The organism is Janthinobacterium silvisoli (assembly GCF_014200725.1).
Taxonomy (GTDB): Bacteria; Pseudomonadota; Gammaproteobacteria; order Burkholderiales; family Burkholderiaceae_D; genus Janthinobacterium.
The window spans coordinates 1-57,171 of the sequence record NZ_JACHCL010000006.1; the positions used below are offsets into that span (position 1 = coordinate 1).

General features: G+C 60.3%; 52 protein-coding genes and 3 tRNA genes (1 of these 55 only partly in view). 29 read left to right on the plus strand and 26 right to left on the minus strand.

Going from position 1 to position 57,171, the window contains the following annotated elements:
* Window positions 1-264: 264 nt before the first annotated feature.
* Complete coding sequence (locus HDE75_RS21670) at window positions 265-1,041, minus strand: enoyl-CoA hydratase (protein ID WP_183680398.1); 777 nt, start codon at window positions 1,039-1,041, stop codon at window positions 265-267.
* A gap of 92 nt (window positions 1,042-1,133) precedes the next feature.
* On the opposite strand from HDE75_RS21670, the gene HDE75_RS21675 reads away from it, so the two are divergent.
* Both HDE75_RS21675 and HDE75_RS21680 read left to right on the plus strand, forming a co-directional pair.
* Window positions 1,134-2,438 (plus strand): MFS transporter, encoded by a 1,305-nt coding sequence (locus tag HDE75_RS21675; protein ID WP_260174254.1) that lies wholly within the window; start codon window positions 1,134-1,136, stop codon window positions 2,436-2,438.
* Between the two features lie 118 nt (window positions 2,439-2,556).
* Window positions 2,557-2,994, plus strand: a complete 438-nt coding sequence (locus HDE75_RS21680) for a universal stress protein (RefSeq protein ID WP_183680400.1) — start codon at window positions 2,557-2,559, stop codon at window positions 2,992-2,994.
* Between the two features lie 25 nt (window positions 2,995-3,019).
* Here HDE75_RS21680 and mltA read toward each other — a convergent pair whose 3' ends face one another.
* Window positions 3,020-4,264, minus strand: coding sequence for a murein transglycosylase A (mltA, locus tag HDE75_RS21685; protein WP_409254929.1), 1,245 nt, complete (start codon window positions 4,262-4,264; stop codon window positions 3,020-3,022).
* A gap of 10 nt (window positions 4,265-4,274) precedes the next feature.
* On the opposite strand from mltA, the gene HDE75_RS21690 reads away from it, so the two are divergent.
* The gene (locus HDE75_RS21690) at window positions 4,275-4,433 is read left to right on the plus strand and encodes a hypothetical protein (protein WP_183680403.1); all 159 of its coding nucleotides are present in this window, start codon (window positions 4,275-4,277) and stop codon (window positions 4,431-4,433) included.
* Between the two features lie 9 nt (window positions 4,434-4,442).
* Here HDE75_RS21690 and apaG read toward each other — a convergent pair whose 3' ends face one another.
* Window positions 4,443-4,817, minus strand: coding sequence for a Co2+/Mg2+ efflux protein ApaG (apaG, locus tag HDE75_RS21695; protein WP_183680405.1), 375 nt, complete (start codon window positions 4,815-4,817; stop codon window positions 4,443-4,445).
* 107 nt (window positions 4,818-4,924) lie between these two features.
* On the opposite strand from apaG, the gene rpe reads away from it, so the two are divergent.
* The 7 genes from rpe (at window position 4,925) to HDE75_RS21730 (ending at window position 11,066) form a co-directional block, all read left to right on the plus strand.
* Complete coding sequence (gene rpe / locus HDE75_RS21700; RefSeq protein ID WP_183680407.1) at window positions 4,925-5,596, plus strand: ribulose-phosphate 3-epimerase; 672 nt, start codon at window positions 4,925-4,927, stop codon at window positions 5,594-5,596.
* Window positions 5,596-6,300 (plus strand): phosphoglycolate phosphatase, encoded by a 705-nt coding sequence (locus HDE75_RS21705; RefSeq protein ID WP_183680409.1) that lies wholly within the window; start codon window positions 5,596-5,598, stop codon window positions 6,298-6,300. The genes rpe and HDE75_RS21705 overlap by 1 nt, the downstream gene beginning before the upstream one ends.
* 256 nt (window positions 6,301-6,556) lie before the next feature.
* Window positions 6,557-8,065, plus strand: a complete 1,509-nt coding sequence (gene trpE / locus HDE75_RS21710; protein ID WP_183680411.1) for an anthranilate synthase component I — start codon at window positions 6,557-6,559, stop codon at window positions 8,063-8,065.
* 1 nt (window position 8,066) lies between these two features.
* A complete protein-coding gene (locus tag HDE75_RS21715; RefSeq protein ID WP_183680413.1) occupies window positions 8,067-8,630 on the plus strand; it encodes an anthranilate synthase component II in 564 nt (187 codons plus the stop codon).
* Window positions 8,631-8,699: 69 nt separating this feature from the next.
* Window positions 8,700-9,743: an anthranilate phosphoribosyltransferase gene (gene trpD / locus HDE75_RS21720; RefSeq protein WP_183680415.1), complete on the plus strand. Its 1,044-nt coding sequence runs from the start codon at window positions 8,700-8,702 to the stop codon at window positions 9,741-9,743.
* A gap of 34 nt (window positions 9,744-9,777) precedes the next feature.
* A complete protein-coding gene (trpC, locus tag HDE75_RS21725) occupies window positions 9,778-10,578 on the plus strand; it encodes an indole-3-glycerol phosphate synthase TrpC (RefSeq protein ID WP_183680417.1) in 801 nt (266 codons plus the stop codon).
* Entirely contained in the window at window positions 10,578-11,066 is a 489-nt protein-coding gene (locus HDE75_RS21730; RefSeq protein ID WP_183680419.1) for an energy transducer TonB, read from the plus strand. The genes trpC and HDE75_RS21730 overlap by 1 nt, the downstream gene beginning before the upstream one ends.
* Here HDE75_RS21730 and HDE75_RS21735 read toward each other — a convergent pair.
* From HDE75_RS21735 to dkgB, 8 genes are all read right to left on the minus strand, one after another.
* Complete coding sequence (locus HDE75_RS21735) at window positions 11,017-12,219, minus strand: GGDEF domain-containing protein (protein ID WP_311735149.1); 1,203 nt, start codon at window positions 12,217-12,219, stop codon at window positions 11,017-11,019. The genes HDE75_RS21730 and HDE75_RS21735 overlap by 50 nt on opposite strands.
* 115 nt (window positions 12,220-12,334) lie before the next feature.
* Complete coding sequence (locus HDE75_RS21740; protein WP_183680421.1) at window positions 12,335-13,474, minus strand: GGDEF domain-containing protein; 1,140 nt, start codon at window positions 13,472-13,474, stop codon at window positions 12,335-12,337.
* A gap of 188 nt (window positions 13,475-13,662) precedes the next feature.
* Window positions 13,663-15,522, minus strand: coding sequence for a M61 family metallopeptidase (locus HDE75_RS21745; protein ID WP_183680423.1), 1,860 nt, complete (start codon window positions 15,520-15,522; stop codon window positions 13,663-13,665).
* 180 nt (window positions 15,523-15,702) lie between these two features.
* Window positions 15,703-16,419, minus strand: coding sequence for a DsbC family protein (locus tag HDE75_RS21750; protein WP_183680424.1), 717 nt, complete (start codon window positions 16,417-16,419; stop codon window positions 15,703-15,705).
* A 157-nt stretch (window positions 16,420-16,576) separates the two neighbouring features.
* A complete protein-coding gene (locus HDE75_RS21755; protein WP_183680426.1) occupies window positions 16,577-17,809 on the minus strand; it encodes a UbiH/UbiF family hydroxylase in 1,233 nt (410 codons plus the stop codon).
* A gap of 79 nt (window positions 17,810-17,888) precedes the next feature.
* A complete protein-coding gene (locus tag HDE75_RS21760; protein WP_183680428.1) occupies window positions 17,889-20,093 on the minus strand; it encodes a S41 family peptidase in 2,205 nt (734 codons plus the stop codon).
* Window positions 20,094-20,197: 104 nt separating this feature from the next.
* Window positions 20,198-21,145, minus strand: a complete 948-nt coding sequence (locus HDE75_RS21765) for an LLM class oxidoreductase (protein ID WP_183680430.1) — start codon at window positions 21,143-21,145, stop codon at window positions 20,198-20,200.
* Between the two features lies 1 nt (window position 21,146).
* Window positions 21,147-21,974, minus strand: coding sequence for a 2,5-didehydrogluconate reductase DkgB (gene dkgB, locus HDE75_RS21770; protein WP_183680432.1), 828 nt, complete (start codon window positions 21,972-21,974; stop codon window positions 21,147-21,149).
* A gap of 252 nt (window positions 21,975-22,226) precedes the next feature.
* Between dkgB and HDE75_RS21775 the strand changes: the two genes are divergently transcribed.
* Window positions 22,227-22,302, plus strand: a tRNA-Phe gene (locus HDE75_RS21775).
* A gap of 78 nt (window positions 22,303-22,380) precedes the next feature.
* On the opposite strand, the gene HDE75_RS21780 is transcribed toward HDE75_RS21775, so the two are convergent.
* The gene (locus HDE75_RS21780; RefSeq protein WP_183680434.1) at window positions 22,381-22,923 is read right to left on the minus strand and encodes a twin-arginine translocase TatA/TatE family subunit; all 543 of its coding nucleotides are present in this window, start codon (window positions 22,921-22,923) and stop codon (window positions 22,381-22,383) included.
* Window positions 22,924-22,972: 49 nt separating this feature from the next.
* Complete coding sequence (gene tatA, locus HDE75_RS21785) at window positions 22,973-23,200, minus strand: Sec-independent protein translocase subunit TatA (protein WP_183680437.1); 228 nt, start codon at window positions 23,198-23,200, stop codon at window positions 22,973-22,975.
* Window positions 23,201-23,475: 275 nt separating this feature from the next.
* Here tatA and HDE75_RS21790 point away from each other — a divergent pair, with 275 nt between their 5' ends.
* Complete coding sequence (locus tag HDE75_RS21790) at window positions 23,476-24,732, plus strand: cupin domain-containing protein (RefSeq protein WP_183680439.1); 1,257 nt, start codon at window positions 23,476-23,478, stop codon at window positions 24,730-24,732.
* Between the two features lie 94 nt (window positions 24,733-24,826).
* Entirely contained in the window at window positions 24,827-26,131 is a 1,305-nt protein-coding gene (locus tag HDE75_RS21795) for an Nramp family divalent metal transporter (protein ID WP_183680441.1), read from the plus strand.
* Here HDE75_RS21795 and HDE75_RS21800 read toward each other — a convergent pair.
* On the minus strand, window positions 26,099-27,187 hold the full coding sequence (locus tag HDE75_RS21800) for a LysR substrate-binding domain-containing protein (protein ID WP_183680443.1): 1,089 nt from the start codon (window positions 27,185-27,187) through the stop codon (window positions 26,099-26,101). The genes HDE75_RS21795 and HDE75_RS21800 overlap by 33 nt on opposite strands.
* Window positions 27,188-27,558: 371 nt before the next feature.
* Here HDE75_RS21800 and HDE75_RS21805 point away from each other — a divergent pair, with 371 nt between their 5' ends.
* The 4 genes from HDE75_RS21805 (at window position 27,559) to HDE75_RS21820 (ending at window position 29,666) form a co-directional block, all read left to right on the plus strand.
* Entirely contained in the window at window positions 27,559-28,008 is a 450-nt protein-coding gene (locus HDE75_RS21805) for a MarR family winged helix-turn-helix transcriptional regulator (protein ID WP_183680445.1), read from the plus strand.
* Window positions 28,009-28,089: 81 nt separating this feature from the next.
* Complete coding sequence (locus HDE75_RS21810) at window positions 28,090-28,584, plus strand: nuclear transport factor 2 family protein (RefSeq protein ID WP_260174255.1); 495 nt, start codon at window positions 28,090-28,092, stop codon at window positions 28,582-28,584.
* Between the two features lie 24 nt (window positions 28,585-28,608).
* Window positions 28,609-29,535: an MBL fold metallo-hydrolase gene (locus HDE75_RS21815; RefSeq protein WP_221291969.1), complete on the plus strand. Its 927-nt coding sequence runs from the start codon at window positions 28,609-28,611 to the stop codon at window positions 29,533-29,535.
* 55 nt (window positions 29,536-29,590) lie between these two features.
* Window positions 29,591-29,666 (plus strand) — tRNA-Phe (locus tag HDE75_RS21820).
* A gap of 103 nt (window positions 29,667-29,769) precedes the next feature.
* Here HDE75_RS21820 and HDE75_RS21825 read toward each other — a convergent pair.
* From HDE75_RS21825 to HDE75_RS21840, 4 genes are all read right to left on the minus strand, one after another.
* Window positions 29,770-30,618: a hypothetical protein gene (locus HDE75_RS21825; protein WP_183680447.1), complete on the minus strand. Its 849-nt coding sequence runs from the start codon at window positions 30,616-30,618 to the stop codon at window positions 29,770-29,772.
* A gap of 165 nt (window positions 30,619-30,783) precedes the next feature.
* Complete coding sequence (locus HDE75_RS21830) at window positions 30,784-31,821, minus strand: alpha/beta fold hydrolase (protein ID WP_409254930.1); 1,038 nt, start codon at window positions 31,819-31,821, stop codon at window positions 30,784-30,786.
* Window positions 31,822-31,864: 43 nt separating this feature from the next.
* On the minus strand, window positions 31,865-32,725 hold the full coding sequence (locus tag HDE75_RS21835; protein ID WP_183680449.1) for a fumarylacetoacetate hydrolase family protein: 861 nt from the start codon (window positions 32,723-32,725) through the stop codon (window positions 31,865-31,867).
* 24 nt (window positions 32,726-32,749) lie between these two features.
* On the minus strand, window positions 32,750-33,139 hold the full coding sequence (locus HDE75_RS21840; RefSeq protein ID WP_183680451.1) for a tautomerase family protein: 390 nt from the start codon (window positions 33,137-33,139) through the stop codon (window positions 32,750-32,752).
* A gap of 121 nt (window positions 33,140-33,260) precedes the next feature.
* Here HDE75_RS21840 and HDE75_RS21845 point away from each other — a divergent pair, with 121 nt between their 5' ends.
* Window positions 33,261-34,178, plus strand: a complete 918-nt coding sequence (locus tag HDE75_RS21845) for a LysR family transcriptional regulator (protein WP_183680453.1) — start codon at window positions 33,261-33,263, stop codon at window positions 34,176-34,178.
* On the opposite strand, the gene HDE75_RS21850 is transcribed toward HDE75_RS21845, so the two are convergent.
* Window positions 34,175-34,897 (minus strand): type 1 glutamine amidotransferase domain-containing protein, encoded by a 723-nt coding sequence (locus HDE75_RS21850; RefSeq protein ID WP_221291970.1) that lies wholly within the window; start codon window positions 34,895-34,897, stop codon window positions 34,175-34,177. The two genes, HDE75_RS21845 and HDE75_RS21850, sit on opposite strands and share 4 nt — an antisense overlap.
* A 194-nt stretch (window positions 34,898-35,091) precedes the next feature.
* Between HDE75_RS21850 and HDE75_RS21855 the strand changes: the two genes are divergently transcribed.
* Window positions 35,092-36,009: a LysR family transcriptional regulator gene (locus HDE75_RS21855; protein WP_183680455.1), complete on the plus strand. Its 918-nt coding sequence runs from the start codon at window positions 35,092-35,094 to the stop codon at window positions 36,007-36,009.
* A gap of 16 nt (window positions 36,010-36,025) precedes the next feature.
* Here HDE75_RS21855 and HDE75_RS21860 read toward each other — a convergent pair whose 3' ends face one another.
* From HDE75_RS21860 to HDE75_RS21870, 3 genes are all read right to left on the minus strand, one after another.
* Window positions 36,026-36,565 (minus strand): DUF2058 domain-containing protein, encoded by a 540-nt coding sequence (locus tag HDE75_RS21860; RefSeq protein ID WP_183680457.1) that lies wholly within the window; start codon window positions 36,563-36,565, stop codon window positions 36,026-36,028.
* A 73-nt stretch (window positions 36,566-36,638) separates the two neighbouring features.
* The gene (gene ggt / locus HDE75_RS21865) at window positions 36,639-38,381 is read right to left on the minus strand and encodes a gamma-glutamyltransferase (protein WP_221291975.1); all 1,743 of its coding nucleotides are present in this window, start codon (window positions 38,379-38,381) and stop codon (window positions 36,639-36,641) included.
* Window positions 38,382-38,689: 308 nt separating this feature from the next.
* The gene (locus tag HDE75_RS21870; protein ID WP_183680461.1) at window positions 38,690-41,125 is read right to left on the minus strand and encodes a TonB-dependent receptor plug domain-containing protein; all 2,436 of its coding nucleotides are present in this window, start codon (window positions 41,123-41,125) and stop codon (window positions 38,690-38,692) included.
* Between the two features lie 432 nt (window positions 41,126-41,557).
* On the opposite strand from HDE75_RS21870, the gene HDE75_RS21875 reads away from it, so the two are divergent.
* The 6 genes from HDE75_RS21875 (at window position 41,558) to HDE75_RS21900 (ending at window position 49,144) form a co-directional block, all read left to right on the plus strand.
* Complete coding sequence (locus tag HDE75_RS21875) at window positions 41,558-41,809, plus strand: PsiF family protein (RefSeq protein WP_260174271.1); 252 nt, start codon at window positions 41,558-41,560, stop codon at window positions 41,807-41,809.
* A 214-nt stretch (window positions 41,810-42,023) separates the two neighbouring features.
* On the plus strand, window positions 42,024-44,420 hold the full coding sequence (locus HDE75_RS21880) for a S9 family peptidase (RefSeq protein WP_183680466.1): 2,397 nt from the start codon (window positions 42,024-42,026) through the stop codon (window positions 44,418-44,420).
* Window positions 44,421-44,532: 112 nt separating this feature from the next.
* Window positions 44,533-44,970, plus strand: coding sequence for a hypothetical protein (locus HDE75_RS21885; RefSeq protein WP_183680468.1), 438 nt, complete (start codon window positions 44,533-44,535; stop codon window positions 44,968-44,970).
* A gap of 94 nt (window positions 44,971-45,064) precedes the next feature.
* Window positions 45,065-45,140 (plus strand) — tRNA-Phe (locus tag HDE75_RS21890).
* A gap of 259 nt (window positions 45,141-45,399) precedes the next feature.
* The gene (locus HDE75_RS21895; protein ID WP_183680470.1) at window positions 45,400-46,647 is read left to right on the plus strand and encodes a DUF819 family protein; all 1,248 of its coding nucleotides are present in this window, start codon (window positions 45,400-45,402) and stop codon (window positions 46,645-46,647) included.
* 103 nt (window positions 46,648-46,750) lie between these two features.
* Window positions 46,751-49,144 carry an acyl-CoA dehydrogenase gene (locus HDE75_RS21900; RefSeq protein WP_183680472.1) on the plus strand — a complete coding sequence of 798 codons (2,394 nt, stop codon included), beginning with the start codon at window positions 46,751-46,753 and terminating at the stop codon, window positions 49,142-49,144.
* Here HDE75_RS21900 and HDE75_RS21905 read toward each other — a convergent pair whose 3' ends face one another.
* The gene (locus tag HDE75_RS21905; protein ID WP_183680474.1) at window positions 49,145-50,044 is read right to left on the minus strand and encodes a LysR family transcriptional regulator; all 900 of its coding nucleotides are present in this window, start codon (window positions 50,042-50,044) and stop codon (window positions 49,145-49,147) included. It abuts the gene before it with no gap.
* A gap of 169 nt (window positions 50,045-50,213) precedes the next feature.
* Between HDE75_RS21905 and HDE75_RS21910 the strand changes: the two genes are divergently transcribed.
* On the plus strand, window positions 50,214-50,609 hold the full coding sequence (locus HDE75_RS21910) for a RidA family protein (RefSeq protein WP_183680476.1): 396 nt from the start codon (window positions 50,214-50,216) through the stop codon (window positions 50,607-50,609).
* A 12-nt stretch (window positions 50,610-50,621) separates the two neighbouring features.
* Here HDE75_RS21910 and HDE75_RS21915 read toward each other — a convergent pair whose 3' ends face one another.
* On the minus strand, window positions 50,622-50,837 hold the full coding sequence (locus HDE75_RS21915; protein ID WP_183753039.1) for a hypothetical protein: 216 nt from the start codon (window positions 50,835-50,837) through the stop codon (window positions 50,622-50,624).
* Window positions 50,838-50,915: 78 nt separating this feature from the next.
* Between HDE75_RS21915 and gdhA the strand changes: the two genes are divergently transcribed.
* On the plus strand, window positions 50,916-52,259 hold the full coding sequence (gdhA, locus tag HDE75_RS21920) for an NADP-specific glutamate dehydrogenase (RefSeq protein WP_183680480.1): 1,344 nt from the start codon (window positions 50,916-50,918) through the stop codon (window positions 52,257-52,259).
* 171 nt (window positions 52,260-52,430) lie between these two features.
* On the opposite strand, the gene HDE75_RS21925 is transcribed toward gdhA, so the two are convergent.
* Window positions 52,431-52,988, minus strand: coding sequence for a flavin reductase family protein (locus tag HDE75_RS21925; RefSeq protein ID WP_183680482.1), 558 nt, complete (start codon window positions 52,986-52,988; stop codon window positions 52,431-52,433).
* Between the two features lie 177 nt (window positions 52,989-53,165).
* On the opposite strand from HDE75_RS21925, the gene HDE75_RS21930 reads away from it, so the two are divergent.
* Entirely contained in the window at window positions 53,166-53,792 is a 627-nt protein-coding gene (locus tag HDE75_RS21930; RefSeq protein WP_183680484.1) for a GIN domain-containing protein, read from the plus strand.
* A gap of 9 nt (window positions 53,793-53,801) precedes the next feature.
* On the plus strand, window positions 53,802-54,593 hold the full coding sequence (locus HDE75_RS21935; protein ID WP_409254931.1) for an enoyl-CoA hydratase: 792 nt from the start codon (window positions 53,802-53,804) through the stop codon (window positions 54,591-54,593).
* Window positions 54,594-54,602: 9 nt separating this feature from the next.
* On the opposite strand, the gene HDE75_RS21940 is transcribed toward HDE75_RS21935, so the two are convergent.
* Window positions 54,603-57,171 carry the 3' portion of a S8 family peptidase gene (locus HDE75_RS21940; protein WP_183680488.1) on the minus strand. 593 nt of this gene lie beyond the right edge of the window, so only the last 2,569 of its 3,162 coding nucleotides appear in the window; its start codon lies beyond the right edge, outside the window; its stop codon occupies window positions 54,603-54,605.

Consider the following 57,171-nt stretch of genomic DNA (forward strand, 5'->3'; position numbering starts at 1 on the left):
CATTTGATATTTTAAGTTTTACGCTGCTTGCGCAGCGCTGCACTTCCATCAAATGCCCACACTTATCGACTGTTAATTGTTAAAGAACTCAATTCTGCTACTACTTTCGCGCTATCGACAAAGCGTTGTGTTTGTCATCTGCGAAGAAGGAAGAGTATGAAGCGTTTCGCACATTTCGTCAACCTTCTTTTTTACTGCATCATCGTTTCCGGTGACCCCTTTAGTGCCGCAAACTAGTGCGTCTCATCGGGGAGGCGAATCATATCAAAGACCGTCGAAGTTTGGCAAGCGCTTTTCCAGGAAAGCGTGCATACCTTCTTTCTGGGCTGGCGTACCGAAAGCAGCCTGGAATAAACGGCGCTCGTAGGCGACGCCATCGGTCAATGTCGTCTCGAAGGCGCGGTTGACGCAATCCTTGATCATCATGGCCACCGAGACCGGCATGGCAGCGATGGTCCTGGCAGCAGCCAGGGTTTCTTCCAGCAGCTTATCGGCAGGCACCACCCGCGACACCAGGCCGATGCGTTCAGCTTCTGCCGCATCGATGGTGCGCGCCGTCAGCAGCAAGTCCATGGCCTTGGCTTTGCCGATGGCGCGTGGCAGACGCTGCGTGCCGCCCGCGCCTGGTGTGACGCCTACCTTGATTTCAGGCTGGCCGAATTTGGCGCTATCTGCGGCGATCAGGAAATCGCACATCATCGCCAGTTCGCAACCACCGCCCAGCGCATAACCGGCTACCGCACCAACCACGGGTTTGCGCACGCGCAGTATATGTTCCCAGTTGCGGCTGATATAACCACTGGTAAAAGTATCGGGGTAGGTGTAGTCCGCCATGGCGGCGATATCGGCACCAGCCGCAAAGGCTTTTTCGCTACCGGTCAGTACGATGCAGCCGATCTTGTCGTCGGCGTCGAATTTAAGTAAAGCATCGCCCAGCTCATTCATCATGTTTTCATTCAGCGCATTGAGCGCCTTCGGGCGGTTGAGGCGAATGACGGCGACGCGGTCCTGGATGTCGATGATCAAGTCTTCATATTGCATGGTGTCTCCTCTCGATAGTTGGTGATCAAATACGGCGATTAAATAGTGACGTCGATTGTAGCGGCTGCATTGCTCACAGCACACTGATATTATTGTCTACTCCCCCATCTTATATAGCGTGCCGTATTTACTCTTCCCTGTTCCAGTATTGCGCCCGCCGCCTGCGCGGTGACGGCAGCCCCGCCACCATCAACTTTCGCCGGCTGTGGTTCAGCAATGGCCTCAATTGCTTTGGCGCCCAGATCACCTCACTGGCCCTGCCCTTGTGCGCAGTGCTGCTCTTGCATGCAACGCCAGAACAGATGGGCTTGCTGGTCGCCCTGCAAGCCCTGCCGTTTGCCCTGTTCGGCTTGCCGGTAGGCGTGTTGCTGGATAGGCGCAGCAAACACCCGATCATGTTGTTCAGCGAAAGCATGTCGGGCCTGGCACTGGCCAGCGTGGCCATCGCCTACTGGTGCGGTCTGCTGTCGATGCCGTGGTTATATATAGTGGGTTTTATTATCGGCACCGGTTTTGTGGTGGGCGGTGGCGCAGAACAGGTTTTCCTGACTTTCCTGGTGGGGCGCGATGGCTTGATCGATGCTCAATCGAAATTTGCCGCCACGGAATCGGCTTCGCGCCTGATCGGCCCTGGCCTGGCTGGGGTACTGGTGCAAATACTGTCAGCGCCAGCCGCGGTCTTTTGCACTGCTTGCGGCTACTTTATTTCCGTATTGAATTTGCGCGCCATGAGCGTGCGCGATCCGCGCCCGGCTCCGTCCAACAAGCATGCGCTGCGCGATATCGCCGACGGCCTGGTATTCGTCTGGCACCAGCCGCTGCTGCGCGCACTGGCCTGGGGCGCCGGTATCTGGCATTTCTTGTTTTATGCCAGCATGGCGCTGACCATCTTGTTTGCCACCCACAACCTGGGCATGAGCCCTGGCGTCCTGGGGCTGGCGCAAATGCTGGGCGGCGCCGGCATGTTGCTGAGCGCGATCATCGTCAAACCACTGACGCGCCGCTACGGCACTGGCCCCACCATCCTGATCGGCCTGGCGTCGACCTCGCTATGCTTTGCCCTGACACCTGCCATCCCTGCCGCCCTGTTTGGTAGTGCGCATGCCAGTGCGGCCGCCTATGCCGTACTAATGTTCTTTTTCGATTGCGGCGTGATGCTGTTCTTCATTCCGTATATGGGCTTGCGGCAAAAAGTTACGCCCGACCCCATGCTGGGTCGGATGACCTCGACCATGCGCTTCCTGACGGTGGCCACGGCGCCGCTCGGTGCGCTGGCCGCCGGCTGGATCGCCGAACACTTCGGCGTGCGCAATGGCATGGCGTGTATCGCCGCTGGCAGTGTTTTACTGACCATCGCCATGACCTGGGGCACGCCGCTGCGTGGCGTACGCGCCTGATCCGTAGATCAGGCATACACTGTCATATCGTTAAGTCAAAGCCTGACAGATTTGATGTACATCAATGTTTTGCTTGGGGGAAATCCATAAGCTAGCAACATCACTTGAGGAGCATGCCATGTTTAACACCATCTTATTTCCTACCGACGGCTCGCCGTTGTCCGACAAGGCCGCTGAGACGGCGCTGGCCTTCGCACAATTGAACAAGGCCAAGCTGGTCGCCATCAGCGTAGTCCAGCCTTTCCCGTTTTCGCCGATGGCCGACGGTGGCGTGGTGCTCGATGCAGGTTTATATGAAGAGCAGATGCATACGGCTGCGCAACACGCCGTCGACAAGCTGGGCCAGGCTGCGCGCGCTGCCGGCCTGGAATTCGAAGGCCTGGTAGCCGTATCGCCCAGCCCCTACGAAGAAATCGTCAATACCGCAGCCAGTCACCATTGCGACATCATCCTGATGGCCTCGCATGGCCGCAAGGGCTTGAACAAGCTGTTCGTAGGTAGCGAAACGCAAAAGGTACTGGGCCACACCCAGGTGCCCGTGCTGGTCTTGCGCTGACAAGACCAGCTGCGATGCCCGCGCCTTAGCGGGCTGGCACTTGCTTCGGCAATAAGATCCACACCTGGCCGCTCTGCTTCATGCGGCCAGCGTTCTCTGCCGCTTCGGCGCCAAAACCAAAGAAATAATCGACACGGATGGGGCCACGGATGGCGCCGCCCGTATCTTGCGCCATCACCAGACGTTGCATGGGGATATCGCTATTGGCTTGCGTGGTTGCCAAAAACAGTGGCGCACCCAGCGGCACGAAACGCGAATCGATGGCGACCGAGCGCTGCGGCGTCAAAGGCACACCCAGTGCGCCCTTCGGCCCCACCTTGGGATCAGGCAAGCGCTCTTCCTTGAAGAACACATAACTGGGGTTGGCATTGAAGAGCTCGTCCTTGCGCGTAGGATGGCCGGCGATCCAGGCCTTGATACCCTGCGCAGAGGCCTGGCTCATGGTCAGCTCGCCCTTGTCAACCAGGTAGCGGCCTATCGATTTGTACGGATAACCATTTTGGTCGGCATAAGCCACGCGCACGGTTTCCTGCGTATCGGTCAGTTGCACGCGGCCGCTGCCCTGCACTTGCAGGAAGAAGGCTTCGACTTCATCGTCAACCCACATCAGTTCCTTGCCCACCACGGAAGTGGCGCGCTCGATATCGGCACGGGTGGCATAAGGCACGACTTTCTTGCCGACCAGCTTGCCCCGCAAGCGCATATTTTTCAATTCCGGATACACGCTGGACAGATCCACCGTCACCAGGTCATCCGGCACTTTATACAGCGGCGTCTGGTACGGGCCGCCACGCTTGCGCGCGCCATGCAGCAAAGGTTCGTAATAGCCGGTGACCAGGCCCGTGCTGGCGCCATCGGGGGCGACGATTTGATTTGGCACAAAGAACGCTTCAAAGAACTGGCGGATGGCCTTGTCGCTATCCGCATTGACCTGGCGCGCGATGGTGCAAGACTCTTTCCAGTCAGGGCGTTTGGCCAGCACATTGCATGACGCCATGAAGGCTGGCCAGGCGGCGCGCATATCGTCACGGCCCCAGCCCGGCAAGGCGGAAAAGCTCACGGGCATAAACGTGGGCGCCTGTGCATCCTTGCTATCCTTAGCCTCGGGCGTCGCCGGTTTTGCCGACACAGGCTTGCTCAGCGGCGGTGTTTGCCCCGCGGCCACATTGGTCGGCGCAGGCGGCGTGGTACAAGCTGACAAGATGAACGCGACGGCGCCCAGGGGAACGAGTAGACTACGGCGTGTCAAAGAACTTTGTGTAAATAACATAGGGGTGCGTATGTGGGTCTTGATGATAGAAGCGCTGGTGGCGTTTTTCCTGCTGGTATTTATTGTCTGGTGGACCATGTATCAGGGCAAGGGCACAGGCAAAAAGCCTGCGCCACCAGCGCAGAAACAGGTCGGCACGGAAGAACAGCAGACCGACAAGCTGAAGTAGCGCGGTAGTTTAGTGCAGGGTGCGCGGCAGCGACAACACGAACTCAGGTATAGTCGCTTCGAACTGATGGCCGTCTTCGGCCACGCAGAAATATTCGCCGCGCATGGAACCCTGCGGCGTGGCCAGCACGGTACCGCTCGTATATTCGAACTGTTCACCGGGCTGCAGCAGCGGCTGGTGGCCGACAGCGCCCAGGCCGCGCACTTCTTCCACCTTGTTATTGGCATCCGTGATAACCCAGTGGCGCGCAATCAATTGCGCGCCGGCACTGCCCGTATTCTTCACATTGATGGTGTAGCTGAACACATGGCGGCCCTGCTCCGGCGCCGACTGCTCAGGCAAGAACTGCGTCTTGACCGTTACCGTAAATTCATAAGTCGCCATCATCATCCTTATCTGTTCGTCATTTTTCTGTATTTCAAAAGGGCATGGCAACGGCGGCAGGCGTAAAATAGCGGCAATCGCAATTTCTACACTCTAGCCCACTCGCCATGACTACATTCCGTATCGCTCCCAGCATCCTGTCCGCCGACTTTGCCCGTTTGGGCGAGGAAGTGCGCAACGTCGTCACCGCTGGCGCCGACATCATCCACTTCGACGTGATGGATAATCACTATGTGCCCAACCTGACGATCGGCCCGCTGGTCTGCGAAGCGATACGCCCGCATGTACAAGTACCCATCGATGTGCATCTGATGGTCAAGCCAGTCGATCGCATTATCCCGGATTTCGCCAAGGCCGGCGCAAACATCATCACCTTTCATCCAGAAGCGTCGGAACACCTGGACCGCTCGCTGCAACTGATACGCGACAACGGCTGCAAGTCCGGCCTGGTCTTCAATCCTGGCACACCGCTGCACTACCTGGAACACGTGATGGACAAGATCGACATGATCTTGATCATGTCCGTCAATCCAGGCTTCGGCGGCCAATCCTTCATTCCCCATGCACTGAAAAAAATCGCTGAAGCGCGCCGCATGATCGATGAGTCGGGCCGTGACATCATGCTGGAAGTGGACGGCGGCATCAAGATCGACAATATCGCTGCCGCTGCCGCTGCCGGCGCCGACACCTTTGTTGCCGGTTCCGCCATCTTCGGCAAGCCTGACTACAAGGCCGTGATCGATGCCATGCGCGCCGAATTAGCCAAAGTGGCAGCCTGATGAATACGGGCACAGTGAAGAGCGGTGTGCTGGCTGGCGTGCGCGCCGCCATCATCGACCTCGATGGCACGATGCTCGACACCGTGCCCGATTTCCATGTCGCCATCAACGGCATGCGCAGCGAGTTTAATCTCGCGCCCATCAGCGAAGCCACCATCAAGAATATGGTGGGCAAAGGCTCGGAAAACCTGATCCGCAGCGTGCTGGCCCTCGATTTCGATGCGACTGGCGTGGAACAGCGCTTTGAACAGGCGATGGACGCCTACCAGCGCCATTATCTGGCCATCAATGGCGACTTCAGCACCTTGTACCCGGACGTGCTCCAGGGATTGGCAGCGATGAAGGCGGCCGGCCTGCGCCTGGCCTGCGTGACCAACAAGCCGGTGGCCTTCGCCCTGCCCCTGCTGCAACAGAAAAATCTGGCTGGCTATTTCGATATCGTCTACGGAGGCGACTCCTTGCCGAAGAAAAAACCGGACCCCATGCCGCTATTGCAAGTATGTGCAGATTTTGACCTGGCGCCCGCCAAAGTGGTGGCCATCGGCGACTCCTCGAATGACGCGCAAGCGGCCCGGGCTGCGGGCTGCCCCGTGTTGACAGTGCCGTACGGATACAATCACGGACACTCTATACACGACACCGATTCCGATGGTATAGTAAATACGCTGCTCGAAGCAGCCCATTTCATTCGCATGCAAAACTGAACAAACTGATACGCATACTGACTGACTACACACCATCGTGAACCCGTTTCTCATCAAAAAATACAATGTCACCCAAACCGGCTCGATTGAGGCCTGGCTTTGGCGACGCTGGCAATCCTGGCAGGCTTAAGGCCGAGCCGTGTAACGATTGCTGTCGGCTGCCCGCGAGCATCCGGCAGGTTTTTTGATTAACCTCCGCCAGATTGGCGCATTGCGTAATTGCATGCCTGTAGCCCCTGGCGGCATGGAGAGAAACATGACCGAACTCGAATTCAAATCGCTGGCCCAGCAAGGCTATAACCGTATCCCATTGGTCTCGGAAGCCTTCGCCGACCTGGAAACTCCGCTCACGCTGTACCTGAAACTGGCGCAAACCCAGCAAGGCGGCAAGAATACCTTTTTGCTGGAATCAGTCGTCGGCGGCGAACGCTTCGGCCGCTATTCCTTCATCGGTTTGCCCGCCACCACCGTGTTGCGCAGCCATGGCAGCCGCACCGAGATCGTCAAGAATGGCGAAGTGATCGAAGCACACGAAGGCAATCCGCTCGATTTCATCGAACAGTACCAGTCCCGCTTCAAGGTGGCCCTGCGCCCTGGCATGCCGCGTTTCTGCGGTGGCCTGGCTGGTTACTTCGGCTACGACACGGTGCGCCATATCGAGAAAAAACTGGCCGGCGGTGCGCCGAAAGATGACCTGGGCCTGCCCGACATCCAGCTGATGGTGACGGAAGAACTGGCCGTGATCGACAACCTGTCCGGCAAACTGTATCTGATCGTCTACGCCGACACCACCCAGAGCGAGTCGTTCTCGAAAGCGCGGCAGCGCCTGAAAGACTTGCGCATGATGCTGCGCCGTGGCCTCGACGCCCCCGTGACTAGCGCCTCGGTGCGCACGGAAACCATCCGCGACTTCCCAAAAGAAGAGTATCTGAAGGCTGTCGCCCGCGCCCACGAATACGTGATGGCCGGCGACTTGATGCAGGTGCAAATCGGCCAGCGCATCCGCAAGCCTTACGTCGATTCGCCCTTGAGCCTGTACCGCGCCCTGCGTTCGCTGAACCCGTCGCCGTATATGTATTTCTATAATTTCGGCGACATGCAGATCATCGGCGCCTCGCCTGAAATTTTGGTGCGTAACGAGAATATCAAGACGGCCGACGGCGAGAACAGCAAAAAAGTTACCCTGCGCCCTATCGCCGGCACCCGCCCACGCGGCGCCACGCCCGAGCGCGACGCCGAACTGTCGGCCGAACTGCTGGCCGATCCGAAAGAGATCGCCGAACACGTGATGCTGATCGACCTGGCGCGCAATGACATCGGCCGCATTGCCGAAACCGGCAGCGTGCAAGTCACCGACCGCATGGTCATCGAAAAATACTCGCATGTGCAGCACATCGTCTCGAACGTGGAAGGCACGCTGAAAGCAGGCCTGTCCAACCTGGACGTGCTGCGCGCCACCTTCCCCGCCGGCACCCTGACGGGCGCGCCAAAAGTGCGCGCGATGGAAGTGATCGACGAACTGGAAATCAGCAAGCGCGGCATCTATGGCGGCGCCTGCGGCTACCTGTCGTTTGGCGGTGAAATGGATGTGGCAATCGCCATCCGCACGGGTGTGGTCAAGGACGGCATGCTGTATGTGCAGGCTGCGGCCGGCATCGTGGCCGACTCGATTCCCGAAATGGAATGGCAGGAAACCGAAAACAAGGCGCGTGCCGTACTGCGCGCCGCCGAACAAGTGCAAGATGGACTGGATGGGGAGCTCTGAGATGCTGCTAATGATCGACAACTATGACTCCTTCACCTACAACATCGTGCAGTATTTCGGCGAGTTGGGCGAAGACGTACGGGTCTACCGCAACGATGAAATCAGCATCGCTGACATCGAAGCGCTGAACCCGGACCGTATCTGCATCTCGCCTGGCCCGAAAGCGCCAGCGCAGGCAGGCATTTCGGTGGAAGTGCTCAAGCACTTCGCCGGCAAGAAACCGATACTGGGCGTTTGCCTGGGCCACCAGGCCATCGGCGAGGCGTTTGGCGGCAAAGTCATCCGCGCCAAACAAGTCATGCATGGCAAAACTTCAGTTATCGCGCATACGGGCGTGGGCGTTTTCAAGAACTTGCCCAGCCCCTTCACAGTGATCCGCTACCACTCTTTGGCGATCGAACGCGCCTCGCTGCCTTCCTGCCTGGAAGTGACAGCGTGGACGGACGACGGCGAAATCATGGGCGTGCGCCACCGGGAATACGATATCGAGGGTGTGCAGTTTCACCCTGAATCGATCCTGTCGGAGCACGGCCACGCCCTGCTGAAGAACTTTCTCGAGCGCTGATTGCCTGCGTGCGCCACTGGGCGCGCGCCATCAGTGTCCTCCTGCGCCATCATTGAAGAAGGAAGCATCATGCCGATCACCCCACAAGAAGCCCTGCTGCGCTGTATCGAACACCGTGAAATTTTTCACGACGAAATGCTGTACCTGTTCCGCCAGATCATGTCCGGCGAAATGTCGCCCACCATGATCGCCGCCCTGACCATGGGCTTGCGCGTGAAGAAGGAAACCATCGGTGAAATCGCCGCCGCCGCGCAAGTCATGCGCGAGTTTTCCACCAAGGTGCCGATGGCCGACACCACCCGCTTGCTCGACATCGTCGGCACGGGCGGCGACGGCGCCCACACGTTTAATATCTCTACCGCCTCTATGTTCGTCGCCGCCGCCGCCGGTGCGCGCGTGGCCAAGCATGGCGGTCGCAGCGTGTCGTCTTCGTCCGGCAGCGCCGACGTGCTCGACTCGCTGGGCGCCAACATCAACCTGCAGCCCGAACAGATTGCCCAGTCGATCGCGCAAACCGGCATCGGCTTCATGTATGCGCCGAATCACCACGCGGCCATGAAGCATGCGGCGCCCGTGCGCCGCGAACTGGGCGTGCGCACCATCTTCAATATCCTGGGGCCGCTGACCAATCCGGCCGGCGCGCCGAATATCCTGATGGGCGTATTCCACGCCGACCTGGTCGGTATCCAGGTACGCGTGCTGCAGCGCCTGGGCGCACAGCATGCGATCGTGGTGTATGGCCGCGACAATATGGATGAAGTCTCGCTGGGCGCCGGTACCATGGTCGGTGAATTGATCAATGGTGAAATCCGCGAATATGAAATCCATCCGGAAGACTTCGGCCTGTCCATGATCGCCAGCCGCAACCTGAAGGTGGCCGACGCCGCCGAATCGAAGGCGAAAATGATGGAAGCGCTGCGCGGCGAGCCAGGCGCCGCTTCCGATATCGTCGCCCTGAACGCGGGTACGGCGCTGTATGCGGCCGGCGTGGCCAGCTCGATCGAAGATGGCCTGGTCCGTGCTCGGCTGGCTGTCAGCTCGGGCGCCGCGCTGGCGAAACTCGATCAGTTCGTGCAAGTGACGCAGCAGCTGGGCCACCCGGCGCAAGCGTAAACTATCCACAACCTACACTGGAATAGCGACCATCATGTCCGACATACTCGATAAAATCCTGGCCGTGAAAGCCGACGAAGTGGCCAAGGCCAAGGCTTACCGCAGCCTGGCCAGCCTGCGCAGCGAGGTGGAAAACGACAGCGCCCTGCGCGCTAACCTGCGCGACTTTGAAGCGAGCCTGCGCCAGCATATCGCCGACGGCAAACCCGGCATCATCGCCGAAGTGAAAAAAGCCTCGCCATCGAAAGGCGTGATACGTGCCGATTTCCGTCCGGCCGAGATTGCCGCCAGTTACGCGGCCCATGGCGCGGCGTGTTTGTCCGTGCTGACGGACGAACAATTCTTCCAGGGCTCGGTCGACTACCTGCAACAGGCGCGCGCCGCCTGTTCCATCCCCGTGCTGCGCAAGGATTTCATGGTCGATATGTACCAGATCTATGAAGCGCGGGCCATGGGCGCCGACTGCATCCTGCTGATCGTGGCGGCGCTGGACCATGGCTTGATGGCCGAGATGGAAGCCTGCGCCCACGAACTGGGCATGGGCGTGCTGATCGAAAGCCATGATGGCGCAGAACTCGATGCGGCGTTAAAACTCAAGAGCGCGCTGATCGGCATCAACAACCGCAATCTGCGCACCTTTGAAACTTCGCTCGATACCACCATCAATCTGCTGCCGCGCATCCCGCAAGACAGATTGGTGATCACCGAATCGGGCATTGCCGGCAGCGCCGACGTGCAGCGCATGCGTGCGGCCGATGTACACAGCTTCCTGGTGGGCGAAGCCTTCATGCGCGCGCCAGATCCCGGCGTGGAACTGGAACGCCTGTTCAGCTGATGCCTATTACGCGGGCAGCCATACCGTTTGCCATCGTACTGGCGCTGGCTGCTTGCCAAAAGGCGCCGGAAACCGCTGCGCCGGCGACGGCAAGCGCGCCCGCAACACCCACTCCTCCAGTCGCGGCTCCCGAACCGGCGCCGCCGGCAGACACCATCACCGCCTACAAACTGCTGGTGGCGCAGCAAATCGTGGCGGCCAATCCTGACAACACGTTTGATGGTCCGCTGCCGGCCATGCTGCCGGCCATCGTCGTGCTTGATATCAGCATCGACCGCGATGGTAAGCTCAAAAAAGTGCGCGTGCACCGCTCGCGCGACAGCGAGGCCTCGGCAGCGGCGCTGGCAGCAGTGCGCCGCGTCGAGGAACCGTTTCCCCCCACGGCGCAGCTGATGCGCAAGCGCGACAAGACGCTCGATTTTTCCGAAACCTTCCTCTTCAACGAGCGTTATCAGTTCCAGCTGCGGACTTTGTCCGGGCCACAGTAGGGCCGCTGGCATCGAGTTCGATGCGGTCGCGGCCATTGGCCTTGGCCAGATACAGCGCGGCGTCGGCGCGCGACAGCAACTGCTCCAGCTCTTCTTCCGTCGACGCCTGGCACGCCACGCCGATACTCACCGTGCACGGTGGCAGCCCCACATCGGCCGGTTCGCGCAGCAGGCTGCGGATACGCTCGGCCACGCCCAGTGCATTATGCGGCGACATGTCCGGCATCAGCACGACAAATTCCTCGCCGCCGAAACGGGCCACGCAATCCGATTCGCGCAGGGCGCGGCCGATGATGCCGGCAACGTGCGCCAGCACCTGGTCGCCCACCATATGGCCATAGCGGTCATTGATGTTCTTGAAATAATCGAGATCGATACTGAGTAAGGTGAGCGGGCGGCGGTGGCGCGAAAAATTCGCCTTTTCGCGTGCATAGGCGTCGCCGAAGCCGCGCCGGTTCAACACCTGCGTCAGCGGATCATGGGTAGAGCGGCGCTCGAGTATCGCTTGCAGGCGGCGCGTGGCCACTGTCATGAAGCCCACCGTCAGCAGCAGGGCCATGAAATTGGCGACGGCCAGATAAATACTGGCCTGCGTGGTTGACACCATCAGGTCGACGCTGGCGCCGCCATTGCGCAAGGCAGCCACGCCGCGCGCCAGTACCACGCAAGCCTGTACCGCCATCAGGGAACCAAAGAAAAAACTGGAAAAATGCCGTTCGCCATGGCGCACTACCAGCTGCGCCTGGCGCGCATAGAAAATAAACACCAGGAATGAAAAGAGCGCCACGCGACGGGAGAAATCGGGTTGCACCAGCAGCCACCATGCGATGCCGCCAGTACCCAGGCAAAACACCAGCCAGTACAGGCGCAGGCTGGGAGGCTGCCCATAGAATTTTTCGGTGCCCAGCATGGCCAGGCCGATACCGGCTATCAGGGCCGCATTAGCCCCCACCAGCACCAGCGCATCGTGCAGCATGCCGCGCGCGCCAAACAGCATCGAAGCGAACACCAGCAGCAGCAAGCCAGCCGACCAATGCCCGAGGCCATGCACCTCGCGCCGGAAGCTGCGATACACCGAGAACATGACGATGCTCATCGCCCCGCACATCAGGGTAGTCATGAACACGATGGTGCGGGGATCGAGGGTTTCCACGGTCAGCCTGGAGAATCAAACATGCTGCAATTCTAGTGCAGTTATCGCCCACTGGGTCTGCCATCATGGGCCAATGACACATGTTTATCGCCGGTCACGCTCAGGCATGCCAGGCTTAAGCCACCGCAGGATGGTCTTCGCCTGTCTCGATGCGGTCGCGTCCCGCCTGCTTTGCGCGGTACAAGGCCCGGTCGGAACGCAGCAACATGGCCTCCAGCGGCTCACCGCTGCCGTTCTGGCTCGCGATGCCGATGCTAACGGTATAGCGCGGCAAGTCCATAGCGTCAGAGGGGCGTGGCTGATGCAGCACTTGCTGGATGCGCTGCGCGATCAGGGTGGCGCGTTCCAGGTCCGTATCGGGCAGCAGCACGACGAATTCCTCGCCGCCGAAACGGGCGACAAAGTCACCCGCGCGCAAGGCTGCCCTGATCACACCCGCCACGTCGACCAGCACCAGGTCCCCCACGGCATGGCCATGGGCGTCATTGATGGCCTTGAAAAAATCCAGGTCGATGCTCATCACGGCCAGCGGCAAGCCGCCGCGCTGCAGACGCGCGCTTTCCCTGGCATGCGCGTCGGCGAAACCACGCCGGTTCAGCACGGACGTCAGCGGATCGAGGTTGGAGCGCTGCTCGAGCAGCAGTTGCAAGCGCCGCGTGGCCACCGTCATGAAACCGACCGGCAGCAGCAAGGTCAAAAAGGCCATCACCGTCAAATACAGATCGTGATACCGGCCGCCCTGCACCAGGTCGACACCGGCGCCACCCTGCAAGGCTGTGACACCGCGATGCAATACCGATAATACTTGCAGCAAGCTTAGGGTCGCAAAGAAGGTGGTCGACAGATGGCGCTCGCCATGGCGCACAATCACCAGCAATTGCACCAGGTTCAGGACTAGCACGAGAAAAGACATCAGCGCCACGCGCATGGCGAAGTCGGGCCGCCAATACAGCCAGACCACCATCACCAGCAGGCCCAGCAGCCAGACGGCATGAAACAGCCGCCAGTTGGGTCGCACGCCATAGAATTTTTGTGTACCTATCAGTACCCGTCCCATTCCCCACAGGAACACAGTATTAGCCAAGGGCAACAGGATTTCCGGCATCACCACGCCGCGCAAGGCGAATAGCGCGCTAGACACCACCAGGGTCAGCATGCCGCCGCCCCACTCGCGCAAGCCTTGTACATCGGGAGGAAAGCTGCGCTGGGCGGCAAACATGACCACGGACATGGCTACCGTCATCAGGGTAGACATCAAGATGACAGTAGCGGGATCAATTTTCACAGAGGAAACGGTACGGTGGGCGGATAGCCCTGAGGCATGCCAGTAAGCACAAAAAAGTTGCGTTCTGGAAATTGTACCGTGAAAGAACAGCTTGGTGAGCCTGGCGGGGCAAATTCTCACGCCGCCAGGCCGGCCGTTGTGACTACGCAGCCGCCTGATTACTGCGCTGCGCTAGGACGTTTCAGCCCTGCCGCTTTTTTCGGCGCCGGCAAGACGGTCATGCTGACACCGGGTACGCGGTCGCCTTGCAGGGTGGCTGTAAACGTCATCAGCTCATCGCGGCGGAAAGCGTGGATGGCCACCTTGGCGCCGACCGCGTAACGGCCCAGCAAGGTATCGAGGTTGGCCGGGCTGCCCGTCACGCGCAAGCCATCGATGGCTACCAGCACATCGCCCGCCGACAAGCCCGCCAGGTGGGCGGCGCCGCCCTGGTGTACCTGCGCCAGCTTGGCGTCATTACCGTCACGGCCCAGGTTCGCGTCCAGGCTGGCTTTTTCCGATTTGCGCGCATCGCTGTACTTGACGCCGAACGGCGCCAGCAAACGCGCCAGCGGCACGTCGTCGGTGCCGCGGATATAACGCTCGAAGAAGGGCTTCATGCGCGTGCCGGAAATCTCGTCGAACAGGGCTTCGACTTCGGCTGGGGTCACGCCGCGTGCCTTGCCCTTGTAGAAATCGCGGCCATAACGCTGCCACAGCGCCTGCATCACGTCGTCCAGCGATTTTGCGCCATCGGTCTTGCTGCGCAATGTCAGGTCGAAAGCCAGCGCGATCAGCGAACCCTTGGTGTAGTAGCTGACGATGGCGTTCGGCGCATTTTCATCCTGGCGGTAGTATTTGCCCCAGGCGTCGAAGCTGGAATCGGCCACGCTTTGCTTGGTACGGCCGCTGCCGCGCAAGACGCTGTTGACGGTTTTACCCAGCAGCTTGAAGTAGGCCGCTTCGTCGATCAGGCCGGCGCGCACCAGCATCAGATCATCGTAGTAGCTGGTGAAGCCTTCGAACAGCCACAGCAACGGCGAATAGCTTTCTGCCTGCAGCTGGTAAGGCGCGAACGCGGCCGGCTTGATGCGTTTCACGTTCCAGGTATGGAAGTACTCGTGGCTGCACAGGCCCAGGAATTTCAGGTAGCCGTCACCGATTTCGCTGCTGTTCGATGCGGTGGTCGGCAAGTCGGCGCGCGCGCAGATCAGCGCGGTCGAAGCGCGGTGTTCCAGGCCGCCATAACCGTCGCCGACGGCCATGGTCATGAACACGTAGCGGTCCATCGGCGCTTTTTTGGTCTTCGGTTCAAAGAAGGCGATCTGCGTTTCGCAGATGGCTTTCAAGTCGCGGCACAGGCGGTCCAGGTCCAGATTCGGTACCTTGCCGGTAACGACGATATCGTGCGGCACGCCATGCGCCTTGAAAGTGGCCAGCGCGAAGTCGCCCATCTCCACCGGATGGTCGATCAGCTCATCGTAGTTGGCGGCCTGGTAGCTGCCGAAGCCATAACGCCTGGCCTTCAGTTCCGGCAAGGTGGTGGCCACGCGCCAGGTTTTGCAAACGGCGTCTTTCGGCTGCACGATGTTGACTTCATGCGGCTCGGATTCCTGGCCCAGCACACTGAGAAACACGCTGGTGCCGTTGAAGAAGCCGTGGTTCTGGTCCAGATGAGCAGCGCGTACCGACAAGTCCCAGGCGTAGACGTCGTATTCCAGCGTCAGCGGCCCCTGGCATGGCGCCGCTTGCCACGAGTGTTTATCCAGCTTGGTCAGCGCCACGGCCTTGCCTTCGGAGGTGGCGGCGATGCTGACGATATTGCGCGAAAATTCGCGGATCATGTAGCTGCCCGGTATCCAGGCCGGCAGCGAGAATACCTGGCCGATGGCGGCCGGCGACTTGACGGTCAAGCTCACCTTGAACATATGGCCGGCCAGGTCGGCAGCGGCGATGGTGTAGATGATGCCAGCGGCGCTCTTGGCAGCACTCTTGGTGGCTGGCTTGGCCAGGACTTTTTTAACTGCTGTTTTTTTCATGGTTTCCTCGTATCTGGCCTGTCTTCCCGGGAGCGCCACTGCCCCGCATGACAAATCTGTTGGCGTATCACAATCGCACAGGATATCGATTGTAGCCGCTCCAGGACCAGCCGAAAAAAAAGCGCGCCTGGCTAGGGGGCGCGCTCTTGACTCTTCCTGGCGATAGCCCGGCTTACTTGCTTATTTAATGGTCGAAAATTTCTGTTCCAGCGCCTTGGTATCGACGGCGCCTGGAATCCGGCTGCCATCGGCAAAGAAGATGGTCGGCGTGCCCGAAACGCGCAGCTGCTGGCCCAGCGCCAGGATTTTCTCGTGCGGATTGGCGCAAGTGGTGGCCACGGTGGCCGGCAGTTTACCGTTCAGCATCCAGTCATCCCAGGCCTTGTTGCGGTCTGGCGCGCACCAGATATTGCGCGACTTGACGATCGAATCAGGCGACAGGATGTTGTACATGAAGGTGTAGACGGTGACGTTGTCGATTTCCTTCAGGGTGGTCTGGCGGAAGCGCTTGCAGTAGCCGCAATTCGGATCTTCGAATACGGCGATCACGCGCTTGCCATTGCCCTTGACGACCTTCATCGCCGAATCGAGCGGCAAGTCCGAGAACTTGATGCGGTTCATTTCGTCCAGGCGCTCCTTGGTCAAGTCTTGCGAGGTCTTGGCGTCGAACACATGGCCGACGAACAGATATTGCGCATTCTTGTCGGTGTACAGGATGTCGCCGCCCGTGCGTACTTCGTACAGGCCGCCATACGGCGTTTCCTTGACCGAATCGACCTTGACGCCCTCACCGAGGCGCGGTTCGATGAGCTTCTTGATATTGACCTCGGTCGGCGTTTCCGCGCCAGCGCACGACATCATCAGGCCCGAAGCCAACACTAATGCGATTCTGCTCATTTTTATCACTATCACTTCTCCACTTGAAACGCCTTGCAGCCTGTCCAGATTAGCGGCGCCGTTACGTCTTTAACAAAACAATCGCCGCAGACCAGCTGCGGCGACCTTGAATTTTCACCAATTATCCAGCGCTAACTTAAGATAGACTGATGCAGATTTACTGGCTGCCCAAGGCATGCGAAATCATTTTCCGCTTCAGGCCCGGCAATTTATCCAGCAAGTTTAATCCCAAATTGCGAACCACGCGCAACGGTTCCAGATCGGCGCCAAACAAACGGGCCAGACCATCGGTGGCCAGCTGCATCAGCAGCACGTCTTCCTTGCGCGCGCGCGCATAGCGGGCCAGCACGCGCTCGTCGCCGATGCCACGATGCGTTTCGCGTTCGGCGATGGTTTTCACCAATTGCGCCACGTCGGCAAAACCCAGGTTCATGCCGTGACCAGCCATCGGATGGACCACGTGCGCAGCGTCGCCCACCAGGGCCACGCGCGGCGCCACCATGGCGTGCGGACGCATCAAAGTAAGGGGAAAGGCGCGCACCAGTTCCGGCTGCAGCGGCGTGAGTGTACCCAGCTTGTCGCTACTCCAGGCGGCCAGGCGCGCGGCCAGCTGTTCGGCCGATTCGGACAACAAGGTGTCAGCCAGTGCATCGGGCGCCGACCAGACCAGCGACACGCGCTCGCCCGGCAACGGCAGCAGCGCGATGATGCCTTCGCTACCTGTAAACCACTGGTGCGCCGCGCCATGGTGCGGCTTTTCGCAAGCGAAGTTGCTGACCACGCCGCGCTGTCCATACGAGCGGTAATCGAGGCCGATATCGCACTGGCCACGCACCCACGATTGCGCGCCATCGGCGCCAACGACCAATGCAGAAGTGATGGTGTCGCCGCCTTCCAGGTGCACGACGGCAGCATCGGCCGTCCATTCCAGACGGCTGGCGCGGCCCTGCACCACGTTGACGTTTTGGGCAAATTTCAGGGCCGCGTCCAGCGCCTGCCCCAGGTTGCGGTCTTCGACGATCCAGGCCAGTGCGCCCACATGGGCGCCGTAGGCGTCAAAACCCAGGCCACCGGCCTGCGCCCCATCGCCGCTGACCAGCATGGCGTCCACCGGCGCCACACGCTCGGCCGCCAGCGCGCCCCATACCTTCAGGGACGACAGCAGCTGATGGGCCGTATGATTGAGCGCATACACGCGCACATCCCAGCTGGCCTCGGCTTCAGGCTTGCCGTTCGCCGGCGCCGACGCCGGGCTGAGCAAGGTGACGCTTTGCCCGGCCTGGGCAAGCGCCAGCGCCGTGGTTTTCGCGATGGCGCCATTGCCAACGATGCAAACGTCGCTGTGGCTATGCATGAAGCGCCGCATGGTGGGGGAAGATGGACTGTTCATGCAGCCATTATAGCGTTTGCCGCCCCTGTTTCAGCATCTGGCCTCGCCAGCAAAACAGGGGCTAATGCGAAGATTTTACTTATTTTTGATCCTGACGCAGAAAATCCTGCGCCCGCTCCAGTACTTCGTCGCGCCCGGCGCGCAAACCGGCCACGGTAGGTGCTACCACGATATGCGGCTGCACACCCACTCTTTGCAACTGGCGCCCGTCCCCATGGCGCACTTCCAGTCCGGAATAGGACACACGGACATTCCCTGGAAGCACAATGAAGCGCAAATTTCCGTCCGCGCCCGCGCTCGGCGTACCGATGAAGGTGACGGGCGCGACCGCCTCTATCATCAGCGCCGTGTGTTCAGCCTGGCTTTGCGCATATTCGTTGATCAGCATGACGACCTTGCCGCGATAGAGCGGCCCGGCAACTGGAAACAAGCGCTCTGTTTGCGCGAACTGCACCCCGCTCGCCACTTCCTGCGGCAACGCCAATTGCTGGTACGTTGTGCTATAGCTGGTGGCATGGCGCACATTGAGCCGCCCGGCGATAGCACGCCCCGTTCTGTTCGGATAGCCACGCATATCGAGTATCAGCGCGCGGCTATTCCTGATGGTCTTGAACATGGCATCGACTTCGCCAGGCATCAGGCGCCCCAGGTCCACGTAGGCGATACCCTGCTCCACTGCCACCACCGGCCGCTCATGGCGCAGCGGCAGTTCATCTTCCCACGGCGTGGAAGGCACGGTCACATTGCGCTTTGCGCCATCGGCGCCTGCTACCAGCAAATTGACGCTGCTACCCGCAGGTACGATCAGCATCTCATCCATGGCATTGCGCCAGCGCCTCGCCTCGGTCGAGGCGGAAATCATGGCACCCAGACGCGCCAGGCGCACGGCGACGTCCTCGCCATCGATGCTGAGGATCTCGTCACCCGGGTGCAGCAGGCCGGAATGCTCGAGCGAAGACGCGCGTAGTGTAGCGACGACGATATGACCATCTATCCGGGCAAGCCACACGCCGATAAACGCCGTCAAATCGTTAAAACCCAGCGCCCGGCTATACACTCCCACATGGCTATCGTCGAGATTTGCTACCATCGCTTGCAGCGCCAAACCATATTCGCGCGCATCCTGCACGTCTTCCATACGCCGCAAACAGGTGCGCAAGGCGTCATCCCATGAAGCATCCATCAAGTGTTTGGCAGGGAAATATTTATCCATGTTCGCCCATAGCTTGATGGCTGCCAGCATACGCCATTCGCGCTGCGGAAAAGACATCTCGCGATAGCGCTCATCATCATGCCGCACAGGATAAATGGCCATTTGCGAGGCAGCAGACTTGCCAGCTGCCCTTGCCGGCGTTACCAGCTGTGCCAGCGCCGCCGTTACTGCAGCGCTGCCCTGCCCTGTGGCCCGGTCCTCGGGCAAGGTCACATCAGCATGCAGGCTGGCGACACTGCCATCGGGCCAGACCAGCTGGCCGGCCGCAAACTCCACCAGCAAGCCGTTCTTCAGCCACAGCGTCTGCAGGGGGCCCGCGCGGCTATGCCAGCGTCCTTCTTCAGTCACGATGCGCGCGCGCCCCGCTTTTTGCAAGGCCAGCACAATGTCAGGGACCCGCTGCGTATCGTTGACGATCACGACAATAGGCAAGGCGCGTGCACCCGCTGCAGGCAACAATCGCGCTACTTCCATCTGCATGAAGCCAGGCGTAAAACCATCCCATTCTGCTGGATTTTGCTCATGGGGACCGGTGGAAAAACGATAACGTTTCGCCGGCGGTAGCAAGGGTGCACTGATCAACTGCGACAACACGGCCAGCAACTGCGTGGGCGGCTGCTCCAGTACGGGCGGAGTGTCAACAGGACGCAAATCGAGGATGACCCGTTTGGCGCGGGCTGGCAGCACAAACGGCGCCACACTGGCCTGCATGCCAAAGTGCAGATGCAGCAGTGCGGTGTCATTGGGCAGCCACTCCAGCACGGCGCCATCGGCGGGCCAACGCACGAAAGTGACGTCGTCTTTAGCGATGCGCAGCGTGCTGTCGTGCAGCGGCGCCATCAGGGTAACGGCCGCGCGGCGCAAACTGGCATCGCTATCGGCGCCCTGCACTGCCGGCAAGGCATCGACCAGCGCGCGGTCCCAGTCGACACTACCGTCTGCCAGGGATGGATGAATGGCCCGCACTTCGCTCCATAAGCGCGCCAGGGCCAGCACGTCGCCCTCGCCCCCATAGGCTGGTGTGACGGTGGCAGGCAACAGCGCCAGCAGCAATATCCTTAACGCCTTCAATCAAGACTCCCCGCCAGCAATACCGCTATCAACATCATCAGCCATTAAAAAAGCTGGCTTGCGCCAGCTTTCACATCACGATAATACATCGTTCATTTTGATTATCAGGCAATGCCCTGCCTTATACAAGCGGTATCAAACTGCGGCAGCACGTACTCGGCGATTTCCTGCATCGTCTCGGCCAGGGGACGGCGGTTTTGCCGCAGCTGCAAGCCGATATGCTGCACGCCGGCGGCACGCATGGCCTGCAGTTCCGCGATCAAGCCCTTACGCCCCGTGCGTCCGCCGAAGCGGAAACGCTGCAGCGGCATGTCGGCATCGGCATCGAGATCCAGATGGATGAAACTGACGTAAGGCTTGCCGCCACCGGAAACCGTGCGCCATTGCGCCGAACGCCGCGCATGGTCTTCCGGCATCCCCGGATACGCCAGCCAGCCATCCATCTGTTCACCGATCCACGCGGGCGACTGCTGCGCCAGCCCCGCCACCAGCAGCGACAGGGGCGCCGCCGGCTGCGGCAACAAGCGGATGCCGGGCGGCAGATGCGTGTCGCCCCAGTCGCGCAGCATCGCTACCTGCTCGCGAAAAGCCGCGCCGCGCTGGTCGAAATCGCGCCCAAACACCGGATATTCCACGGGCCGGTCGCCGCTGGCCACGCCCAGCAGCAAGCGTCCACCACTCAACTGGTCGACGCTGGCTGCCGATTTCAGGGTCAGTACCGGTTCGCGCAGCGGCAGCACCACAGCGGCCGTGCCCAGCAAGATGTTATCCGTAATGCCCGCCAGGTAACCCAGGTAAGTGAATACCTCGAAAACCTGGGCCGCATCGCCGAACGACGGGTCATACAGAGGCACGTCGCGCAGCCACAGCGCGCGAAAACCCAGGCGGTCGGCCAGCCTGGCCAGTTCGGCATGGCGCTGCAAATCAGGCTCGCCCGCAACGCGCGATGAAGCGGCATTGGCTTGCCGCCCGCTCGATGACCAGTCGTTATCGAGCGGTAGTTCCAGGCCGATGCTGAAACCGCCCTGCCCCAGTTTGTTCAGGGCCGGCATCTTAATCCCAGGCTGGCGCCAGGCCGTCCGGGTTGGCCAGGCGTTCGCCGCGCTCCAGGGTGGCGATCTGCGCCATCTCTTCCGGCGTCAGGACGATGCGCGTGAAATGCAGGTTCGCTTCCAGGTTGGCGCGCTTGGTCGACGATGGAATCACCGCAAAGCCCTGCTGCAGCGACCAGTTCAAGGCCACTTGCGCCGGCGTCACGCCATGTCTGGCGGCGATGGCGGCGATCACGGGGTCCGTCACGACCTTGCCGTAGGCGAGCGGCATATAAGCCGTGATGTGGATGCCCTGGCTGCGCACGAAATCGATGACCTTGCGGTTTTGCAGGAAAGGATGGATCTCGATCTGCTGCGTGGCGATTTCCGCCGCGCCGACCGTATCGATGGCCTGCTGCAGCTGCGCATTGGTGAAGTTCGACACGCCGATGGTGCGCGTCAGTCCCTGCGCCTTCGCTTCGGCCAGCGCCGCCATGTATTCGGCGACGGGAATCGCATCGTTCGGCGACGGCCAGTGGATCAGGGTCAGGTCCAGCTGTTCCAGCTGCAGCTTGTGCAGGCTGTCTTTCAGGCTGGGGATCAGTTTGTTGCGCTGCAGGCTGTCGATCCAGATCTTGGTGGTGACGAACAAGTCGTCGCGCGCCACGCCGCTGGCAGCAATCGCCTGGCCCACTTCGGCTTCATTGCCATAGATTTGCGCCGTATCGATATGGCGGTAGCCCACTTCCAGGCCGGTGGTCACGGAATCGATCACGACCTGGCCTTGCAGGCGGAAAGTGCCAAGGCCAATCTCAGGGATAGCAGGGATGGCGGATTGAATGGTGTTCATGCGGTATTCCTCTCGATGGTGAGTAAGACGGGGCGGACATCAAGCTAAGTGCCGCCGATCAGCACACTATGCACCCATCCTTTGTTGAGAAAAATACCTGCACACGCAAATAATATTTGATTCATGCGCAAGTAAGCAAACCAGCAAAATAGCGCCACGATCCGTCCCGTCCGGGCTAGGACCGATAAAAATCGCAAAAAATCGCTGCCAACCCTTGCAATCGCGTTTTGGTCTGCTATAATCCGCCACCTTGGCCTGGTAGCTCAGTCGGTAGAGCAGAGGATTGAAAATCCTTGTGTCGGTGGTTCGATTCCGCCCCGGGCCACCAAGAATTCAGCAGTACATACAAAAAAACCAAGCCTCGCAGCTTGGTTTTTTTATTTCCGTTCCCTTTCCTCTCCTCTCATCAGCGTCCCAAGGACTTGCTGGCCGCCATCGACACCACACGGCTGCGCTTGGCGGGCATGCCACGGCCATTACTGCGCCATTTCGCCCTGCTAGGCTGGCCAGGCAAGGATGTCTTGCCAGCGCCATCTCTGGAAATGGGCAACGGCGCCGGCCTGACCTTGAACAGCTCTGCCTGCACATCAAGACCCGCTTCATGCACGGACAATAGCTGATGGCCAGGTAACATCTCTTGCACGCCATCGGCCATCGCATCGACACCAGCCTGCCATTGCCCCGCATGCTGGCGCACGGTGCGCTCGACCAGCTGATGCACATCGGCCACCTCCTGCCCGATAGCGTCCGTGATTCCGCCACTGAGCTTGCGCAGTTCGTCGAGCTGCATTTGCTGCGCGACTTCCTGCTGCACGCTATTGAGGTAGCGCTGGGCGCGTCCCAGCAGCGTGCCCAGGGTGCGCGCGACACGCGGTAGCCGTTCCGGGCCCAGCACCACCAGTGCCACCGTGCCGATCACGGCCATTTTTGAAATATCCAGGCCAAACATATTCCCCTCCCCTCTCATTCACTCCAGATGATGGCGGCAGCGCCATGCATCATTGTTTCGGCGTCGCGTGTGTCTGCTGCGCATCGTTCAAGGCCGCAACAGGCTTGACGGTACCGGCTTTTTCCTCCGGCCCCGCTTCTGCTTCCCGTATGCCGTCCTTGAAACCCTTGATCGCGCTGCCCAGGTCAGAGCCGAACGAGCCGAGCTTCCTGGTGCCAAAAACCAGCGCAACAATGACCAGGACGATCAGCCAATGCATCGTGCTAAAGCTACCCATGTTATCTCCCTTGCATCCATAAAGTTGACCCGCTTGGCAAACATGCACGCCGGGCCATGCGGCGATCTTAATGCGCTTGGCCAGCGCCATGCATCAGACATTCTTATGATTTCCCCAAAGGAATATTGAATATTTGTTTATGCCATCCGGTTCTACGATGCATGGCATGGAACCGATCCCACACGCCGGTTTCTGCCCATGCCATCGCTGACCAGGGCTTCCCTGGGCAGCGAGGATTTTCGTAGTCCCTGCAAGACCATCAAGGAGAAGCAAGCATGACTGATATGAAACGTCGCCGTGTACTCGCCGGAGCCGCTGCCGGCGCTGCCGCAATCGGAGCAACCGTGGTCGCCAAGGCGGCCGAATTCGGCAACCCGGACCGTCCTGCGCAGGGCGCAATCAACTCAAGCGCCATCGCCAATGCGGAACCGGGCCCGCAAAACCCGCAACTGCGCGACGTACTGCCATCGTTTAACAATCCACCGCCAACTGACGTCGGCGGCATGCCGATTCCATGGGCCTCATTCAACCTGGCGCACAAGCGCATCCAGGATGGCGGCTGGGCACGCGAAGTGACCACCAAGGCATTCCCGATTTCGAAGGATATCGCTGGCGTCAACATGCGCCTGGGACCCGGCGGCGTGCGCGAACTGCATTGGCATCAGCAAGCCGAATGGGCCATGATGGTCAGCGGCGAAGTGCGCATCACCACCATCGACAGCAAGGGCCGCGCTGAAGTGGCGGACGTGCAGGCCGGCGACCTCTGGTACTTCCCGCCGGGCCTGCCGCACTCGCTGCAAGGCCTGGGCGCGAATGGCGGCGAATTCGTGCTGGCCTTCGACAATGGCGCAGCGGGCGAATTCAATACACTGATGGTGTCGGATTGGCTGGCCCATACGCCACCGGACATCCTGGCGCAAAACTTTGGCGTACCGGCCGACAAGTTCAAGAATATCCCGCTCGACCAGCTGTGGATTTACCAGGGCGCCAACGCTGGTCCGCTGGCGGCGCAGCAAGCGTATGTCGCCTCGAAAGATGGCCGTCCTGACCACCCGTTCATTTTCCGCATGGGTTCGATGACGCCGACGCTGGCGCAGCCGGGCGGCGAAGTACGCATCGTCGACAGCAGCAATTTCCCGATTTCCAAGACCGTGGCAGCGGCAATGGTGACCTTGCGTCCGGGCGGTTTGCGCGAGATGCACTGGCACCCGGATGCGGATGAATGGCAGTACTTCATCCAGGGCACCGGCCGCATGACGGTGTTCAACAGCGGGCCCGCAGCGCAAACGGTGGACTTCAGTCCGGGCGATGTGGGTTATGTGGAAAAGAACCTGGGCCACTATGTCAAGAATACCGGCACCACCGACCTGGTGTTCCTGGAACTGTTCAAGTCGGACCATTTCTCGGAAGTGACGCTGTCGCAATGGCTGGCCAATACGCCGCGCCAGCTGGTGCGCGAGCATTTGCGCGTCGACGACGCCACGCTCGATGTGATCCATAAATTGAAAAACCGCCGCGACGTGATCGCGTAAGCGACGCAGCACGCATGGCGCGCCGCGTGCCTCCCTGCACGCGGCGCACTATTCTGTTTTAATCGATACCATCAGCAGCCTGAAGGGGCCTCTCATGTTCGCAGCCATCAAACGCGGCGCCAGCTATGCGCTGTCCGAGGACGCAACCACGGATACCGTCGCGGCGATGCGCGACGTGCTCGACAACCAGCGCGGCAGCCTGCGCTCCTTGCTGTCGTTCGCCGGTCCGGCGGTGGTGGCCTCGGTCGCTTACGTGGACCCTGGCAATTTCGCCACCAATATCCAGGCCGGCTCGACCTACGGCTATGAACTGCTGTGGGTAGTGCTGTTATCGAGCCTGGTGGCGATGCTGTTCCAGGCCATGTCGGCCAAACTGGGCATCGTCACCGGCCGCAACCTGGCGGAAATCTGCCGCGACGAGTTTCCCCGTCCGCTGGTGATCTTCATGTGGATAGGTTCGGAAATCGCTGCCATCGCCACCGACCTGGCCGAATTCATGGGCGGCGCGATCGGCATTTCGCTGCTGTTCGGCCTGGCGATAGGCTGGGGGCTGCTGATCACCGGCATCATCACCTTTGCCATCCTGTCGCTCGACAAGCAAGGCTTCCGGCCGCTGGAAATCGTGATCGCGGCGCTGGTCGCCGTGATCGGCCTGAGCTATCTGGCCGAGCTGCTGATTGCGCCGCCGGACTGGCAAGCCGCGATTTTTCATACCTTCGTGCCGCAGCTGCATGGCAACGACGCGCTGATGCTGGCCGTCGGCATCGTCGGCGCCACCATCATGCCGCACTCGATTTACCTGCATTCGGGCCTGACCCAGCATCGCGCAATGGCGCGCAACGACCAGCAGCGCCGCAAGCTGGTGCAGTTTTCAAACCGCGAGGTGGTGGTCGCGCTGGGATTGGCCGGCCTGGTCAATATGGCGATGGTGGCCATGTCCGCTTCGGTATTGAGCAAGACGGCGCCGGGCATCGCCGATATCGCCACCGCCTACCACACGCTGGCGCCTGTGCTGGGCGCCAGCGCGGCCACCGTGTTTCTCATTTCGCTGCTGGCGTCGGGCATTTCCAGTTCCGTGGTCGGTACCATGGCCGGTCAAAACATCATGCAGGGCTTTGTCGGCTTCAAGATACCCGTGCTGGTGCGCCGCCTGATTACGATGGTGCCGGCGGTACTGGTGTGCATGGTCAGCAATCCGATGAAGGCCATGGTCGATAGCCAGATCATCCTCAGCATCATCTTGCCCATGCCGCTGATCGCACTGGTGGTGCTGTCGTCGCGGCGCTCGGTAATGGGACGTTTTACCGCGTGCCGCAAACTGACCGTCGCAGCGGTGATCGCCACGACGGCAATCGTGGCCCTGAACTTAGCACTTATCTGGCAGGCACTGGCTGCCTGAGGGAGCCAGTGCCCGCAAGGCGAGGTCGGGCAGCGCGTGCATGGGGTGCGTGGTGCCGCCAATGCCGAGATGCCCGGCGCCCAGGTCATCACTCAGGTCATCATAATCCGGCAGCCGCTTATCCATGCTCACATGGATGCCGTCGATGCCCGAAAAATGCTGCAGCCAGGCGCCCGCCTCGGTCAACAGGAATTGGCGGAAGTCGCGCGCCGCCGGCGGCAGCGGCCGGTCTGCCCGGTGCACCACGTTCCAGTGGCGCGTCAAAGGAAAACCTTGTACATCAAGCACTTTCAGCAAGCCGGCGCGCACTTCGGACTGCACCTCTTGCACCGCCAGCAGGCTGATGCCCATGCCGGCAATCACCGATTGCTTGATCGCCTCGGCGCAGCCCAGTTCCATGAAACGTGGCGGCGCTTCCTGGTTGCGAAAGGTTTCGTCGGCCACGCCGCGGGTATCGGTGCCGCTCTCGCGCACGATCAGGCATTCGGAGGCAATCCGCGCATACGGAATATTCTGTTCGAAGGCCAATGGATGCGATGCGGCAGAAACCAGCGCGTAGGGATTGGCGCCGAAGGGCCTGGCGACGATATTGGGAGATTCCGGCGGATGCACCATCACGGCAAGATCGATCTGCTCGTCGCGCAGCATGGTGAGCAACTGGTCGCGGCTACGCACCTTCATATCCAGTTCGATCATCGTCTTGCCCTGCATGAAAGAGTGCAGCAGGTGCGGAAAAAAATGGCTGCCCGAGGTAATCATTCCCACCCGCAGACGCTGGATGCCGCCGGTCATCAGGTTTGCTAATGATTGCTCTGCCGCATTCAGATCCGCAAGTATCACGCGGCAGTGCTGCAACACCAGGCTACCGCCCTCGGTCAAGGTGATGCGCTTGCCGTGATGCTGGAACAAGGGCAAGCCAGCCTGCCCTTCCATCTGCTTGATCTGCATCGATACCGCCGGCTGCGTCAGGTGCAGGTCCTCGGCGGCGCGGGAGAAACTCAGATTGCGCGCCACACTTTCAAAAATCTTAATCTGGCGAATTGTTATGTGTCTCATATGAAGCACTATCTCCTTGACGAATCCAACAACGTCGACGAAAAATTTCAGCTCTACAACAGCCCAACTGGATGATCGATGTATTCACTGCGCCGTTCTATCCGATAACAATGCTTTGCCGCGCTGAAACACACGCAACAGCAGGTCTGTCGCCATCATTTGCAGGGCCTGGCTGCCCGGCATTGCTTGATCATATACTTATTGGAGCAAGCATTCAGGCGCCTTATTTTGTCATCAACTATTACATTAAAATATAAACATGGTTTTCATGTATTGGCCTGCCGCTGGCGTATGGTCGATCAGAAAACGCTTGAATATAGTCTTATATGAGACTATATTGAGTTCCATCAATTTGAATACAGTAAAAACCCATGGCCTCTCCCATCGATGAGCAAGCGGTTGGCCGCTGCAACAACACGGCCGTGCGCAAGGCGGCGCGCCATTTGACGCGCTTCTACGATGCCCATCTGTCGCGCGTCGGCTTGCGCGCCACCCAGTATGCGATTTTGAACTTGTTGGCGCAGCATGGTCCCACCACCATGGCAGCGCTGGCCGCACGCCTGACGATGGACAGGGCGACAATGGGCCACAATCTGCGCCCGCTGGAACGTGACGGCCTGATCACCATTCGCGTAGGCCAGGTGGACCGTCGCGAACGCGAAGTGGGGTTAACTGAACTGGGTGAACAGCGCGAACGGGAAGGCCGCACCGAGTGGACTGCTGCGCAAATCCTGTTTGAAGAAGAGTTCGGTCTTGAAGATGCGCTGGCCATGCGCCGTATCATGGGCCGGATCACGCGTCTGGAAATACCCGCGCTGTAAGTTGGCAAGGCAGACCCCGCTGTGGCGGGGATAAACAATCCCAAATACGGGCATATAAGTCTATATTTCAAGAAAGGTTGTATGCATACTTTTTCCAAAAAATTGGCGATGGCGATCGCCTTCGCCAGCGCGCTATGTGCGGCCACGCCGGCCTTAGCAGCATCCAACATCGACGCTAATGATATGCAAGAGATACGCGCCCTGTTCCTGCGCCAGGCGGCCGGTGCCACCGCGCATGACATCGGCGTGATCGACAGCGTGCTGGCCCACGCCGCACCGGGCCAACCTGACCCGGTCAGCTTTATCGCCCGCGCTTACCAGTTCTGGGGCCGCGCAGCGGTACTCGAGCATTTTCGTACCACCTTCCAGGGCACCTGGGTGTTCGAACCGCAACAGGACGCCATCCGGATTACACCGCTGGGCCCCGACACGGCGCAGATTTACGCGCCCACCCGCATTACCTTGGGTCCGGCCGGCCAGTCCGCCAGGCAAGAAACTTTTTTGATGTATGAGACGGCCATCCGCACGCCGCAAGGCTGGCGCATTGCCACCATGGTGCCAGTCCCGGCCCAATAAGCTTTTTTCCCTGCAAGGTGCCCTATGAAACGTCGTGATGTGATGAAACTGGCCTCGCTGGCCCTGCTTCCTGTGCTGCCTGGCCTGTCCCGGGCGGTCGATAACAATCCGGTCTTGCAATACAAGGTGTTGACCGTAAAACGGCCGGGCCTCAGCCGCGATGTGCCGCCTGGCAAGGAAGCGCTAAACTGGGTCGCCAATTCCTCGACCCTGATCTATGGCCAGCGCGAAGCGGTGCTGGTCGATACCTTTCTGACGGTGGAACAGACCCAGGGCCTGGCGGACGCGATTGTCGCCAGCGGCAAGACCTTGAGCACCATCTATATTACCCACGCCCATGGCGACCATTTTTTTGGCCTCAGCATACTGCAGCAACGTTTCCCGAACGTGAAGGCGGTGGCCACGCCCACGGTGGCGGCCAAAATGCTGCAGCAAATCACACCCGACAAATTGAACAGCCGCTGGCGCAAGCTGTTCCCGAACCAGATACCCGAGATCATCACCACGGCCGAAGCCATGCAGGGCAATCAGCTGACACTCGAAGGCCAGCCCTTGAACGTTATCAATGTCGGCCATACCGATACGGATGACAGCACCTGTTTGCACGTGCCATCGATCGGCCTGGTGGTGGCGGGCGACGCCGTGTATAACGGCATCCACCCTTTCCTCAACGAATCGAACCGGCAAACCCGGCTGGAATGGCTGGCCGCACTGGACAAGATCGATCGATTGAAACCTCGGGCGGTGGTGGCTGGCCATAAAATCCCGGAGAACGATGACAACCCAAAAATTGTCGATGAAACGCGGCAATACCTGCGCGACTTCATCCGCCTAAATGACGCCACCAGCACCGCACGCGAACTGTACGACCAGATGCTGGCCCTGTACCCGGACCGCGCCAACCCCGGATCGCTGTGGAGCGCCGCCAATACGGCCAAGTCGCAAGCCTAGGCTGGCGCGCGGGGGCTAGCAGACCGATTTCCCATCTGCTATAATCGGCCGCCTTGGCCTGGTAGCTCAGTCGGTAGAGCAGAGGATTGAAAATCCTTGTGTCGGTGGTTCGATTCCGCCCCGGGCCACCAAGAACTCAGAAAAACATATCAAAACGCCAACCTTAGGGTTGGCGTTTTGCTTGGTGGCATACACCGCAGGGCCTGTATTACGCCCTACATGCAAGCTTATCCATCAGTTGCCAGAGATTTTTTCGATAATCCTGACGGCGGTTCCGCCACCGGGTAGCAATGCACTGGCCAGCTCAGAGCCCAATTCAAACAGCATTTCCCGCGTGGTAATCGCCTGCAGCGTGTCCCTGAACCACTGACCATTTTCGAGTACCTCCCCGGTCAGGCCATCGACTTCAATCACCCCTACTTTGTCCTCAGTCGTCCAGGTAAATTCAAACGCAAACACGGGGCGATAATACAGGTACACTTTTTCAACTGTCACAATATCTTCCTGAAACTCGTGGGCATTGATCACCTCAGCATCCAGCGTCTGCCGTATTTTTCGCAACAGCATCGGCAATCGTAATTGCGGGACAATTGCTTCAGGCAATTCGAGTACCGTCTGTTCCTGCATCTTGTATTTATTGATGTAATTGGCCAACACGCCTTTTTTCAGGTCACGCGACAGGCCGTCGAGATAATCGTCGTAATGGATCTTCCGGTGCGAGTACTCGACTGCCTGCAGGTTGATCAAGCGTTTGTTTCCCTGTTCGGCGATTGAATATTCCTTACAGTTGATCAGCACCTTTTTCGCATACGCGTTACCGATCTCTACCGGATAGGTAAGCTCGCGTGAATAATCGACTGAGCGGGTAGTCACCACATGCCAGAAGGGTTCATAACGCAAAACGTGCTTGGAAAGAAGCACCGTTTCATCCTTGGGACGCTTGAAAGGATTGAATTTCGCCAGCAGCCCGAAAGCATTCAATTTTTTCTGGTTTGCCTGCTCGGTGGCAGCACTCAGTGGATATACCTGCTCGAACACAAATACCTTTTCGGCATTGTCCAGGTATTGAAGAAGTTCCGCCATATGAAGCCTTATAGAAATAATTTCAATATATTAAATACTTAAGTACTTTACATATTAATTCATTACCTCTGATTTGCGTTGATTCAAATTAGTTCCAAGTTTAAAAATTTTCCACATTAATTATCAAATAACTTTTTTCGATACTGAATTTTTATGCAAAAAATATTATCGAAAAGCACTTTGCACTTTGACAGGCAGCAGCTCCAGCACCGCCTGGGCAAACGTCAGCGGCGCTTCCTGCGGCAGATTGTGGCCCGCACCCGGCACGATGCGGTGGGCTTTGCGCGCAGGGAATTTATTGGCGTACGACAAACCATCTGTCGGCAAGACCACGGCATCGTTGGCCCCGTCCAGGGTGATGGTGGGCACGGTTATCACGGGCAAGGCCGCGAGTCGCCGGTCCAGTTCGGCATACGCGGGATCACCCGCCACCTGGTTGTAGCGATGCCGGTAGGAATGGATGGTGACCTCGATGTAATCGGGATTGTCAAACGCGGGGGCCGTGCGCTCAAACGTGGCGTCGTCGAAATGCCATTGCGGCGACCAGAGTTTCCACAGCAGCTTGTTTGTTTCGCGCCGGTACCTGGTGTAGCCCGCCTTGCCACGCTCCGTGAGGAAATAGAATTGATACCAGGCCGGCAGTTCCCGTTCTGGCGGCACGGGAATATTCATGCGGCTCAGGTCGAGTAGCGCGTAGCCGTTGACCGATACCAGGGCGTGGCAGCGCTCCGGCGACAAGGCGGCGACAGCGCAAGCGGCGCGACCGCCCCAGTCATACCCGGCCAGCACTGCCCTGGGTATCGACAAGGCGTCAAGCAAGGCAAGCAGATCGGCGCCCAGCGCGGTTTGCTGTCCCGAGCGTGGCGTGGCGGCGTCGAGAAAACGCGTCGCGCCGAAACCGCGCAGATAGGGAACGATCACGCGGCAACCACGCGCCGCCAGCATGGGCGCAACCTCGGCATAGGCATGGGGGTCGAAGGGAAAGCCATGCAAGAGCACCACCGGGATGCCATCGGCGGAGCCGCTTTCATGGTAGGCCACATCGAGCACGCCCGCCTTGACCATCTTGAGCGGGCCCAGGCCGATGGCTTGCTCCTGCGACAGCGCCAGCGACGGCATCAGCAGCACAAATTCTGCGGCCACCACGCCGAGCGCGGCGGTGCGTAGAAAGGCGCGGCGGTTCGTCTTGATTTCATGGTCCAATCTATTCTCCAGTGCCAAGTTTTCAGTGCCAGGCGCCACAGCGTCAGGCAAAACGATTGCGCAGTGTGCCGATGCCGTCGATCACTACCGAGACGCTGTCGCCCGGCTGCAGGAAGCGCGGCGGCACCATGCCGATGCCGACGCCGGCCGGCGTGCCGGTGGAAATGACGTCGCCCGGCTTCAAGGCCATACCGGCCGAGATCGTGCTGACCAGTTCCGGAATGCTGAACAACAGGTCGGCCGTATGACCGTCCTGGCGCAGTTCGCCATTCACCCAGGTCTGCACGCGCAGCTGATCGGCCTGCAGCTCGTCGGCCGTCACGATCCATGGCCCCATCGGGCAAAAGGTATCGAGGCCTTTGCCGAGTAACCACTGGCGATGGTTTTTTTGCCGGTCGCGGGCTGTCACATCGTTGATGATGGTATAGCCCCACACATGCGCCATGGCGTCCGACACCGCGATATTGCGGCCGGGTTTGCCAATGATGACGGCCAGCTCGCCCTCGTAATCGACTTCCGAAGTAATTCCAGCATGCAGGTCGACCACTGCTTCCGGCCCGACCACGCTGCTGCCGGGCTTGGTAAATACGGCGGGATAGGCATCGATTTCCGCCCCGGCGACCGCCCCCGCCTCATATCCGCTGCGGGAAAATTCCTGCGCATGGGCACGGTAATTCTTGCCCACGCAAAAGATATTGCGTTCGGGCCGGGGCAGTGGCGCCAGCAGTTGCACGTCGCCAAGCGCAATGCCGGCGCAGTTGTCACTGGCCGCGCTGCCATCGGCGGGATAAAGGGCAATCGCAGCGAGCATGTCCCGCGCAGCCAGGGGATGGACGCGCCCGGCGTCCAGGTCAACCACGCCGACCTGCTCGACGCCGGCGTGGATAAAGGTAGCAAATTTCATGGCTATTCCAGCATCGTAAAGGGATTAAACCGGTGCGAATGGCATGTCGCCATTGCCGAACGACCAGTTTTCACGCTGGACTTCCACCAGGTTGATGATGATGTCTTCCTTGCGCAAGCCGGTCTTCGCCTGGATGCCATCAGCAATGGCGCGGTAAAACGCTTTTTTGACTTCCGTGCTGCGCCCCTCGTTCCAGGTGATCTGGATGAAGACGATGTTGTCGCTGTAGTTCACGCCAAGAAATCCTTGTTCCGGGTACACCAGTTCCCCCTTGGCATGGCGGCTGAGGATCTGGAACTTGTCATTCGCAGGCACGTTGGCCACCGTGACCATGGACTCGTAGACGGTGTCGCTGATGGCGCGCAAGGCTTCGGCTGTGGTCTCCTGGGAAACACTGATACGGGCTAAAGGCATAAAAATCTCCTGATATGGATACAGCATGGGTGGCCGGCATCGCCGGAGGCATGCACCATATTAGGGCTATACTATGAATGATACAAACGCATAATTTTCATAACTAATATGAGTAATCAGCATGCTATTTGAAGACTTGAGGGCCTTTATTGCGGTCATCGACCACAATTCCCTGACCCGCGCCGCCGACGTGCTGTCGCTGACCCAGTCTGCCGTGTCGCGCCGGCTACAGCACCTGGAAGAAGTCATGGGCGTGGAATTGTTCGATCGCAACAGCAGGCCGCCGCAACCGACGGCATTGGCGCACCGGGTCTACGAGCAGGCACTGCCGCTAATGCTGGGGGCAAGACGGCTGCTCGATATGGCACGCGACGATATGGCGCCCACCGGCACGTTCCGGGTGGGCATGACGCAGGCCGTAGGAGAAATGGTGCTGTTCGATGCGGTGCAGCGCCTGCGTGCCAGCTTTCCGGCGCTGGACTTGAAATTGCATACGGAATGGGGCGCGGCGCTGCAGCAACAGTTGCTGCACGGGAGCCTGGATGCGGTGGCGATGATGCTGCCCTCGCCCAGCACCTTGCCCGCGCGCATGGATGGACGTCTGATCAGCACGCTGCCAGTGGCCGTGGTGCAGAGCAGGCAAAAACCCTTGGTGGAGGGCAAGGCCGACATCCTCGCGCTGGCGCAGCAGGAATGGATACTCAACCCGATCGGCTGCGGCTATCGTGCCGCGCTGGAGCGCGCCATGGGCGGCGCCGGCCAGACACTCAAACTGCGGGTCGATACGATAGGCACCGACCTGCAGTTGCAACTGATTGCAGCCGGCGCGGGACTGGGGCTGGTGCCGCGCAGTGTCTTGCAGCGCAGCGCAGTGGCCGGGCAGTTGATGGTGGTCGATACACCGGGCTTTTCCATGCAGCTCGATGTCTGGCTGGTGCACGCGCTGCAGATGGGAAACCTGAAGCGCGCGATAGATGTGCTCGGCGAGGTGGTGACGGATAGCCTGGCAAGCCTGGCAGCGCCGCCGCAAATGATTTAGCGCAACTGGGCGCCGATCGCTTCGACAAACGGCACCAGGTCGGTCGGTGCGCGCGACGTGATGATTTTGCCATCCACCACCACCGCTTCATCGACAAAGGTCGCGCCGGCGTTGGTCAGATCGTTTTTCATGGCCCACCATGCCGTGGCGCGGCGGCCCTTCAGCAAGCCGGCGTCGGCCAGTATCCAGGGGCCATGGCAAATCGAGGCAACAATTTTTTGATTTTCCGCAACCGCACGCACGAAGGCAAGCACCAGCGGGTCGGCGCGCAGCGCATCGGGATTCCAGGCGCCACCCGGAATAATCACGGCATCGTAGGTTTCAGCCTGGGCGTCATCGATTATTTTGTCGAACTGAACCCAGCCAGCCGTCTCGATATAATGAATCGTCAAGATATGCGTTTCGCGGATGGCAGGAATCTGCAAGCCGAACATGGGTGGATACGATGGCTTCTTGGGCGATATCAGGTCGACGGTGGCGCCGCGCGTACGGAAAAAATGCAGCACCGTCGTCAGCTCGATTTCTTCCACGCCATCGGTCGCCACCACGGCAATACGGCGGTTCCTGTAGACGGTGGGATCGGTGGGTGCTTGCGTCCACAGCTCGTAGAGTGCGCGGTTTTCCGGCGCGTTGAACATCGCTGCCGCAGAAATACGGGGGACTGCCGCGGAGGTTTCGGTACTCAGTAATGCACGAAAATCGCTGGAAATGCTGTTCATGGCCTGCTCCTGAAATAAACTTATCAACGTCAACCGGATGGTGACTTCAGACAACAGGATGAGCGTTTCTTGCAGCAGGAAACAGTAGGCAGCGGTATATGCAGTTTTCATTTTCGCTTAAAAGCGGCGAGCGTTGAACGACATTAAAACTTTTAATATGGCAATGTTTAGCCACCTGGAGATCAAGGCAGCGCATGAAACCCGTCCGATTTGAAGACCTTGAGATTTTTGTGCAGGCAGTCAATGCGCGCAGTTTTTCCGGCGCCGCCCGCCTGCTGGGCATTTCGCCCGTGGTGGCCAGCAATGCCGTCAAGCGCCTGGAAGACGCCCTCGGTGCGCGCCTGTTCGAACGCACGACCAGAAGCCTGCGCGTAACGGAAAATGGCGTGAAATACGCGGTACACGCCCAGGCTGCGCTGCGTGCGATGAAAGATGGCGAGGCACTGATGTCTGCATCGACAGAGTCGTTCAGCGGCAGCTTGCGGCTATCACTACCTTCCGACCTGGGCCGCAACCATCTGCTGGGCTGGATCGAGCAACATCTGGCCGAGCATCGGCTCGATATCGATATCTCCATCTGCGACACCCTGTCCGACCTGCATGCCCAGCCGGTCGACCTGACGATACGCTATGGCGTGGCCAAGGACAGCAGCCTGATCAGGCTGCCGCTTGCACTAGACAACCGCAGAATATTGTGCGCCTCTCCCGCCTACCTGGAAAAGCATGGTCCGATGACGCGACTGGAACAACTGGCCCAGCATAATTGTCTGCGGTTCAAATTGAATGGCATTGCGCACAGCCGCTGGAACTTCGGTTCCGGGGCCGATAGTATTTTCATGGTGGTGGACGGCAACCGCGTCAGCGATGACGCCGAACTGGTCCGGCGCTGGGCAATAGATGGACTGGGAATCGCCTGCAAATCGCAGCTCGATGTCGCCGCCGATTTGCAGGCCGGGCGCTTGATCCACCTGCTACCCGAGGTGATGGGTGAAGCGGCCCCGCTATCGATGTATGTGGTCCACCGCTCCCTGCTGACACCAGCGGTGCATGGCCTGGTGCGCTACCTGAAAGAGTGCTGCCACAGGCATATGTCGGCCCAAGAGAAAACATAGGGCCGCAAAAGCCGTCTTACCACATCAAATCATCGGGAATCTGGAACGCTGCATAGGGATCGTCCTCGTCGACTTCCGTGCTGGCTTGCTTGACGCGCACCACGATGGCGGGATCGCGTTCGGCGATCTTGTCGGCGATGATGCGCGGCACCAGTTCAACGGCGCCGCCCAGGCAGATGATCACCAGGCGGCCGGCGACCAGATGGGCTTGCACGGCGGCAGTGACGTAGATGCGCTCGATCTTGTTGTTGAAGGTGAAGTTATACGGCACGTCACCGTTGTTACCCTTGCTCTGGCGGTTCTTTTGCACCATTTGCGCGATTTGCGCGACGATGGCTTTCTGGTTGGCGGCGGCGTCGCGCTGGGCGTTCAGTTCGCGCGCGCGCTCGGCGTTCTTGCGCTGGATTTCCAGCGCAGCGATGCGCACTTCATCGACGCTTTGCGTGCCGCTCTTGCGCTCATCCTTCTTTTGCTTGCTCTTGTCCTGATTGGCCAGCTTGACCTTCTTCTTGTCGACCAGGCCGGCCTTTAAAAACTGCTCTTGCAGGGAGACCATCTGTGCTACTCCGTTATGCCCATGAAAGCCGCTAGCATAGCATCGGTGCCAGCGGCAGTCACTCCTTCAGGCCTCAATAGCCGATGGCAGCACCGGCCGGACGGCGCGCGTCGTTGGCGCCGTACAGCCAGCCGGGGCGTACCTTGCCCGATACGCCAGAGTCATTACCCGAGCTGGCAGGTCCGGCGCCAACGGCGGCCGGCAGCCCCTTGAGGATCAGCTCCGTGGCGCCCCACGGCGTCTGCTCGGTCATGCTGTAGCCCATGTTTTTCAGGATCGCCAGGGTATCGGGCGAGACGCCACGCGTTTCGTAATACACCTGGTCGGGCAGCCACTGGTGATGGATGCGCGGCGCATCGACCGCTTCCTGCGGCGCCATGCCATAGTCGATCACGTTGATCGCCGACTGCAGCGTGATGCTGATAATGCGCGAACCGCCGGGCGAACCGAGCACCATATAGGTCTGGCCATCCTTGTTGACCAGGGTTGGCGCCATCGACGACAGCGGCCGCTTGCCCGGTGCAATCGCATTGCTGGCGCCCTGCACCAGGCCATACATATTCTTCGCGCCGATCTTGCTGGTGAAGTCATCCATCTCGTCATTCAGGAAGAAACCGGTGCCCGGTGCAATCACCACGGCGCCGAAGCGGCCGTTGACGGTATAGGTGGTCGAGACGGCGTTGCCGTCCTTGTCCAGCACCGAATAATGCGTGGTTTCCGGTTTTTCGCGCTGCATGGTTTCCGGCGGTACCAGGCTCGACGGCGTGGCGCGGTCCGGCAGGATCTTGCTGCGAATTTCAGCGGCATAGGATTTGCTGAGCAAATGCTCGACCGGGTTATTGATGAAATCCGGATCGCCCAGATAACTGTTGCGATCCTTGTAGGCGTGGCGCATTGCCTCGGTCATGTAATGTATGCTGGCCGCCGACTGGAAGCCGAACGCCTTCATGTCGTAGCCTTCGAGGATATTGAGCGTCTGGCACAGCGTCACGCCCCCCGAACTTGGCGGCGGCGCCGAGACGAACTGGTAGCCGCGATAAGTACAAGTGAGCGGCGCTGTTTCGGTGGTGGTGTAGGCGGCAAAGTCGGCCGCCGTGATGATGCCGCCAGCCGCCTTGGCGGCCTTTTCCACGGCCGCCGGAATGGCGCCCTTGTAGAAAGCGTCCGGGCCGTGGCGTGCAATCGATTCGAGCGTGCGCGCCAGGTCTTTTTGCACCAGCCGGTCGCCCGGCTGCAGCGGCGTGCCATCCTTGCGCAGGAAGATGCGCGCCGCTTCCGGGTCTTTCTTGAAGTAGGCCACCGTGGTGTCGATAATGTCGGTGTCGCCGCGGTTGAGAATGTAACCCTCGCGCGCCAGCTTGATGGCCGGCGCCATCACCTGGGCACGCGTCAGCTTGCCGTACTGGCGCTGGGCGCGCTCGAAACCGGCCACCGTGCCTGGTACGCCCACGGCCAGGTAGCCGTGCAGGCTGGCGCCAGGCTTGATTTTGCCATCCGCATCAAGATACATGTCGGCGCTGGCGGCAGCCGGCGCCTTTTCGCGGAAGTTGATGAACGTATCCTTGCCATTGGCCAGGTGGATGGTCATGAAGCCGCCGCCACCGATATTGCCGCAGCAGGCATTGACCACCGCCTGCGCGTAGCCGACAGCGACTGCCGCATCGACCGCATTGCCGCCCATTTTCAGGATATCGACGCCGACCTGGCTGGCCAGGTGCTGCGACGACACCACCATGCCGTGCTGCGCTTCGACGGCCGGCAGGGACACCGCCTGCGCGCTGCCGGCCAGGGCCAGCGTGAGTAAAGCCGCTGTCATCAAGGGCTGGCGTTGGTATGTGGGGCGATGGCTGAATGTCATGGTACTTCCTTGTAAAAACGTCTGTTCAAAACAAACAGGGGATGGCGGCGCAATCTGGCCAACCCTCCCCTGCACGCACACTGCTGCGTGAGCAAGCTTTTTTAATGATAGCCTGAAGCGCGCAAATGGCGCAGCAGGGCGTCCGCCGCCACCGCGAAACACCACGGCGCGCTTGAAGCCGGGCGCCAGCAGTTTTCTGAATGTGGGGGACATGCTGGTTCCTCGGTGCGGTGATGAAGCCCCAAAGCAAGCCTTGGGATTAAAACTTAAAACTTGTAGCTGGCCCGCGCATACACAAACCGTCCGCCGCGGCCAAACGGCGCGCGGTTGGCGTACGGCACGGCGCCGGTGGTGTTGAGTGTAGCCGGTACGGCATCGGGATAGATGTCGAACAGGTTGTCGGCGCCAAAGGCCAGCTGGGTCGACTTGGTCAACTCGTAACGGCCTTCCAGGTTGACGATGGTCTTGGGCGAGATCACGAAATCGGTGGCAGCCGTACTGCCAGCCGAAATCGTCTCGCCATAGCGGGTCGCGCTGGCAGTCACGCCGACGTCTTTCAGCTTCCAGTTGACCGACGCGGTCACCTTGTTTTTCGGCTGGCCCCGTTCCAGACCGATCACGTTGGAGCGGCCGAACAGCACCGGTGCAGGATTAAGCGCCGCCAGTTCGGACGTTTCCGGCACACGCGTCACTTCGGTCTTGTTGTAGTTGCCAGCCAGCGTAAAGTCGAAGCGCCCTGCCGCAGCCGCCTTCCATGGCCAATTGACCACTACGTCCAGGCCCCTGGTGTTGGTATCGACACCGTTGATAAAGAAGCGCGCACCGCCCACGCCGGTAAAGCCTTGGCTGGTCAGGTAATTGCGCACGGCGGCCGAGGTCAGATTTTCCGACAGCACGATACGGTTGTCGATATTGATGCGGTAAGCATCGGCAGTCACACTCAGGTCGCCAAAGCGCAGCACCGCGCCGAGCGAGAAGTTGACCGATTTTTCAGCGTCGAGCGGCTTGGCGCCCAATGCCACGGCCGCCGCGTCGTTCGGGCGGAAGGTGGCAATATTGTAGGCCACGCCATCGATAAAGGTCATCGAGGTGGAGGTATAGAACTGCTGCTGCGGCGATGGCGCGCGCAAGCCGTTCTGCACCGAACCGCGCAAGGCAAACGACGGCGTAAAGTCATAGCGGGCGGCGGCCTTGCCGGTCAGGTTGTTGCCGAAATCCGAATAGCGTTCGGCGCGCGCCGCAAACGAGGTCAGCAGTTTTGATGTCAGCTTGGTTTCCAGGTCAACAAACGCGCCCGTCGAATGGCGGCCCTTGTCGATCACATTGTCCGGCGTATAGCCGGGGAAGACCTGCGCGCCGGCTGCCGCTGGCGTGCCGTTAGCCAGCAGCTGGCCGCCGTAGCGGTAGGAATCGGGTTCGCCAGCAAACAGTTGGTAGTTTTCATAGCGCACTTCAGCGCCCACCGCCACGTTCAGCGGCGCCGGCAGGAACGAAACCGGCACCGGGCGCACGGCGGTGAAGTTGGCCGCTACCTGCTGGTAGGCAAAGCCGCCAGCGTCGAACGAGGTCTTGCTGCTTGCGCCTATCGAACGGTTCAGCGAGTCTTCCACCTCGAACGACATCTTGTTGCGACCATAGGTCAGCGACAAGTCGTAGTCCCAACCTTGACCACTCCAGCTGGTGCCGATGGCGCCACTATAGTCATCGACCGTCGGCGCGATGATTGGCAGATAGCCGTTCGGATACACCGACAGGATGTTTTCATCTTGCAGCGGACGGCGGAAGAAACCGGCCGATTCGGTCTCGCGGCGCTGATAACTGGCCCAGCCGTAAATCTTCTGGCCGTCCGCCAGCGTCTGGCCGGCATTGGCAAACAGGGTAGCCTGCTTGAGCTCCGGGTCGCCCGACCAGGTGTCATAGCGGTTGACGGTCAGTTCGCGCGGATCGAAAGCGCCGTTGACCTTGGCATAGAACTGGCGCGTATCGTAGCCGCTGCGCTCGGAGTGCTTCTGCTTTTTCAACTCTGCCGCGACCGTCAGAAAACCGTCTTCGCCCAGGCTGAAGCCTTTCCAGCCGCCCACCGTCAGCGTTTCGCCATCGGTGCGGCTGCGGGTGGTGGGCGCCGTCAGCGCCAGTCCGGCCGGCAGGGTGCCGGGGTTGAAACCGTAGGTGGTATTACGTTCGCCGCCATTGATAAACAGCGCACCGCCGCTGCTGTTTTCACGCAGGCGCATATTGATCACGCCGGCAATGGCGTCGGAGCCATATTGCGCGGCAGCACCGTCGCGCAGCACTTCCACGCTGTTGATGATGCTCGAAGGAATCGTGTTCAAGTCGGCCGACGCCGAACCGCGACCAACCGAGCCATTGACATTGACCAGCGCTGATGAATGGCGGCGCTTGGAGTTGACCAGTACCAGCACCTGGTCTGGCGACAGGCCGCGCAAGGTGACCGGACGTACCGAGTCGGTAGCGTCCACCAGGCCCGGCCGTGGAAAGTTGAGCGCAGGCAGCGCATTGGCCAGCGACTGGCTCAGTTCGGTCACGCCGACATTGTTGAGTGTTTCGGCCGATACCACATCGACCGCCGACGCGGTATCGAGCACCGAACGGTTCGAGACGCGCGTCCCTGTAACGATGATCTGGGTCGCGGCCACGTCGGCAGTGTCGGTTTGTTGCTGTGCGTAGACAGGCGTCTGCATGGCCGCACCAGCGCACAGTACGCCGATTGCATAGCTTAATGGTGTCAGTGGCGTGCGCCGTAAAGAAAACCCTGATTGTTGCTTGCGATTGATGTGCTGAATCCCTGACATGATTGCCTTTCGTTATTGTGTGGCGGCAATATAAAGGCCTGCATATCAAAAAAGAACGAACAATAGCAAATAAGCTTGCGTAAAAATTTCAAATACAAACAATAATTTGGCAGCGATGCGTCGATATATATAAATATATGGCACCAAGCAACGCACGACGCACAAAACGATATCAGTGGCGCAATATGCCGAAAATGCATATAGTTAATTGCCGGTCTCACATTGATCATTCACTCTCGCCTGTCAAAAGGATACGCCATGAAAACCACGCTTACCGCTAGTATCACCGCCACCCTGTTCGCTCTTTGCTGCAGCACGGCAATGGCGGCCGATGCCCCCAAGGCAGCCAACAGCCAGCAATCAAAGATGGCTGCCTGTAACGCCGATGCCAGCGGCAAGAAGGGCGATGAACGCAAGGCGTTCATGAAGGAATGCCTGAGCGCCAAGCCAGCCCCAGCCGTCGCCATGACACAGCAAGACAAGATGAAAGCGTGCAATACCGACGCTGCCGGCAAGAAGGGCGATGAGCGCAAGGCCTTCATGAAAACCTGTTTGAGCGCACCGAAGAAATAAGCGCTGTCGCAACCCAGACCACGCCAGCCGCCGAGCTGGCGTTTTTTATGCACGCTGCTCTCCTCGACCCGGCTGCTACTTCCGGTTAAAACGCAGCTTCCCCATCCCAGCCGGGCTTAGCTTTCCGGCATTTCCGCAACGAAATTCCTACGCTAGAATAGTCCGCTTCTGGCCCCGCCACCTACGCCACCCTCTCTTTTTAAAGCGATTTTCCATGCGTCTGGCTCTTCCTGCTCGTCCACTGCTGCTGACCCTGCTGGCAGCCTTTTTTCCCGCCGTCCATGCAGCACCTTCCGCTACTACGCCAACGCCGATTACACTCGATCAGGCCATGGCCAACCCCGACTGGATAGGTTCGCCTGTCGAGGCGGCATGGTGGGGCTGGAATGGCCAGATTTATTACAAGCAAAAACGCCTGGCCTCGCCTTTGCGCGACACCGTGCACATCTCGGGCGCCAACGCCAAGCTCAATAGCGGCAAGCAGGTCGAGGACAGCCAGCTGGCCAATCTGGATGGCCCGCAAATGGTCTACAACCGGGCCGGCACGCGCGCCATCCTGCTGCGCAATGGCGACCTGTTTGAACGCGACCTGAAAAGTGGCGCACTGACGCAAATCACGCGCGGCGTATTTGGCGTCGGCGACCCGCAATATTCTGCCGACGGCAGCGCCGTGCAATACCGCAGCGGCAATGACTGGTTCAGCTGGAGCCGCGCCGAGCGCCTGAGCGCTCCTGTTGCACTGCTGCGCGCGGTCAAGGACCCAGACGCCAAACCCGACGCCGACAGCCAGCGCGATCTGCAACTGCGTTTGATCGTCAACCTGGCGCGCCAGAAGGAAGACCGCGACACCAATCGCGACCGCCGCCAGGAAGAGCGCCGCGCCGACGCCACGCGCGCGCCCGCACCGATCTACCTGGGCGACAAGGTCACCATTTCCGGCAGCGCTTTGTCGCCGGACGGCCGCTGGCTGCTGTTCGTCACGCAAGACAAGAGTGCCGACAAGGGCAAGGTTGGCAAGCTGGCCCGCTACGTCACGGAAACGGGCTATCCGGAAATCGATGACGAACGCACCCGCGTGGGCCGCAATATGCCGATCGCGCAAAACCTGAAACTGGCTGACCTGCGCAGCGGCACCGTGCGCGAGATCGTTTTCGACAGCCTGCCCGGCATCGCCACCGATCCACTGGCCGCTTTGCGCGTAGAACAAAAACTGCCTGCGCTGAAAGGCAACCGCCCCGTCACGGTCGATGCCCAGCGCGACGGCATCGCCTGGACCGACGACGGCAGCAAGGTCGCCGTGCTGGTGCGCGCGATCGACAACAAGGACCGCTGGATCTCAACCGTCGACCTGGCGAAGGGCGAACTGGTGCCGGCGCACCGCATCAGCGACGTGGCCTGGGTCAACCGCCGCGCCGACGAATTCGGCTGGCTGCCCGACAACGCCACCCTGTGGTATCTGTCCGAGGAAACTGGCTACGCCCATCTATACACGAAGACCGGCGCCGCCCCCGCGCGCGCACTCACCCATGGCAACTGGGAAGTAAGCAATGTGGAATGGAGCCGCGATGGCAAGAACGCTTATTTCGTCTGCAACCCGCAAGCGCCCGGCACCTATGAAGTCTGCGCCACCACCGCGAAAGAGGGTGGCGAGCGTGAAGTGACGTCCTTGAAAGGCGTGGAAAACTTTGGCCTGTCGCCCGACAACAGCAAGCTGCTGGTGCGCTACTCCAGCAGCTATGTGCCGCCGCAACTGGCCACCGTTTCTGTTACGGGCGGCAAGGCAAACCTGCTGACCGATACCCGCAGCGACGCCTTCAAGGCGCGCAACTGGATCATGCCGCAACTGGTGCAAGTACCGTCCACGCATGGCGCAGCGCCGATCTGGGCCAAGCTGTATCGCCCGGCCCAGCTGGAAGCCGGTAAACAATATCCGATCGTGATGTTTGCCCACGGCGCCGGCTATTTGCAGAACGTGACGGAACGCTACCCAGTCTACTTCCGCGAGCAGATGTTCCACAACCTGCTGGTGGAACAAGGTTTTATTGTGCTCGACGTCGATTACCGCGCCTCGCTCGGTTATGGCAGCGCCTGGCGCACGGCCATCTACCGCCAGATGGGCCACCCGGAACTGGAAGACTTCGTCGACGGCGCCAACTGGCTGGCCGCGACGCAGCAAGGCGATATCAAGAACGTGGGCATCTATGGCGGCAGCTATGGCGGCTTCATGAGCCTGATGGCCCTGATGCGCGCACCGGAAGTGTTCAAGTCCGGGGCCGCCCTGCGCCCCGTGACCGACTGGACTACCTACAACCACGAATACACGGCCAATATCCTGAACACGCCGGAACTCGATCCGCAAGCCTACAAGACTTCGTCGCCTATTGAATACGCCGACAAGCTGACCGGCAACCTGCTGATCGCGCACGGCATGATCGACGACAACGTGTTTTACCAGGACTCCGTGCGCCTGTCGCAGCGCCTGATCGAGCTGAAAAAGTCCAAATGGGAAATGGCCAGCTACCCGATGGAACGCCACGGCTTCGTGCAGCCGGAAGCGTGGTATGACGAATACCGCCGTATTGATGAGTTGTTCCAGCGCACCTTGAAGTAATTCTCAAGTAGTTATCAGTAAGAACGATGCCCGCCCCGCGCGGGCATTTTTTTGCCGCGCCCCGTTGCGAATCGTGCTTGCCATTTCCATAAGCGTGGCACATGATGAAGGCATGAAAACACATACCTTCCCTGCCTTGCTGCGCTTTCTATGCGTCGGCACCCTGCTGCTCGCCACCAGCGCCTGCAGCGCCCCCGCGCAAGATTCGGCGACGCCAGCCACGCCAGCGCCAACCCAAGCTGCGCTACAACAACAGATCCAGGCGGAAGTGGGCAACGCCGCGTGCGACTCCACCGCGCAATGCCAAACCATCGCCATCGGCGCCAAGTCCTGCGGCGGCCCGGAAAGCTATCTGGCCTGGTCCAGCAAGAATAATGACGGCAAGAAACTCAAGGCCCTGGCCTACGCACAAGCGGAGGCGCAGCGCAGGCAACAGCAAAACGACGGCATGCTGTCGACCTGCTCCATCATCACCGACCCGGGCGCCAGCTGCGTAGCGGGACGCTGCGAGCTGCAAAAGCCAGGCTTGAATCGCGGCTCGGCTTTATAAGAGTGTCAAAAGAGAAAGCTCTGGCGATCTGTTGCATTTGAACACAAGATCCTCTGGTCAGGTCTGGAGTCTTTCTGTTATAATTCGCCGCCTTGGCCTGGTAGCTCAGTCGGTAGAGCAGAGGATTGAAAATCCTTGTGTCGGTGGTTCGATTCCGCCCCGGGCCACCAAGAATTCAGCAGTACATATCAAAACGCCAACCCTCAGGTTGGCGTTTTTGTTTTTGCCCGTTTATTTCCCTCCCCTCAGCAACACTCCCTCGACTTTTTGTCACCCAGCAAGACAACCAATTGTTGCCGTCCATGCAATGTAGAATGCAGCCGCAGTCCGCAATCTGTACGACCAGCGGCTGGCCACGAGCTAGCCGCTTGCCTTACGTGGCGCCCTTATCGCGCGCCATGACACACACTCTTTGCCTGAGGGAATTGAATGCCTCCTGTTACCACTGCTTTGATCACCAATGATGCTGTCGTCCTCGGTTTGCTGGCCATCACGCTGGGCGCCGTTTTCTGGACGTCGTCGAGAACCACCGGTTTCTGGTCCAGGTTTTATACCTACGTCCCTTCGCTGCTGATGTGTTATCTGATTCCTGCCCTGTTGAACACGGCCGGCATCATCGATGGCAATGCCTCGGCCCTGTATGGCGTGGCACGCGATTATCTGCTGCCGAGCGCCCTGGTTCTGCTGTGTATCGCCATCGATTTCGGCGCCCTGATGCGTTTGGGCCCCAAGGCCATCATCATGTTTTTGACCGGCACCGTGGGGGTGATGCTGGGCGCAGTCGTCGCGTTCGAAGCCTTGCGCCTGATCCATCCAGAAACGGTGGCTGGCGAAACCTGGCGCGGCATGACCACCGTGGCCGGTTCCTGGATAGGTGGCGGCGCCAACCAGGCGGCGATGAAGGAAGTGTTTGAAGTCGACGCCACCCTGTTTGGCCAGTTCGTCGCCGTCGACGTGCTGGTCGCCAATGTCTGGATGGCCGTGCTGCTGTTCATGGCCAGCCGGGCCAAGGCCTTCGACCGCTGGACGGGCGCCGACGTGTCGGCCATCAATGCGCTGAAGGACCGCATCGAAACCTATAAAGCCCAGCATGCGCGCATTCCTGGCCTCAACGATGTGATGATGATACTGGCCATCGGCCTGGGCGCTACCGGCCTGTCGCACTTTTTGGCGGCCCCGACAGTGGCATGGATCGCTACATTGCCAGCCGAATGGCGCTTGCAGGATTACAGCCTGACCTCCGGCTTCTTCTGGATCGTCGTGCTGGCCACCACCATCGGCTTGCTGCTGAGCTTTACTAGGGCGCGCAGCCTGGAAGGCGCGGGCGCCTCGACCATTGGTTCAGCCATGCTGTACATACTGGTCGCCACCATCGGCATGCACATGGATCTCAAGGCGCTGTTCGACAAACCTTTCCTGTTCCTGCTGGGCTTGATCTGGATCGCCGTGCATGGCGGCCTGATGCTGCTGGTGGCAAAGCTGATACGCGCGCCGCTATTCTTCATGGCCGTCGGCTCGCAAGCCAATATCGGCGGCGCCGCTTCGGCTCCCGTAGTCGCCAGCGCTTTCCATCCGGCACTGGCTCCCGTCGGCGTGCTGCTGGCCGTGCTCGGTTATGCGCTGGGCACCTATGGCGCTTACATCACGGGCTTGCTGCTGCGCTCGCTGGCAACTTAGAGCAGTCGGGCGGCGTTGCCGAAGACGCCGCCTATGCGCTTTACCGCACAGAAAGCCCGGCCGCATCGGCCTACCCTGTTCTTATTAAAACAGGGAGACGCTCATGCTGACGATTATTCTGATGGCGATAGTGCTGATTGTGCTTTGCCTGATTGCACTGTTTGCCATCGCCCCCCTGCGCCGTGCGCTCATCACGCCACATGTGCTCGCACTATTCAAGCGCATTCTGCCCAGCATGTCCGATACCGAACGCGATGCGCTCGAAGCGGGCACCACCTGGTGGGATGCGGACCTGTTTTCCGGCCAGCCCGACTGGCCCAAACTGCTGGCCCATAGCGGCCCTGTGCTCACCGCCGAGGAACGCCACTTTCTCGACCATGATGTCGATCAATTGTGCGACATGGTCAATGACTGGGACACCCAGCAAGGGCAAGACTTGCCGCCGCAAGCCTGGTCCTATATCAAGCAGCAAGGCTTTCTGGGCATGATCATTCCGAAGCAATATGGCGGCAAGGAGTTTTCCGCGTATATGCATTCGCAAGTGGTGATGAAACTGTCGACGCGCTGCTCGGCGCTGGCCGTCACCGTGATGGTGCCCAATTCGCTGGGACCGGCCGAACTGCTGCTGCACTATGGCACCGAAGAACAGAAAAACCATTATTTGCCGCGCTTGGCGGCCGGCCTGGAAATTCCCTGCTTTGCGCTGACCAGCCCATATGCGGGTTCCGATGCGGCGGCGATTCCCGACCACGGCGTGGTCTGCATGGGCGAGCATGAAGGACGGTCCACCGTAGGCATACGCCTGACCTGGAACAAGCGCTACATCACCCTGGCGCCGGTGGCCACCTTGCTGGGACTGGCATTCAATACCAGCGACCCCGACCGTCTGTTATCCGACGATGCCGCGCCCGGCATCACGTGCGCGCTGATCCCCGCCAGCCACGACGGCGTGGTGATCGGCCGTCGCCATCATCCGCTCAATGCGGTCTTCCAGAATGGCCCCACTTCCGGCAAGGATGTGTTTATTCCTATCGAGTGGGTGATCGGCGGCAAGGCACAAGTGGGCAAGGGCTGGCGCATGCTGATGGAATGCCTGGCGGCCGGGCGCGCCATTTCGCTCCCCTCATCCAGCGTGGGCATGGCCAAGATGGCCGTGCGTGGCACCAGCGCGTATGCGGCAGTGCGGCGCCAGTTCAATATGCCGATCGGCAAGTTCGAAGGCGTGCAGGAAGCGCTGGCGCGCATGGGCGCCAATTTGTACCTGATGGATGCGGCGCGCAGGCTGTCGGCGCGGGCCGTCGACCTGGGTGAAAAGCCGGCCGTGATTTCCGCCATCGTCAAATACCACGTCACCGAACGGGGGCGAGCGCTTGTCAACGATGGCATGGATATCCTGGGTGGCAAGGGCATCTGCATCGGCCCCAATAATTTCCTGGCCAACGCTTACCAGCAAATCCCGATTGCCATCACGGTCGAAGGCGCCAATATACTCACCCGCAGCCTGATCATCTTTGGCCAGGGCGCCATCCGCGCCCACCCGTATGTGCTCAAGGAAATGGCCGCCGTCAAGGAAACTGACCACCGCAAAGCCCTGCAAGACTTCGACCAGGCATTCTTTGGCCACGTCGGCTTTGTGTTTGGCAACATTGCACGGGGACTCTGGTATGGCCTGGGCGGCTGGCGGCTGGCCGCCGCACCCGAGACCAGCGCGCCCGAACTGGCACCCTATTACCGCTCCCTCACGCGCTTGTCGACCGCCTTCGCCGTGATGACCGATATGGCGATGTTTGTGCTCGGCGGCGAACTCAAGCGGCGCGAACGGATTTCTGCGCGCCTCGGCGATGTGCTGTCGCAGCTGTACCTGGGTTCGGCCGTACTGAAACGTTACGAAGATGATGGACGGCCCCAGGCCGACCTGCCCTATGTCCACTGGGCGCTGCAAGACACGCTGCTCAAGGCGCAACAAGGCTTGAGTGGCGTGCTGGACAATTTTCCCGCGCGGGGACTGGCAGTCTTGCTGCGCGTCTGGCTGTTTCCTTTTGGCCTGCCGCATCGCCCACCTTCCGATGAGTTGGGCAGCGCCGTAACGCAAGCCATGCAAACACCGGGCGCCGACCGCGAACGCCTGCTGGCCGATTGTTACGTAGCCAACGATGCGGGCGATTCCTTGGCCCGCGGCGAAATGGCGCTGGACTTGCTGTCCCAGGTCGTGGCCATCGAAAAACGCCTGAAGGATACACCGCAAGGCGCGGCCCTCAGGCATCTGCCACAAAGCGTATCGGCCATGCAGGAGTGGCTGAGCGCGGCGGCAGCGGCGGGTTCGATCAGCTGCCAGGAGCACAATACCTTGCTGGAATTTACACGCCTGGTCGACGCAGCGATTCAGGTCGACGATTTTCCACCACAGACATCGCAGCAGCCAGCGGACACCGGCGTGCTGAAACCTGTTCTGGATGAGCATCGCCTGGCCAGCGAAAGGCATGGCGTCGAGGCTTGATCAAGCTGACAGTTCCTCGACCAGGAAATCGATAAAGCGCCGCACCCTCGGCTCCAGCAGCCGCCGGGTCGGGTAGATGGTGACGATTTTCACTTCGTCGAGCGGCAGCTCTGGCAACACCTGCTGCAAGCGCCCGGCCTGCAGGTCGCCAGCGACCAGGAAATCGGGCAGCAGCGCGATGCCGTCACCGGCCAGCACCGCATCGCGGATGGCGTCGCCGCTATCGAGGCGCAAACGGCTGCGTCCAGGCAACTTGCCCGTGCTGTCGTCGCCGAAGATCCGCCAGGGTTGGCGGCGGTTGCGGCTGCTGAAGATCAAACAATCGTGTCCGGCCAACGCATCGCTGTCGAGCGGCAGCCCTCGCTCCGCCAGGTAAGTGGGGGACGCACACAGCACAGCCTGGTGGCGGGCAAGCACGCGCGACACCAGCCGCGTATCGGGCGGGGCTTCACCGATGCGTATCGCCAGGTCAAATCCTTCTTCGACGATATCGGCCTGGCGGTCCGTGAAACTGACTTCGGCCTGCAGCTCGGGCCAGGCGGCCAGATAGCGGCGCAGCAGCGGCAGGATCACCAGGCGGCCGTAAGCATCGGGCAAGGTCAGCCGCAGCACGCCACGCGGCGTGCCACCACCCGCCCCCACAGCCACGCTGGACTCAGCCTCGTCGACGGCCGCCAGGATCTGCAAGCCCCGCTCATAAAAAACGCGGCCTTCATCGGTCAGGCTCAAAGCCCTGGTCGTGCGGTGCAGCAGGCGCACGCCCAGCCGTTCTTCCAGCCGGTGCACAGCCTTGCCGGCAGCCGAGCGGCTCAAGCCCATGGCCGTGCCGCCCGCAATAAAACTGCCTTCATCGACCACAGCCATGAAGACGAGAATTTCGTTCAGGTTCGCGCGCAGCATACGTTCATGTCTCTTTCTCCAGCGCCAGGCCAGCCACTATATCCACAGCAATGAGGATGCTTGATCCCCTCTGTGTCGCCCTCCGTTCGCCTATTTTCTGGCGATGGCTCGCTATACTTTTCCCACTTCGCCAATCTCCGGCCGAGCATGACAACAGAGGGAAAACAGCATGACACAAACAGCCACCACCTACAATCACGGCGTTTCCTGGGAAGAGCAATTCGGCGTCACCCAAGGCTACAGCATCAACGGCACCATCTATATTTCCGGCCAATTCTCGCATGACATGCAGGGCGCTTTCGTCGGCGAACACGACTTCGATCTGCAAGCACGCACCACCCTGGAAAACCTCGACCGCGTATTGGCCGGCTTCAATGTGGGACGTACGCAAATCGCGGAAATGGTGATCTACCTCGCCAACCCCGCCGAACATTTCCAGCCCTGCGTAGAACTGTTCAAGCAATACGTGGGCGATCATCGCCCGGCCGCCACCCTGATCGGCGTGTCCGGCCTGGCCTTCCCGCATCAGTTGATCGAGATACGCGCCGTGGCGCATGCGGGCTGATCTGCTGCCCTGTCACAAGGTATGGCGGTGCTGCTGGAACCGCTGGTCAGGAGTAACCATCGGTATGCGCTGACCGGCATCATCCAACAAGATACAAGCACCTGAACAACGCCCAGCCCACCTGCTGGCGTTTTGTTTTTCAGTCGTTATTTGCACCAGACCAATCCTGTTTTTCTGCGAAAAATATTCCTGCGATACTGCATTAAAAAACAGCAGAAAATTCTCCAAACCAAATTTTCGCACCATTTTTGTGCAAAATCTGAGAAGATATATGCTCAAATCAGCAATTAACTCTAGGGAATTTTGATGAAATACGCATCTGCTCACGAGTATGTCCAGCAAGTCGCCGCGCGCAATCCAGGCCAGCCCGAGTTTCTGCAAGCCGTCACCGAAGTCATGGAGAGCTTGTGGCCATTCCTGGAACAGCATCCGAAATACGCGGAACAAGGCTTGCTGGAACGACTGGTCGAGCCGGAACGCGTGGTGATGTTCCGCGTGTCGTGGGTGGACGATCATGGGCAGGTGCAAGTCAATCGCGGTTATCGCATTCAGCACAGCATGGCCATCGGACCGTACAAGGGCGGCATCCGTTTTCACCCATCCGTGACCCTGTCGGTGCTGAAATTCCTGGCGTTTGAGCAAACCTTCAAGAATGCGCTGACCACCTTGCCCATGGGTGGTGGCAAGGGCGGTTCGGACTTCGATCCCAAGGGCAAGAGCCAGGGCGAGGTGATGCGCTTTTGCCAGGCCTTTGTCAGCGAACTGTTCCGCCATGTGGGTGCGGACACGGACGTGCCGGCAGGCGATATCGGCGTGGGCGGACGCGAGGTCGGCTATATGGCTGGCATGATGAAAAAGCTCAGCAACCGTGCCGACTGCGTATTTACGGGCAAGGGCGCCAGCTTTGGAGGTTCCTTGATGCGGCCGGAAGCGACCGGTTACGGTACCGTGTATTTTGCCCAGGAAATGTTAAAGACGCGGGGACGCTCGTTCGAAGGCATGCGCGTATCCGTCTCCGGCTCGGGCAACGTGGCGCAATATGCGGTGGAAAAAGCCATGGCCATGGGCGCGCGCGTGCTCACCCTGTCAGACTCCAGCGGCACCATCATCGACGAAGAAGGTTTTACGCCGGCCAAGCTGGCCATTTTGATGGAGGTCAAAAACCACCTGTATGGCCGTGTCAGCGATTACGCCGAACGCACCGGCGTACGTTTCGAAGCCGGTGTATCGCCATGGCATGTGCCAGTCGATATCGCCCTGCCCTGCGCCACGCAAAATGAATTGACCATCGATGATGCGCGCACCCTGATCGCCAATGGCGTCGTCTGCGTAGCCGAAGGCGCCAACATGCCCACCACCATCGAGGCAGCCAAGGCATTCGAGGTAGCCGGCGTTTTATACGCGCCGGGCAAGGCCAGCAACGCGGGCGGCGTGGCCACCTCGGGACTGGAAATGAGCCAGAACGCAGCCCGTATCGCGTGGCCCAGCGAAGAAGTCGACGCGCGCCTGCTGCAAATCATGCAGGGCATCCATGCTGCCTGCAAACAATACGGCACGCGCGCCGATGGCACGGTCAGCTATGTCGATGGCGCCAATATTGCGGGCTTTGTTAAGGTCGCCGATGCCATGCTGGCACAAGGCGTCATTTAAGGTGGCCAATCGCGCGACGTCTTTGACGTTGGGTTATCACCTTAAAACTAACGACACCTAACAAAACCGTAGCGAGCGGAAGAGAGAGGTGGCTAAGAAGCGCAACCGTACTTTAGTACGGTGAGCATCGCAGGCTACCTATATCAACGCGCAGTAGGTTTTGTTAGGTGTCTACGATATCTCAGGCTTCATCAGACTCTTGCGGCTGATGGTACGCCCCGATACCATAAACTCGCCATTGCCCCGGTAATGCAGGGTTTCGGGCAGCTTGGGCGAGGTGGCCACGTGGGCTTTCACGCATTCCAGGATGAAGAAGCCACCGCGCGGATTACCGGCCACCTGCGCCAGCTTGCATTCAAAGTTGGCGTAGCATTCGGCGATCAGCGGTGCGCTCACCTGTTCGGCCGGCTGTGCCGTCAAGCCGAAGGCGCTAAATTTATCCGTGTCTTCACCGCTGCAATTTCCTATCGCCACTACCTGGTCGACCATGTCTGCCGTGGGCAGGTTGATCACGCACTCCATGCTGCGCTTGATCATTTCATGGCTATGGTTCGCGTCGGAAATAAAGCAGCCCAGTAACGATGGCGTAAATTCCATCAGCATATGCCAACCCATGGTCATGATGTCGCTCTCCCCCTTCCAGCTTGAACTGACCAGCACGACGGGGCCAGGCTCCAGGAAGCGCCGGATATCGGCGACAGGATAATCTTCTTTGTGATAATTTTTCATGCCGTCTCCGTGGACTGTCTACGCCATAGCATAGACCAATGGCGGCCAGTTGGTCGCGCGGATGGCGCAGCGCTTGCGCCCCATCCATGTTGCGATTTGTGCAGTTCGTCGCAAATTTCTTTCACGCGAAGAAGTTGCACCCTAGAATACACTTATCAACAACTCAAGGAAATCGCCATGCGCCGTCTAGCCCTGTTTGCTGCCTTGTCCCTTGCATTCTTTAGCCCCGCCCATGCCGGCGAACAAACGCGCGTAGTCGGCGCCTTCAATGCGATCGATATCCGTGGCCCCATCAGTATCGAGATCGAGTCGGGCAAGGAGCAGAGCCTGACCTTGCGCGGCGATCAACAATTTCTCAGCGGCGTGATCACGGAAGTGGTCGATGGCGAGCTGAAAATTTCGATGAAGGACAAGAACATCAAGAAGACCGAGGGCGACCCGCGCATCATCGTCACCGTACCGGCCTTGCGCAAGCTGATCGCCGAAGGTGCGGGTGAAAAAATCCTGACCAAACTCAGTGGTCCCCGGGTCGATATCAGCTACAAGGGCGCCGGACGCTTGAGCGCCGATGGCCAGGTGGACTGGCTGCGCCTGAAGGCGCAAGGCGTGGGCGAAGTCGATACCAAGGCTTTATTGGCGAAAAACGTCGATGTCAATTTCGACGGCATCGGTTCCGTGAAAGTGTATTCCTCGGGTGAGTTGAATGCCGTAGTGCGCGGCATGGGCGAGCTGGTGTATTACGGCAAGCCAAAGATCGTGCACAGGTCGATCAGCGGCATCGGCAGTGTCACCGCTGCCAAATAGGCGATGGCCATGCCGCACGAATCCACCGATGCGCTGGTGCTGCGCGAAGATGATGGTCATCTGGTCACCTTGCGCCTGAACCGCCCTTCGCAGTTCAATGCCCTCTCTAACGCCATGCTGGCCGCGCTGCAGGCCGAACTGGACACCATCGCGCAGCAGCCGAATGTACGCTGCGTGGTGCTGGCCGCAGAGGGCAAGGCTTTTTGCGCGGGCCACGACCTGCGCGAAATGCAGGCCACGCGCCGCCTCGATTATTATCAAGCCCTGTTTGCGCAATGCTCGCGCGTGATGTTAGCCATCCAGGCGCTGCCCGTGCCCGTGATCGCCAGGGTACACGGCATCGCCACGGCAGCCGGCTGCCAGCTCGTTGCCAGTTGCGACCTGGCGGTGGCGGGCGAAGCGGCCCGCTTTGCCGTATCCGGTATCAACGTGGGCTTGTTCTGCGCCACGCCATCGGTGGCCCTGTCGCGCAATGTGTCGCCCAAGCGGGCCTTCGAGATGCTGGTGACGGGCCGCTTCATCGATGCCGCCACGGCCGCCGACTGGGGCCTGATCAACAGCGCCGTGGCTGACGACGCGCTCGACGATGCGGTCGCGCAACTGGCCCGCAGCATCGTGGAAAAAAGCCCGACCGCCGTGCGCTATGGCAAGGCGATGTTTTACCGCCAGCGGCAACTGGCCCTCCATGACGCTTATGCCTGCGCGGGCGACGTCATGGCCCACAATATGATGGAAGAAGATGCCGATGAAGGCATCAACGCGTTTCTGGAAAAGCGGCCGCCTGCCTGGCGGCCGCGCTGAACACCGCAGCTATCGCGCCAGCACCGGCTTGCTGGCGCGCGCATTGCGCAACAGGGGCACGGGATCGGTGGTGTCGACCTCGATCACGGTCAGCCCCTGCAGCATACCCGCCACCTGATACCCAAGCGCGCCCAGGTAACGCTTGCCAGGCGCCAGGCCGGACCAGGACAACGCGACGGATGCCGTGCCGCCGAGGTAGGCGGTGCCCGGCATCAGCGCCTTGAAATTGCCTCCGCTCAGGCCAGGCGCCAGCACCCACGACGACAAGGTGTAGTCGGCGCGGCCGTCCTGCGGCGCATAGCCGATCAGGCAAACGCGGTAGGTACCCGCCGGCGGCAAGCGCAGCTCCACCTGTTCGTTCGAGCCTTCATTGCCGCTGCTGCCCACCAGTTCACCGGCGGCGTTGTACACCTCCATGTCGATATCGGTGTTTTCGCCACCCGTAGTGTCGTCATCGTAGGTGGCAAAACGCGCCGCCAGGGTGCCGGCCGGGATGAGCACATCATGCACGTTCACGCCCGCCGCGCCGCCCGTGGTGCAACTGCCTGACGCCGTATTGTTGTCAGCCTGGCCGATGGAACGTGTTTCGCGTACCGCTGCCAGCAAGCCTGATTTGACGGCGACCAGCGGTCCGGAAAAGCCCGTGCCCAGGGTCAGTATCTTGCTGCCCGTGAGCGCTACGCTGCCGACCAGCGGCGAGACGGCCAATACGCTGCCACGCGCCGTGAGCGGACTGCGCACGGTATGCACACCATCGCTCCAGCTCAGGGCGCCATACACCCAGGTATCGACCGGTGCCGTGGTGCGCGCCAGCCTGACTTGAAACTGCGCGCTGGCTCCCGGCGCCAGCGACAAGCTGGCCGGCGTGACCTGCACGCTAAAACCTGGCAAGCTGGCCGAGGCGTTGTAGACGGCGCTGCCGGTCCCCACATTGGTCACCGTGCGTTGCAAGGTCAACGCGCCCAGCACGTCGGCCGCCGTCAGCGACGCCAGGTTCAGGTTGTAGGGTGCGATGATGCCGGTGGCGCTGCAATCGGCCGAATACGGCGTGCGGAGATTCAAGCCGCACAGGAAGCGCGCATAATCAAGCTCCCCCGCGTCATACACCAGACCGGGATCACTGGCGCCATTGGGCGCGATATGGCCGGCGCCCTGCCCCCATGGCAACTGGCCTGAATTTTTCGCCGTAGTATCCCATGGCAGGCTGCCGTTCAAGCCGTCAGCATAGGTGCCGTACGCGGTCGTCATCAGCGCCGACTTGATGGCTGCCGGCGACCAGTCCGGGTGCTGCTGGCGCAGCAGCGCCGCCACGCCCGCCACGTGCGGGCTGGCCATCGAGGTGCCCGTATAAAAATCCCATTCCACCACGGGCGCCACGCCACCAGCCGCCACCGCATCGCGCTGGGCCTGGGTCAGGTCGGCCGATACGGCCGCCAGGATATTCGTGCCGGGCGCCGACAGGTCGGGTTTCAGGATATTCGCATTGGCCACATTCGGCCCGCGCGAAGAACTGCCGTTGACGATGGGCGCCAGCACGCTGGTGTCGGCAATCGCATGCACTTCGCCCAAGGCCGCCGTCGCCGAGGGCGTGGCAGCCATATAAGCCTTCAGGGTCTCGGCCTGGACCAGCGCCAGCTGCACGGTCGACAGCGCATACGATTGGTTGACCAGGTTGGTGGCGCCGCCCGCCACGTTGGCGATGACCACGCCGACGGCGCCCGCCGATTCAGCATTCGTGCTCTTGTTGATGAGAATATTCGCGCCCCGGTCGCACACCAGCACCTTGCCCGCCACCTTGGCCGGATCGAGATAAGCCGGGCTGCCATCGGCATCGCCAAAGCAGCGCAGCAGGTTGATATCGGTAGTCGCCACGCCAGGCAGGCCCGCATCGCGCGCGCGTATCAGCGGCGAGAGCAGTGTATTCGCATTGCTCGATGCGCCTTCCAGCCGGCGGCCATCGCCAAGGATGACATAACCCACATACAGGCGGTTGTGGGTGGAGTTGGCCATCGTCGCCAGCCAGGGGCTGATGTGCGACACTGGCGCTTGTGTATCGGGCGGCAGCGTGGATGGGCCTGAGTTCCCTCCGGAGGTGGCTACGAACACGCCCGCGCTGGCCGCGCCCAGGAAGGCCTGCTCGGTTGGCTCATCGAAGGCGCCGCCGCCAGCATTCGGGCCAATCGAGAAATTGATGACGTTAACGCCATCCTTCACGGCCTGGTCGATGGCGGCCACGCTGTCGGCCGTGGCGCAGCCATTGCGGCCCGTCGATGCCGCCGTCCAGCAGACTTTATACACGGCCAGGCGCGCGCGCGGCGCCATGCCCGACACCGCCCCCAGCGCCACGCCGTCTACGCTGGCCACCACGCCATGATTGCCGCCCGCGGTGGACGCCGTATGCGAGCCATGGCCGCCGTGTCCCGTGGCGCCGGCCACGGAATCGCGCGGCGAACGGAACTCCGTCCAGTGCAGCGCCGCGCCGGACACGCGGTAGTAGCGCGCGCCGATCAGCTTATTGTTGCAGTTGCTGGCACTAAAACCTTCGCCCGCCTGGCAGATGCCTTGCCAATTGGCAGGC

Excerpts from the sequence above, each read along its gene's own strand:
- HDE75_RS21875 (WP_260174271.1), top strand. The coding sequence starts at position 41,558 with ATGGCGGCCGATGCCCCCAAGGCAGCCAACAGCCAGCAATCAAAGATG.
- HDE75_RS21680 (WP_183680400.1), top strand. The coding sequence starts at position 2,557 with ATGTTTAACACCATCTTATTTCCTACCGACGGCTCGCCGTTGTCCGAC.
- HDE75_RS21825 (WP_183680447.1), bottom strand. The coding sequence starts at position 30,618 with ATGGCGGAACTTCTTCAATACCTGGACAATGCCGAAAAGGTATTTGTG.
- HDE75_RS21870 (WP_183680461.1), bottom strand. The coding sequence starts at position 41,125 with ATGCAGACGCCTGTCTACGCACAGCAACAAACCGACACTGCCGACGTG.
- HDE75_RS21790 (WP_183680439.1), top strand. The coding sequence starts at position 23,476 with ATGACTGATATGAAACGTCGCCGTGTACTCGCCGGAGCCGCTGCCGGC.
- HDE75_RS21845 (WP_183680453.1), top strand. The coding sequence starts at position 33,261 with ATGCTATTTGAAGACTTGAGGGCCTTTATTGCGGTCATCGACCACAAT.
- HDE75_RS21840 (WP_183680451.1), bottom strand. The coding sequence starts at position 33,139 with ATGCCTTTAGCCCGTATCAGTGTTTCCCAGGAGACCACAGCCGAAGCC.
- HDE75_RS21815 (WP_221291969.1), top strand. The coding sequence starts at position 28,609 with ATGAAACGTCGTGATGTGATGAAACTGGCCTCGCTGGCCCTGCTTCCT.
- apaG (WP_183680405.1), bottom strand. The coding sequence starts at position 4,817 with ATGGCGACTTATGAATTTACGGTAACGGTCAAGACGCAGTTCTTGCCT.
- HDE75_RS21765 (WP_183680430.1), bottom strand. The coding sequence starts at position 21,145 with ATGCCGGCCCTGAACAAACTGGGGCAGGGCGGTTTCAGCATCGGCCTG.
- HDE75_RS21930 (WP_183680484.1), top strand. The coding sequence starts at position 53,166 with ATGCGCCGTCTAGCCCTGTTTGCTGCCTTGTCCCTTGCATTCTTTAGC.
- HDE75_RS21745 (WP_183680423.1), bottom strand. The coding sequence starts at position 15,522 with ATGAAAAAAACAGCAGTTAAAAAAGTCCTGGCCAAGCCAGCCACCAAG.
- HDE75_RS21740 (WP_183680421.1), bottom strand. The coding sequence starts at position 13,474 with ATGTCTACCCTGATGACGGTAGCCATGTCCGTGGTCATGTTTGCCGCC.
- trpD (WP_183680415.1), top strand. The coding sequence starts at position 8,700 with ATGCCGATCACCCCACAAGAAGCCCTGCTGCGCTGTATCGAACACCGT.
- HDE75_RS21905 (WP_183680474.1), bottom strand. The coding sequence starts at position 50,044 with ATGCTGCGCGCGAACCTGAACGAAATTCTCGTCTTCATGGCTGTGGTC.
- trpE (WP_183680411.1), top strand. The coding sequence starts at position 6,557 with ATGACCGAACTCGAATTCAAATCGCTGGCCCAGCAAGGCTATAACCGT.
- rpe (WP_183680407.1), top strand. The coding sequence starts at position 4,925 with ATGACTACATTCCGTATCGCTCCCAGCATCCTGTCCGCCGACTTTGCC.
- HDE75_RS21925 (WP_183680482.1), bottom strand. The coding sequence starts at position 52,988 with ATGAAAAATTATCACAAAGAAGATTATCCTGTCGCCGATATCCGGCGC.
- HDE75_RS21795 (WP_183680441.1), top strand. The coding sequence starts at position 24,827 with ATGTTCGCAGCCATCAAACGCGGCGCCAGCTATGCGCTGTCCGAGGAC.
- HDE75_RS21800 (WP_183680443.1), bottom strand. The coding sequence starts at position 27,187 with ATGAGACACATAACAATTCGCCAGATTAAGATTTTTGAAAGTGTGGCG.
- HDE75_RS21900 (WP_183680472.1), top strand. The coding sequence starts at position 46,751 with ATGCTGACGATTATTCTGATGGCGATAGTGCTGATTGTGCTTTGCCTG.
- HDE75_RS21910 (WP_183680476.1), top strand. The coding sequence starts at position 50,214 with ATGACACAAACAGCCACCACCTACAATCACGGCGTTTCCTGGGAAGAG.
- HDE75_RS21810 (WP_260174255.1), top strand. The coding sequence starts at position 28,090 with ATGCATACTTTTTCCAAAAAATTGGCGATGGCGATCGCCTTCGCCAGC.
- HDE75_RS21715 (WP_183680413.1), top strand. The coding sequence starts at position 8,067 with ATGCTGCTAATGATCGACAACTATGACTCCTTCACCTACAACATCGTG.
- HDE75_RS21805 (WP_183680445.1), top strand. The coding sequence starts at position 27,559 with ATGGCCTCTCCCATCGATGAGCAAGCGGTTGGCCGCTGCAACAACACG.
- HDE75_RS21780 (WP_183680434.1), bottom strand. The coding sequence starts at position 22,923 with ATGTTTGGCCTGGATATTTCAAAAATGGCCGTGATCGGCACGGTGGCA.
- HDE75_RS21670 (WP_183680398.1), bottom strand. The coding sequence starts at position 1,041 with ATGCAATATGAAGACTTGATCATCGACATCCAGGACCGCGTCGCCGTC.
- HDE75_RS21935 (WP_409254931.1), top strand. The coding sequence starts at position 53,802 with ATGCCGCACGAATCCACCGATGCGCTGGTGCTGCGCGAAGATGATGGT.
- ggt (WP_221291975.1), bottom strand. The coding sequence starts at position 38,381 with ATGACAGCGGCTTTACTCACGCTGGCCCTGGCCGGCAGCGCGCAGGCG.
- HDE75_RS21705 (WP_183680409.1), top strand. The coding sequence starts at position 5,596 with ATGAATACGGGCACAGTGAAGAGCGGTGTGCTGGCTGGCGTGCGCGCC.
- HDE75_RS21895 (WP_183680470.1), top strand. The coding sequence starts at position 45,400 with ATGCCTCCTGTTACCACTGCTTTGATCACCAATGATGCTGTCGTCCTC.
- HDE75_RS21885 (WP_183680468.1), top strand. The coding sequence starts at position 44,533 with ATGAAAACACATACCTTCCCTGCCTTGCTGCGCTTTCTATGCGTCGGC.
- HDE75_RS21690 (WP_183680403.1), top strand. The coding sequence starts at position 4,275 with ATGTGGGTCTTGATGATAGAAGCGCTGGTGGCGTTTTTCCTGCTGGTA.
- mltA (WP_409254929.1), bottom strand. The coding sequence starts at position 4,264 with ATGTTATTTACACAAAGTTCTTTGACACGCCGTAGTCTACTCGTTCCC.
- HDE75_RS21750 (WP_183680424.1), bottom strand. The coding sequence starts at position 16,419 with ATGAGCAGAATCGCATTAGTGTTGGCTTCGGGCCTGATGATGTCGTGC.
- HDE75_RS21855 (WP_183680455.1), top strand. The coding sequence starts at position 35,092 with ATGAAACCCGTCCGATTTGAAGACCTTGAGATTTTTGTGCAGGCAGTC.
- tatA (WP_183680437.1), bottom strand. The coding sequence starts at position 23,200 with ATGGGTAGCTTTAGCACGATGCATTGGCTGATCGTCCTGGTCATTGTT.
- dkgB (WP_183680432.1), bottom strand. The coding sequence starts at position 21,974 with ATGAACACCATTCAATCCGCCATCCCTGCTATCCCTGAGATTGGCCTT.
- HDE75_RS21730 (WP_183680419.1), top strand. The coding sequence starts at position 10,578 with ATGCCTATTACGCGGGCAGCCATACCGTTTGCCATCGTACTGGCGCTG.
- trpC (WP_183680417.1), top strand. The coding sequence starts at position 9,778 with ATGTCCGACATACTCGATAAAATCCTGGCCGTGAAAGCCGACGAAGTG.
- HDE75_RS21860 (WP_183680457.1), bottom strand. The coding sequence starts at position 36,565 with ATGGTCTCCCTGCAAGAGCAGTTTTTAAAGGCCGGCCTGGTCGACAAG.
- HDE75_RS21880 (WP_183680466.1), top strand. The coding sequence starts at position 42,024 with ATGCGTCTGGCTCTTCCTGCTCGTCCACTGCTGCTGACCCTGCTGGCA.
- HDE75_RS21755 (WP_183680426.1), bottom strand. The coding sequence starts at position 17,809 with ATGAACAGTCCATCTTCCCCCACCATGCGGCGCTTCATGCATAGCCAC.
- HDE75_RS21835 (WP_183680449.1), bottom strand. The coding sequence starts at position 32,725 with ATGAAATTTGCTACCTTTATCCACGCCGGCGTCGAGCAGGTCGGCGTG.
- HDE75_RS21850 (WP_221291970.1), bottom strand. The coding sequence starts at position 34,897 with ATGAACAGCATTTCCAGCGATTTTCGTGCATTACTGAGTACCGAAACC.
- gdhA (WP_183680480.1), top strand. The coding sequence starts at position 50,916 with ATGAAATACGCATCTGCTCACGAGTATGTCCAGCAAGTCGCCGCGCGC.